Source organism: Mycobacterium sp. SA01 (assembly GCF_041287105.1).
Taxonomy (GTDB): Bacteria; Actinomycetota; Actinomycetes; order Mycobacteriales; family Mycobacteriaceae; genus Mycobacterium.
In genome coordinates, this window is record NZ_JBGGNO010000013.1 from 1 (window position 1) to 57,671 (window position 57,671).

A 57,671-nucleotide genomic window follows, 5' to 3' on the forward strand; every position below is an offset into this window, starting at 1 on the left:
CAAGCCTGAAACCAAACAAAAGACACCAAACAAACTGGCATCACAAACAGGCCACACCCCAACACGGGGGTATCAGAATGCAGCCAAAAAACAACAACAAACAAAAACCACCAAACACACTATTGAGTTCTCAAACAACACGCCCGGCCGACGACCGCCAGCAGGCAACCCTGCCATCTTACTTGATGTTGTTGGCTTGTCAACTTGCCGCTGCCTCCCCATCTCTGGGTCCGGCGCGGCTGGCCGACTGCCTACCTTACACGCGTTCTATCTCAGCTCCAAGTCGCACCAGATTCTCCACGAAGAGCGGGTAGCCCCGATCGATGTGAAACACGTCGTGAACTTCGGTTTCTCCGTCAGCGACCAGCCCGGCCAGCACCAGTCCGGCGCCGGCCCGGATGTCCGAACACCACACCGGCGCACTCGAAAGCTGCGGGATCCCCCGCACGACCGCGTGATGACCGTCGGTCCGGGCGTCGGCACCGAGCCGAATCATTTCCTCGACGAACCGGAACCTCGCCTCGAACACGTTCTCGGTGATCATCGACGTCCCGTCGGCGATCGACGCCAGCGCGATCGCCATCGGCTGCAGATCGGTGGGGAAACCCGGGAACGGCAGCGTCGCCACATTGCCTGCCTTCGGACGGTCGTACTGCACCACCCGGAACCCGTTGTCGTGCTGGGTGACGGTGGCGCCGGCATCGTGCAGCTTGTGCAGCACCAGCTGAAGGTGAGCCGGGTCCACCCCGGTGACCGCGATGTCACCACGCGTCATCGCCGCGGCGATCCCCCACGTCGCGGCGACGATCCGGTCGCCGATCACCCGGTGCTCGGTGGGGTGCAGCCGCGGGACGCCGGTGATCGTCAGCGTCGAAGTGCCTGCACCTTCGACCTGGGCGCCCATCTGGCAGAGCATTTCGCAGAGGTCGACGACGTCGGGCTCGCGCGCGGCGTTGTGAATTGTGGTGACACCCTCGGCGAGCACCGCAGCCATCAGGATGTTCTCGGTCGCCCCAACCGAAGGGAACTCCAGCTGGATCTCCGCACCGTGCAGACGCTCGGCGGTGGCCACCACGCAGCCGTGCTCAATCGTGCAGTCGGCGCCGAGCTGGCGCAGCCCCGCCTGATGCATGTCCAGCGGGCGCGAGCCGATCGCGTCGCCACCGGGCAATGCCACCCTGGCGCGCTTACACCGCCCGACCAGCGGGCCCAGCACGCAGACCGACGCCCGGAACTGGCGCACCGCGGCGAAGTCCGCTTCGTACTTCGGCTCGTCGGGCGAGGTGATCCGCACGACCGAACCGTCGAGTTCCACGTTGGCGCCGAGGCCGCGAAGGACCTCCGCCATCAACGGAACATCAAGAATGTCGGGGCAGTTGGTGATGGTCGTGGTGCCCTCGGCCAGCAGACTGGCCGCCATCAGCTTCAAGACGCTGTTCTTGGCGCCCCCAACGGCGACTTCGCCAGCCAACCGGTTGCCACCGGTCACCACGAAACGCTCACCCACGGCCGTTAGTTTAGTGGAGGCAAGGCCCGGTACCGTGCCACCTGGCCGGTACGGTTTCACTCATGGCAGTACACCTGACCCGCATATATACCCGGACCGGCGACGACGGCACATCGGGACTGAGTGATTTCTCACGGGTGGACAAGAATGACCCGCGGCTGACCGCGTACGCCGACTGTGACGAGGCCAATGCCGCGCTCGGCATGGCCGTCGCCCTGGGCCAACCCGATGACGACCTGCGCACAGTGCTGGTACAGATTCAAAACGACCTGTTCGACGCGGGCGCCGACCTGTCCACTCCGGTCGTCGAAAACCCGGAGTATCCGCCGCTGCGGATCACTGCCCCGTACGTGGAGCGGCTCGAAGCGTGGTGCGACCACTACAACGACAACCTGCCGGCCCTGAACTCGTTCATCCTGCCGGGCGGCACCCCGCTGTCGGCCCTGCTACACGTCGCACGGACAGTGACCCGGCGCGCCGAACGCTCGGCCTGGGTCGCGGTCAAGGCCTATCCCGATACCGTCAGCCCGCTGCCTGCGCGCTACCTCAACCGGCTCTCCGACCTGCTGTTCATCCTGTGCCGGGTGGCCAATCCCGGTGGTGACGTGCTGTGGCAGCCCGGCGGCGGCAAAGCCGACGGACCCGCGAAGACATAAGTCAGGCCGTGCGGCGCCGCGCCCGCGGCGAGGGACTCGATTCCACCCAGGACAAAAACGCCGTCAGCGCGCCGCGGTCCAGCGCCATCTCGTAGCCGCGGCCGCGTTCGCCGGTGATGTCGTGCAGTTCCAGAACGACGATCGCGTCGGACATGATGTCGAATTCGTCGCCGCGCGGGCCACGTCGGGCGATGACCTCCAGCCCACGCCGGCTCAGCCGGCGATCGGGCCACCACCGCAGACTCGACAGCCGATAGAACCTGGCCTCATCACCCCGATACCGGATGACCCCATGGCGCCAGCCGTGCCCGCCGACCGCCGGGGTGTCACGCAGAATCGCCGCCGTCCCACCCTGCCGTAGCTTCCACAACCGGTAGGTCAGGGCCGCCACCACAAGTCCCAGCACAGTGACCAGCGCGACCATGAAGATCATCGGCGCGCTCATCGGTCGCTGGCTCTCGACTAGTCGATCTGGCCTAGGGCGCGCAGACGCGCCCTACCCCGGGCAGCCGTTTGCGGATCGTCGGAGGCCGCATCGGACTTGGCGGCGTCCGCGTCGATCTCGGACTCGAACTCCGCGGACTCGGCGAGGATCGTCACGCCTTCCTCGGTGACCGAAAGATAACCGCCATCGACCGCGATCCGCAGATCGTCCTCGCCCTCCCGCTCGACGCGCACCATCGCGTCATCGACGAGCTGTGCCACGAGCGGGATGTGCCGAGGCAGGATGCCGATCTCGCCGGACGTGGTGCGGGTGAAGACGAACGTCGCCTTACCCGACCAGATCTTGCGCTCGACGGCGACGATGTCGACGTCCAATTCGGCCATCTCACATCACCTTTCGCGTCGTGAAACTCACAGCTTGGCGCCGAGGCTCTCGGCCTTCTTCGCCAGGTCGTCCAGGCCGCCGATCAGGAAGAACGCCTGCTCGGGCAGGTGGTCGAACTCGCCCTTGGCCAGCTTGTCGAACGCCTCGACGGTCTCCTTGAGCGGGACCGTCGAACCGGGCTGACCGGTGAACTGCTCGGCGGCCATCATGTTCTGGCTCAGGAAGCGCTCGATCTTGCGGGCGCGGTACACCAGGACCTTGTCCTCTTCGGAGAGCTCGTCGATACCGAGGATCGCGATGATGTCCTGAAGATCCTTGTAGCGCTGCAGGATCCGGATGACTTCCTGGGCGACGCGGTAGTGCTCGTCGCCAACCACACTGGGGTGCAGGATCGTCGAGCTCGACGCCAGCGGATCCACCGCCGGGAAGATGCCCTTGGAGAACACCGCACGAGAAAGCTCGGTGGTGGCGTCCAGGTGCGCGAAAGTGGTGGCCGGCGCCGGGTCGGTGTAGTCGTCGGCGGGCACGTACACGGCCTGCATCGAGGTGATCGAACGGCCACGCGTCGAGGTGATGCGCTCCTGGAGCTCACCCATCTCGTCAGCCAGGGTCGGCTGGTAACCCACAGCGGACGGCATACGGCCGAGCAGCGTGGACACCTCGGAGCCGGCCTGAGTGAACCGGAAGATGTTGTCGATGAACAGAAGCACGTCCTGGCCCTGCTCATCGCGGAAGAACTCCGCCATGGTCAGCGCAGACAGTGCGACGCGCATACGCGTGCCCGGCGGCTCGTCCATCTGGCCGAACACCAACGCGGTGTCCTTGAGCACGTTGGCGTCCGCGAGCTCCACCCAGAGGTCGTTGCCCTCACGGGTGCGCTCCCCCACGCCGGCGAACACCGAGGTGCCACCGAAGTTGCGGGCGATGCGGTTGATCATCTCCTGGATCAGCACGGTCTTGCCCACGCCGGCACCACCGAACAGGGCGATCTTGCCGCCACGCACGTACGGGGTCAGCAGGTCGACGACCTTGAGGCCGGTCTCCAGCATCTCGGTGCGAGGCTCGAGGTCAGCGAAGGCAGGCGGCTTGCGGTGGATGGACCAGTGCTCGAAGTCCTTGCCGTAGCCCGGGTCGTCGAGGCAGTCGCCGAGGGCGTTGAACACGTGGCCCTTCACCCCGTCGCCGACCGGCACGGAGATCGAGGCACCGGTGTCGGACACCTCGACGCCACGCACCAGGCCGTCGGTCGGCTGCATGGAGATGCAGCGCACCAGGTTGTCACCGAGGTGCTGGGCGACCTCGAGGGTCAGGGTCTTGGCCAGCGCGCCGAAGGTGATCTCGGCGTGCAACGCGTTGAACAGTTCGGGCACTGAGCCACGCGGGAACTCGACGTCCACCACGGGGCCGGTGATGCGGACAACGCGTCCGGCGGTCTTGGTCTCTACGGCAGCAGTCATTCTCTCTTCGCTTCTCTAGCTCTCGATGGGGCTTCTGTTAGGTAGCGTCTGCCAGCGCGTTGGCGCCACCGACGATTTCGCTGATTTCCTGGGTGATCTGCGCCTGACGTTCGCGGTTGGCCGCCAGCGTGAGTGCCTTGATCAGATCGTCGGCGTTGTCGGTCGCCGACTTCATGGCGCGCCGCCGAGACGCCGACTCCGACGCCGCCGCCTCGAGCAGCGCCGCGTACACGCGCGTCGCGATGTAACGCGGCAGCAGCGAGTCGAACAGCTCCTCGGCATTGGGCTCGAACGAGAACAACGTCTGCGGGCCGGTTTCGGCTTCACCGACGTACTCGACGAGCATCGGGGCGATCCGCAGCGCCGTCGCCGTCTGCGACAGCATCGACCTGAACTCCGTCGACACGATGTGCAGTTCGTCGACACCGAGGACGCCGTCGGCGCCGGCCTCGTCACCCTCGTCGTCGACACCGGACATGAACGCCGTCACCAAGGTGTCGGCGATGTCCTTCGCGTGCTCGTAATCGGGCCGCTCGGAGAAGCCGGTCCACGACTCTTTGACCTCACGCTGACGGAAGCTGTAGTAGCCCAGCGCCTTCCGGCCCACGACGTAGAGCACCGGGTCCTTGCCCTCTTCCCGCAGCAGCGAGAAGAGCTCCTCGGCCCGGCGCAAGACGTTCGCGTTGTAGCCGCCGCACAGACCGCGGTCCGACGAAACCACCAGCACACCGGCCCGCCGCGGCTTCTCCCGTGCGACGAGCAGCGGGTGATCGAGCGCGCTCGCGCCCGCCAGCTCGGTGAGCATGTTGGTGATCTCGTTGGCGTAGGGCCGAGCCGCATCGACCCGGGCCTGCGCCTTGGCGATCCGCGACGTGGCGATCAGCTCCTGAGCCTTCGTGATCTTCTTGATCGACGAGGCGGAGCGGATACGTCCGCGTAGTTCGCGAAGTGTGGCTGCCATTGGTTACCTAGTTCTTCTTGGGAGCCGGCTTACGGACCTTGACCGATTCCTTCTCCAGGTCCTCGGGATCCAGAGCCTCGGCGTCGTGCTCGTCGGCGACCACGGAGCTGCCGTCGGTTGCCGCGAAGCCCTTCTTGAACTCGTTGATGACCGAGACCAGCTTCTCCTCGGCCTCCTCGGAGAGCTTCTTGGACTCCTTGATGCCGTCGAGGATCTCCGAGTGGCTCGCCTTCACGTGCTCCAGGAATTCGGACTCGAAGCGCGAAACATCCTCGGCCGGAACCGAATCCAGATGCCCCTGAGTGCCGAGGAAGATCGCGACGACCTGATCCTCGACGGCCATCGGGCTGTACTGGGCCTGCTTGAGCAGCTCGACGAGGCGCACACCGCGGTCCAGCTGAGCCTTCGACGCGGCATCCAGGTCGGACGCGAACGCCGCGAAGGCCTCCAGCTCGCGGTACTGCGACAGGTCCAGACGCAACGAACCGGCAACCTCTTTCATCGCCTTGATCTGGGCGGCACCACCGACGCGGGACACCGACACACCGACGTTCACGGCCGGGCGAACGCCCTGGTTGAACAGGTCGGACTCCAGGAAGCACTGGCCGTCGGTGATCGAGATGACGTTGGTCGGGATGAACGCCGAGATGTCGTTGGCCTTGGTCTCGATGATCGGCAGGCCGGTCATCGAGCCGCCACCCAACTCGTCGGACAGCTTGGCGCAACGCTCCAGCAGGCGGGAGTGCAGGTAGAAGACGTCGCCGGGGAAGGCTTCGCGGCCCGGCGGGCGGCGCAGCAGGAGCGAGATGGCGCGATAGGCGTCGGCCTGCTTGGACAGATCGTCGAACACGATCAGCACATGCTTGCCGTTGTACATCCAGTGCTGGCCGATGGCCGAACCCGTGTAGGGCGCAAGCCATTTGAAGCCAGCGGCGTCGGAAGCCGGAGCCGCGACGATGGTGGTGTACTCCATCGCGCCACCGTCTTCGAGCGCCCGCTTCACCGAGGCGATCGTGGTGCCCTTCTGGCCGATCGCGACGTAGACGCAGCGCACCTGCTGGTTGGGATCGCCGGTCTCCCAGGCACCCCGCTGGTTGAGGATGGTGTCGACGCAGACGGCGGTCTTGCCGGTCTTGCGGTCACCGATGATCAGCTGGCGCTGGCCGCGGCCGATCGGGGTCATCGCGTCGATGGCCTTGATGCCGGTCTGCAGCGGCTCACCGACACCCTGGCGCTGCACCACCGACGGCGCCTGCAACTCGAGTTCGCGACGACCCTCGGCCTCGATGTCGCCCTGACCGTCGATCGGCTGGCCGAGCGGGTTGATGACGCGGCCCAGGAAGGCGTCGCCGACGGGCACCGAGAGCACTTCGCCGGTCCGCTTGACCTGCTGGCCCTCGGCGATCTTCTCGAACTCGCCGAGGATGACCGCGCCGACGCTGTGCTCGTCGAGGTTCAGTGCGACACCGAGCACGCCGCCGGGGAACTCCAGCAGTTCCTGGGTCATCACCGAGGGCAGACCCTCGACGTGGGCGATGCCGTCGCCGGCGTCGATGACGGTGCCGATCTCCTCGCGCCCGGTATCCGCCTCGAAGCTCGAGACGTACTCCTGGACGGCGCCCTGGATGTCGTCAGCCGAGATTGTCAACTCTGCCATGGCTTTTCGTCTTCCTGCCTTTGTTTTTGGGTCTTGGGGTTCGGTTGGCTGTTCGGCCGGTCAGTCGGTCGGCTAATCGGGAAGCCGCGTCACAGCTGCATCCAGCCGTGAGGACAACGTCCCGTCGATCACCTCGTCGCCGACGGCGACCGAAAGGCCGCCCAGCAGAGAGGGATCGATGTTCAGCTGCACCGAAACAGGGTGGTTGTAGATCCGGGTCAGCACCTCGGTCAGGCGGGTGCGCTGCTCCGAACTGAGCTCGGCAGCCGCACTGACCTGAGCGACGATCTCGCCGCGCCGGGCGACCGCAAGTTGAGCCAGCTCCAGCACCGCCTCGTCGGCACGGTCGCCGCGCAGCAGGCTGATGGTCTGAACCAGCAGGGCGGTCGCGGTCGCGCTGGCGCCGCTGTCGTCACCGAGGACCTTGCGCAGCAACTCGATTCGGCCGTCGGCCGGTGCGGTGTAGTCGCCCAGCAGGGAAGTCAGTCGGGGCTGCTCGTCCAGGATGCGGGTGAAGCGGAAGAGCTGCTCCTCGAGCTCGTCGGCCTGGTTCTCGCGCTCCGCGCGAGTCAGCAGTGCCAGCCGCGCGACATGCTCGACGACGTCGACCAGATCCGAGGTCAACGACCAGCGCACCGATACCGCGGTCTCGAGCAGCTCGAGTGTGTTGTCGCCGACCTTGCCGTCGAGCAGCCGGTGAATCAACTGCTTCTTGGCGTCGACCTCACCGGAGGACTCCGCGAGATGGCGGGCGAGGATGGGCTCGGCAATCAGCAGCCCGGCCACCGACGCAAGGTCATCGGACAGCGTGGACAACGCATCGACCGACAGATCCGAGGACAGCGCGTCGAACTTCTCGACCACCGCGGCCTGAGCTTCGCGACTGGCCGACCGCAGATCCGAACCGACCTCCGGCGTGTAGGCCGCCGGGGCCATCGAATCCAGTTCGTCCAGGAAGCGGTCGACAGTGGCGGCCTGCGACTGCGAGTCGGCGACGTGGGCACGCACCAGCTCGCCCGCGCGCCGCACCGACTCACTGCCGAGGTCTTGACGCAACTGCCGGATCAGCTGAGCGCGCAGCAACTGAACCTGTTGCGCACCTTGGACTTTGATCCGCTCCACCTCGACATCTGCCTGCGCACGCAGTTGCGCGGTGATGCCTTCGGCATCGACCCGCGCCTCTTCCACGATGCGCTTGGCTTCGGCCTTGGCCTCGTCGACCCGCTTGGCGTGATGCTTGTCGGCATCAGCCAACCGCTGACCGGCCTTCGCGCTGTCGTCGAGCTGAGTGCGAACGGCCTCTTTCTGGTTGGCCATCATGTTTTTCAACGGCGGCACGACGTACCGCCAGATGATGGCCACGATGACCGCGAAGCCGATGAGCTGTCCGATGAAGGTTGACATGTCCTACCGTCCCGGCGCCGTTGTCGCCGACTCGCTGGAGACCTCAACACCCAGAACGCGGCTGGCCAGCGTGGCAGAAAGCGTATCCACCGATGACCTCAGGTCACCGGAGATGCTGTCGCTCTGCTGCTTGAGCTGATCGGCCGCCTGCTGCAGGGTTGCGGCAGCCTCCTCGCTGGCGCGGCCCCGGTGCTCCTCGAGGATCTTGCGACCCTCGGCCCGGGCCTCGTCGCGGATCCCCGATGCCTCGGTGCGGGCCTCCGCCATCACCTTCTGGAAGTCGGAATCCGCGGCGGCATCCAGCTCAGTGGCCTTGCGGTTGTCCTCGGTGGTCTTGGCGACCATCTTCTCGCGCTCACCGAGCACCTTCTGGACCGGCGGCACGACGAACTTGCCGATCACGCCCAGCACGATCAGGAAGATCGCGAGTACGAAGAAGAAGGTGCCGTTGGGGACGAGGAAGTTCTGGGTGCCACCTTCCTCGGCCGCCAACAGAGTGACGCTGTGCTCCCCCATGCCGACTAGGAAGCGCCAGGCGTGGCGAACACGAACAGGGCCATGAACGCCAGGTTGATGAAGTACGCCGCCTCCACCAGACCAACAGTGATGAAGAACGGGGTGAACAGCCGGCCCTGGGCCTCGGGCTGCCGGGCGATGCCGGAAATCAGGGCGTTACCGGCGATGCCGTCACCGATACCGGCGCCGATGGCGCCGCCGCCCAGGATGAGCCCGCCGCCGATCAGGGCTCCCATGACGATTTGAGGGTCTGCCATTACTTATCCTCCTTGGTTGCTGGTAGGACTCCTACCAGGTGAGTGGGTGGTCCTTGGGTCGAACACGTCTTTTAGTGGTGGTCTTCTTCCAGTTCCATCGACTGGCTGAAGTACAGAATCGTCAGAAGCGCGAAGATGAATGCCTGGATCAAGCCGACGAACAAGTCGAACGTCTTCCAGATCGCGTTGGGCGCCCACATGATGTACGGCGGGAACAGCGCAATCAGCGCGACCATGATGCCGCCGGCGAAGATGTTGCCGAAAAGTCGGAGCGACAACGAGATCGGCTTGGCCAGTTCCTCGACGAGGTTGATCGGGGCGAGGAACGCGACGTGGCCCTTGAGCAGCTTCACCGGGTGGCCGATCAGGCCGCGGCGCCAGATGCCGGCCGCGTGGTAGCAGAAGAACACGAACAGAGCGAGCGCCAGCACGAAGTTGATGTCGGCGGCCGGCGGCTTGAGCAGCTCGTGCGTGCTGCCGTCGGCGGTGCCGTACTGCACCGGCAGCACCGAAATCCAGTTGGCGATCAGGATGAAGATGAACAGCGCCACCGCCAGCGGCAGCACGAACGGGGCGATCTTCATGCCGATCGCGGATTCGATCTGGCCGCGCATCTGAGTCGTCAGCGTCTCCCACAGCAACTGCACGCCGCTGGGGACGCCGGTCGAGGTGACCTTGGCTCGCAGTACGAACGCCAGCGCGATCACGATCACGGCGGCGATCGCCGTCGCCATGATGGTGTCGACGTTGACCGTCAGACCCAGCCACTTGGCGGTGTCGTGGTGGCCGACCTCGATGGCGGCCTCGGCGAGGATGCGTTCACTCATCGCGTGGTCAATCCTTCGGTGCTTCGTCGGCGGAGCCGGCAGCTCCGGGGCTTGCAACTACGTCGGCGTCGTGGTCGCCCGTGCGAATCTTCTTCCACACCGGCAACGCGGTGCTCAAAACCAAAAGAACTTGGAACAGCGCCAAACCAAAGAGCACACCCAGCCCCAGCGGCCGGAAGATGATCGCGATGGCCAAGCCGATCGACGTGATCACCAGCAACCGGGTCGCGGAATTCAGTGCCATCTTGCGCTTGAGAGGGTGGTCACCGGCGGTGATCGACTCCACCGACCGCTGCACCAGAATGGCGTTGACCAGGCCCAGCGCCAGGCCGACGCCGAAGAAAACCCCGAACAGGATGTGACCGGCCACCGCGGCCAGCACCACCGCGAGAGCGGTCAGCGCAGCGCAGATCGCAAGAAGCCGAACGGGCCGGAAGGCAACGGACGGAAACACCAACGGCGCATCTTGCGCTGGTGTCGTCACAGGTTCACCTCAATCTTGCGTTCTGGGGAGCCGGTCAAGTGATCCTTCGTCCTGGCCCGCCGAGCGTATCGGAGGGCGACAGGCGCGCTGGAATCACCCAAGGGGCAGCTCCCTTTGTCGGTCGTAAATCGGCGCCGATCGGACGTGAATCCGATGGGCCGGGCCGGCAACCCGCGAGGTTTCTTGCTGTGTCTCGGCTGGGTTCTGCCAGCACCGTACCACATGGTAGACGGCAGAAAACACGTCTACTACTTACTGTCGTAAACTCCCTCGTAATCATCGTCCCGGCGACGCAACAGTGGGATCAACGTGACCACGATGGCGACCACGATCGCCGCCAGCATCACCGCCCCGGTGTAGCGCGGGTCGAAGAAGATGGTGGCCGCCGCACCGAACGCGATGATGCCCACCCACAGGTAGATCAGCAGCACAGCGCGGCGATGCGAGTGCCCGATCTGCAGCAGCCGGTGATGCAGATGCATCTTGTCCGGGCTCAGCGGGCTGCGGCCGGCGCGGGTGCGACGGACGATGGCCAGCAACGTGTCCAGGGCCGGCACTAGCATCACCGCGACGACCAGCAGGAACGGCGAGAGCAGGGCGAAAACATCGCGTGCGCCATAGGCGCTCTGCGAGATCGGGCCCGCCGCGGTGGTGGAGGCGGCGGCCAGCATCAGGCCGATGAGCATCGAGCCGGAATCGCCCATGAATATCTTGGCGCGGTAGAAGTTGTGCGGCAGGAACCCAAGACACGCGCCCGCCAGCACCACCGAGATCACCGCGGGCGGGTAGAACAGCACGTCGCCGCCGTGGTCGCGCAGCAGGCCGACCGAGAAGATGCAGATCGCCAGGGCTGTGATCAGCCCGAGGCCCGCCGCCAACCCGTCGAGGCCGTCGACGAAATTCATCGCGTTCACGATCGACACTGTCAACGCCAGCGTCAGCAGGATCGAGGACACCTGGTCCAGCACGATGGTGCCGACCCCGCCGAGCGGGATGTACAAGACACTCCACGCCACGCCCATCGTGACCAGGACGCTGGCCGCGGTGATCTGGCCCGCGAACTTGGTCAGCGCGTCCAGGCCCCACCGGTCGTCGATCAGCCCGATGCCCATGATCAGTCCGCCGGCGACCACGACCGCCGGCATGCCCGAGGAGTAGATGAAGCCGCGGGTGAGCGCGGGCAACTGCGACGCCAGGAAGACCGCCACGACGACGCCGGCGTACATCGCCAGGCCGCCCATCCGCGGGGTCGGCTTCAGGTGGACGTCCCGCTCGCGGGGATAGGCCACCGCGCCGACCCGGGTCGCGAACACCCGAACCCAACCGGTGGCGAAATAGGTGATGATCGCGGCGGTCAGCCCGACAAGGGCCAACTCGCGCAACGGAACACCGGCGCCACGGTCAGCCAGCGCGAGCGCGCTCGCAACGAATTCCGATGTGCCGACCATCGCAAAAACCGTACTGCACCAAGCTGTGGCGGTTCAGGCGGTCAACGAGGCGACGTCGGTGCCGAGCACCTCGGCGATGGCGGCCGCGCTGATCGGCCCCTCGCGCAGGAGTCGCGGGGTGGATCCGGTGAGGTCGACGATCGTCGAGGCGGCCTGCTCCGGCGACGGCCCGGCATCGAGATACACCTGAACCAGATCACCGAGCTGACGCTGCGCCTCCTCCGACGTCGTCGCCGCCGGACGCCCGGACAGGTTCGCGCTGGAAACCGCCATCGGGCCGGTCTCGCGCAGCAGTTCGATCGCGACCGGATGCAGCGGCATCCGCAACATCACGGTGCCGCGGGCATCGCCGAGGTCCCACTGCAGCGAGGGCGCCTGCTGCACAACCAAGCTCAGCGCACCCGGCCAGAACGCCCGAATCAGTTCGCGGGCGCTGTGCGGCACCGAATACACCAGGCCTTCGATGGTGTGCCAGGAGCCGACGAGGACACCGACCGGCATGTCGCGACCGCGACCCTTGGCGGCCAGCAGCGCCGACACGGCGCCGCTGTCGAACGCGTCGGCCCCGATGCCGTACACCGTGTCGGTGGGCATCACGACCAGGCGGCTGCTCTTCACCGCAGCCGCCGCGGCGGTGATCGCCTCGGCGCGCTGGGTGGGGTCGGCACAGTCGAACACCTGGGTCACGCTGACTCCTTTACCCGGCGGGCCGTCACGAATCGGGGACGGCCGGCCAGATCGTGGCGGGGGCTGATGTCAGTGAAAAGTGCTGTGGTGCTGATGGTTTCGACAGTCAGCTGCGACGTGGTGTCGTCGTGCTCGACGGCGAACAGTCCGCCGGGCTTGAGCCAGCCAGCGGCCAGGCGCGCAATCGGCCCGATCACGGCCATGCCGTCGTCGCCGCCGAACAGCGCGTGCGCCGGGTCGTGGTCGGCCACTTCGGGTTCCAGCTGCGCCCCGACAGGGATGTACGGCGGATTGGATACCACGAGGTCGACGCTACCGCGCAACTCTGGCAGCAGCCCTGCGACGGTCACGTCGGCCTGTACCACGTCGACAGCGGGCGACTCGGCGTTGCGTCGGGCGTAGCCCAGCGCGGTGGGGTCGTCGTCGACGGCGATCACCCGCGCTTGCGGCCACGCTGCGGCCAGCGCGATCGCCAGCGCACCGGATCCGGTACACAGGTCGACGATCACCGGGTCATCGGGTAGGCGTTGCGCCAGCGCCCATTCCAGCAGCGCCTCGGTCTCCGGGCGCGGGATGAACACCCCGGGACCGACCGTCAGATCCAGCGGGCCGAACGGCGCCGAACCGGTCAGGTGCTGCACCGGGACGCGGGTGCAACGGGCGTCGATGATCGCGTCATAGCGGCGGAAGAAGTCGGCGTCGGGCTCGGCGATGGTGGCCAGCCGGCCACGATCGGTGCCGGCCAGGTGGGCCGCCAACAGCTCGGCGTCGATGCGCGGCGACCCGACGCCCGCGCGGGCGAGCGCAGCGGTGGCCACATCGATGGCCTGCCGCAGGCTTCGGCTCATGCCTGCTGAAGCCGGGTCTGCTTGTCCGCCTCGGCCAGGGCATCCAGCAGCGGGTCGAGCTCGCCGTCGAGCACCTGATCGAGGTTGTGGGCCTTGAAGTTGATCCGGTGATCGGCGATGCGGTTCTCGGGGAAGTTGTAGGTGCGGATCCGCTCGCTGCGGTCGACCGTGCGGATCTGGCTGGCCCGGTCCGCCGACGCGTCAGCCGACGCCTGCTCCTCGGCCAGCGCTTGCAGGCGCGCGGCCAGCACCACCATCGCGCGGGCCTTGTTCTGCAGCTGCGAGCGTTCGTTCTGGCAGGTGACGACGATGCCGGTGGGCAGGTGGGTGATGCGGACCGCCGAGTCGGTGGTGTTGACGCCCTGGCCGCCCTTACCTGAGCTGCGGTACACGTCGATCCGCAGGTCGGACTCGTCGATCTGGACAGCCTCGACGTCTTCGGGCTCGGGGTAGACGAGGACGCCGGCCGCGGAGGTGTGAACCCGGCCCTGAGATTCGGTGACCGGCACCCGCTGCACCCGGTGCACGCCGCCCTCGAACTTCATCCGCGACCACACGCCGTCGGCCGAGTCGCCCTTGCTGCGAATCGACAGCGTCGCGTCCTTGTAACCGCCGAGATCCGACCATGTCTCGTCGAGCATCGTGACGGTCCAGCCGTGCCGCTCGGCGTACCGGATGTACATGCGCGCGAGGTCGGCGGCGAAGAGCGCCGACTCCTCCCCGCCCTCACCCGATTTCACCTCGAGGACGATGTCGTCGGCGTCGTGCGGATCCCGCGGCGCCAACAGGTCGGTCAGGTGGGCGTCGAGTTCGGCGACCCTGGCCTCGAGCTCGGGCACCTCGGCGGCGAAGGAGGCGTCTTCGGCGGCCAGTTCGCGGGCGGCATCGAGGTCGCCACGGGCGGTCTCCAGCCTGCGGTAAGTGGTGACGATGGGCGCCAGCTGCGCGAACCGCCGGCCCACCCGGCGGGCATTGCCGGCGTCTGCGTGCAGTGCCGGATCGGACATCTGACGTTCGAGGTCGGCATGTTCGGTCAGCACAGCCTCAACCTGCGTCGAGTGCGTCACACTCACCTCATCTCTGTCCGACTGTCGACCCTGCCCCCAAACGCAAACCGACGCCCGGCCTGCGCGCAGGGCAGCAGAGCGGGCGTCGGTAAAGCAGCTACTTGTCGGCGGTCTCGCCGGCCTTGCGCTTGCCGTAGCGCTTCTCGAAGCGGGCGACGCGGCCGCCGCTGTCGAGGATCTTCTGCTTGCCGGTGTAGAACGGGTGACACTGCGAGCACACCTCGACGGTGATGTGTCCGCCGTCCTTGGTGCTGCGAGTGGTGAAGGAATTGCCACAACCGCAGACCACGGTGGTCTCGGCGTAAGCGGGATGAATCCCAGTTTTCATGGTGTCCTCTGCATTCGATGGTCGCCGGGTCGCCCGAGTGTTTTCCTGGCAATTCGAGCGTGAACCGGTACCTGAGGTGGTCGACGATCCAGTATGCCAGGTAGACCGTCACCAGCCCAAACGCGCGGTCGCCTCGGCCTATTCCTCAGGCGATCGTGTAACTCCTCGACCGCGCCGCACGGGTCCAGACTTGACCCTTCTGGGGCTTGGTCCCCTGGGTGATGAGCTCGCGCTTGAGTACCTTGTTGGTGGCGGTGGCCGGCAGCTCATCGGCGATCCAGACGTACCGGGGCCACGACTTGGGCGACAGGTCCGACTGCTGGGCCAGGAACTCCTCGAGCTCGGCGGGGGTCAGGTGGGCGTGGTCGGCGAGCACGATCGCCGCCATCACCTGATCACCCACATGCTCGTCGGGCACGGGATACACCGCCACCTGGCTGACCTGCGGCAACCGCAAGACGATCCGCTCGATGGGCGCGGCGGCCATGTTCTCGCCGTCGACGCGCATCCAGTCCGCGGTCCGGCCGGCCAGGTAGATCCAGCCGTCGGCGTCGCGGTAGCCCAGGTCCCCGGACCAATACATGCCGTGGCGAAGGCGTTCGTCGGTGGCGTTGCCGTCGTTGTAGTACCCGCCGAACATGCCCCCGCCGGTGGTGTTGACGATCTCCCCCACCGCCTCGTCGGCGTTGGCCAGCGCGCCGGTCTCGTCGAACACCGCCGTCGCGCATTCCTGACGGGTCTCGGGGTCGTAGATGGCCACGCCGGGAAAGCCGCGCCCGACCGAACCGGGTGGGCAGTCGTCCTCGCGGGTGATGATGACCGCGCCCTCGGTGGAGCCGAACCCGTCCCACACCGCGCAGCCGAAGCGGCGGCCGAACTCGGCGATGTCGCGGTCGGTGGCCTCGTTGCCGAAAGCGACCCGTAGCGGATTGTCGTGGTCGTCGGGCTGCTCCGGCGTAGCTAGTACGTAGGCCAACGGCTTGCCGACGTAGTTCATGTAAGTGGCGCCATATCGGCGCAGGTCGGCGAGCAGGCCCGATGCCGAGAACGCGGCGGGGGCCATCGCCGCGCCGGCATTGAGCGCCACCGCCCAACCGGCCATCAACGCGTTGGAGTGGAACAGCGGCATCGACAGGTAGCAGACGTCGTCGGCGGTGATCCCGAACCGGTCGGCCAGTGCCACGCCGGCGAACGGCACCATCATGTGCGCGACCTGCACCGCCTTGGGCTCACCGCTGGTGCCGGAGGTGAAGATCAGCATGAACGTGTCGGTCGCGGCGACTTCCCGGTGAGGTGTCAGCTCCCCGGCGCCGGCCAGCAGCGCCGACCACTCGTCGGAGTCGACGTCGAACACGCGGACGCCCGGCAGTTCCAGACCCTCGAGCAATTCGCGGTGCCCCGAATCGGTGAGCAGGATCTGGCAGTCGGCTTTGACGATGTCGCGGGCCAGCGCCGCGCCGCGGCGGGTGTTGTTCACCCCGCACAGCACATAACCGCCGAGGCCGGCCGCCGCCATGGCGGTCAGCATCGCCGGAGTGTTGCCCAGCAGCGTCCCGACGTGCAGCGGCCGATCCGGGTCGGCGATCGCGATCAAACCCGCCGCCTGGCGGGCCGCCTCGTCGAGGTGTTCGCGCCAGGTCCACACGCGTTCGCCGAACTTCACCGCCGGGGTGGTGTCGTCGAGGCGCTGACGAAGCAGCTGCTGGACGGTCTCGGCCACGGAGCTCCCCTCTTCGGCCAACTTCGGCATCCCCCGGCTTTCCAGGGTGCCTTGGGTCACAATAGAAGCGCAGGGTAAACAGAATGCCAAATCTGTCTACCGGTGTGCGGGACAGCTGCCGAGTCCCGTTTGAAAGGATGTCCGTATCGGGACTGTCGGGTCGAGACAAGGAGGGCCACCAAGGTGACTGCCAGCGCCGACGCCGACAGCCGACAGAAGTCCGTGCAGGAGCGGCTGGTGGACGCCGCGGAATCGTGCCTGCGCGCCAAGGGCATCCGGGCGACCACGGTCTCCGAGGTGGCCGAAGCCGCGGGGGTGTCCCGCGGTTGGCTCTACCGGCACTACCCCGACAAGGCCTCGCTGCTGGGTGCGGCGATCGTGCGCCTCAACAATGCGTTCTGGGCCGAATCGCACCAGGTGCTCGACGGACTCGACACCTTCGAAGATCGATTGGCCGTCGGGGTGCGGCTGGGCCGCAGCGCCTACGACTCCCCCGGCGCGCTGGTGATGCAGCTGCGACGCGATGAACCCGAGGAGTTCGCGGCCTGCGCCGGTGCCGGCGTACAGGGCCTGGTGCCCGATCTCGGCCGGTTCTGGCGGCCATACCTGGAAGCGGCGCGCGACGGCGGCGAGATCCACGCCGACACCGACCTGGACGAGGCAGCCGAGTGGGTGGCCCGGGTGCAGATCACCCTGGGCACCGTTCCCGGCGAGACGATCGACCCCGACGACCACGCGGCGGTGCTGCGCTTCATGCGGCGCTACGTGCTCCCCGGGCTGCGCATGGCACCCGCAGCAGAGTGAGTGTCGCTGAAAATTATTGTGCGCCAAGCGCAATCATGATCTATGCGCCGCAGCGAGTGACCGCCTGACACAATGTCAGGCATGGGCACACGCAGCCGCCGGGGGGCGGTCTTGGTTGCAGCTTTGGCCGTCGGCCTCACCGCATGTGGGGGTTCGACAAGCACATCTGCGAAGACGACGGCCACCACAGCGGCTGTCAGTTCGTCGGGATCCGCGACCGCGTCGCCGACGACCGAGGCGCCCAGCACGGGCGTCGCCAACAAGCAGACCTACTCGGTCACCCGGTCCACCGCCGGGGATGCCACCACCGACGGCAAAGGCCGATGGACACTGGTCGTCGACACCATCACCGGTGGCGATCCGCGGGTGGCCAGCGCCTTCAACAGCGCGGTGCACGCGTCCGCAGCCGGGCAGCTGGAACCGGTCAAACGCGACGCCGACCCGGACGGCACTTGGACGTTTGAGACCCAACCGCAGATCTACTTCGGTGGCGCATCGGTGTCGGAACTGATCAGCGGCCTGTATGTACACACCCCGTCGGCGCATCCGAGCAGCTTCGTCAGCACCGTGGTGATCGACGCGCGCAGCGCCAAGCCGATCACGTTGGGAGACTTGTTTACCGACAAGCAAGCGGGCTTGGACAAGCTCTCCGAACAGACCAAAGCGCTACTGCCCGCCGTCAGCGGAGTGGGGCCCACGCCGATGCCCGACGAACCGGGCAACGCGCCTGTGGAAGCGAACTTTGCGAACTGGATTCCGACGCCAGCGGGGTTGGACATCCACTTCGCCGACTATCAGTTCTTCCACGGCACACCGACGATCACAGTGCCCTGGTCGGAACTCGACGGTCTGCTGGCGCCCGGCATGGACGCGCTGCGGCAGAGCTAGTTCGGCGCGAAAACGTGCGCTGAGCGCACGCCGGCGCGCCGAAGCCTCGGGCTAGTCGATGTCGCCGTTGCCGGCGGGGCCGCCCGGCGTGGTCTTGGATACCTGAACGAGGAACTCGTAGTTGTTCTTGGTCTTGCGCAGCTGGCTCATCAGCAGGTCGATGGCCTGATGCGAGTCCAGCCCGGACAGCACGCGCCGCAGCTTGTGCACGATCGCAAACTCGTCGGGGCTGAGCAGCAGCTCGTCCTTGCGGGTGCCCGACGGGTTGACGTCGACCGCGGGGAACACCCGGCGCTCAGCGATCTTGCGGTCGAGCTTGAGCTCGGCGTTGCCGGTGCCCTTGAACTCTTCGAAGATCACGGTGTCACCGGTCGAACCGGTCTCCACCATTGCCGTCGCGATGATCGTCAGCGAGCCACCGTGCTCGATGTTGCGGGCCGCGCCCAGGAACCGCTTGGGCGGATACAGCGCGGTCGAATCCACACCACCGGACAGGATGCGCCCGGACGCCGGCGAGGCGTTGTTGTAGGCGCGGCCGAGCCGGGTGATCGAGTCGAGCAGCACGACGACGTCCTTACCCTGCTCGACCAGGCGCTTGGCCCGCTCGATGGCCAGCTCGGCGGCCTGGGTGTGGTCTGACGGCGGGCGGTCGAAGGTGGAGGCGATGACCTCACCCTTGACCGACCGCTGCATGTCGGTGACTTCTTCGGGACGCTCGTCGACCAGCACCACCATCAGGTGGCACTCGGGGTTGTTGCGGGTGATCGCGTTCGCGATGTCCTGCATGATCGTGGTCTTACCGGCCTTGGGCGGCGACACGATCAGGGCACGCTGGCCCTTACCGATAGGCATGATCAGGTCGATCACGCGGGTGGTCAGCCGGTCGCTGGTGGTCTCCAGGCGCAGTCGCTGGTTCGGGTACAGCGGCGTCATCTTGGTGAAGTCGGGGCGGTTCTTGGCCGCCTCGACCGGGCCGCCGTTGACGCTGTCCAGCCGGACCAGCGGGTTGAACTTCTGCCGCTGGTTGTTCTGCTCGCCTTCTTTGGCCACCCGGACTGCACCGGTGACGGCGTCGCCGCGGCGCAGGCCGTTCTTGCGGACCATGTTCATCGAGACGTAGACATCGTTCGGACCGGCCAGGTAGCCCGAGGTGCGGACGAACGCGTAGTTGTCCAGCACGTCGAGGATGCCGGCGACCGGCTGGACGACGTCGTCTTCGCGGAGTTCGGTGTCGTTGCCGCCACCGCCCTCGCCGCCCTGCCGCTCACCGCGGCGGCGACGGTCACGGAACCGGCGGCCGCGACGGCCCTGGCGGTCGTCGTCGTCATCGCCGCGGTTCTGGTTGTCGCCGCGGTTCTGGTTGTCGCCGCGGTTCTGGTTGTCACCACGGTTCTGGTTGTCACCACGGTTCTGGTTGTCACCACGGTTCTGGTTGTCACCGCGGTTCTGGTTGTCGCCGCGGTTCTGGTTCTGCTGGCCGCCGGACTGGTTGGCGCCGCCCTGGTCACCCGAATCGCGGTTGTCGGCCTTGTTCTCGGACTTCTTCTCGCCCTGCTCGGGTCGGTTGTCCTGCGACTTCGGCTGCTCTACGGCGTCGGAGCCGGTGGCGCCGGCCTGACGGGTCGCGGTGCGCCGCTCACGGCGGCGCGGCTCGCCGCCATTGGTGTCAGCGGTGGCGGTGTCGGCGGTGTTCTCGGCGTTGTCGCGAGCCTCGGTGGGCTGGGCGGCAGGCGCCTTCTCGGCGGTGTCGGCACTGCGCGGGGCGGTCCCGTTGCTCCCGTTCTGGTGCTCCTTGATGGCGGCGATGAGATCGCTCTTGCGCATTCCGGAGGTTCCCTTGACGCCCACTCGGCTGGCCAGGGCACGAAGTTCGGGCAAAACCATTGTTGAGAGCGAGCCGCTCGAGCCGGCGTCCCCACTGGGGGCTGCCTGCGGGGAGGTCTCCGGCCGAGAATCAGGCGCCGAGGGGGATTCTGCGGTCACAGCCGGCGCCTCCGTCTGCGGGGCACGTTCTGCAGCCGTGATCAGGTCCGTATCGGTCACGGATTTCCTTTCTTTCCCCCGCCGTTTCATCGGGGCGAGGGGTTCTGGCACTCAGCCGATTCGCTGAATGCGAAGTCTCACCATCGTCTGTGTGTCAACGGTGATCGCCGGGATTCGCGACCATGGAGATATGGCGAACCGTCAGTCCATGAGTTGAACACAAGAGAAATTGGTGGTCGTCCTAGTGTCGGCGCAGGAACAGTCGCTGCGATTGCCGGGACGGCACCGAGGATATCCCCCTTTAGCGCCGGAAAGCAAGAAATCGCCACCGGCGTGTGCGCAACTCAGCCGCGGACTGCGACGCCCGAGCTCCAGCGAACTGCTTCGCCGACGCTCATCTCGCTGACGGTGAATCCCATCGCGGTGCCGAACTCGACGGCCTCGGCCGGCAGCTCCGCGCTGGTCGTGAGGGCCAAGACCGACGGACCAGCACCGGAAAGCACCGCTGGCACTCCACAACGCCGCAACACCTGCAGGTATTCCGCCGAGGCCGGCATGGCCGGGCCGCGCTGCGGCTGGTGCAGAACGTCCTCGGTGGCCGCCATCAGCAAGTCCGGCCGCTCCGTGAGCGCAACCACCAGCAACGCTGCCCGGCTCAGGTTGAAGCGCGCATCCACGTGGCTGACGTGATCAGGCAGCAGCACGCGGGTCTCCGCGGTCGACGACCGTACTTGCGGGATTCCCGGAAACAGCCGGATGTCCGGGTGCAGTCGCAGCGGCGCCGCCGAATACGTCGCGGGCGCCGTGCGGGTGTCGGTCCACGACACTACGGCCCCACCGAGCACCGCGGCCGACGCGTTGTCGGGATGACCTTCGAACTCCGACGACAGCTGGATCAGCTGCGCGTCCGTCAACGGCTGCAAATCCGCTTGTGCCAGAAGGCCATTCGCGGCTGCCAGCCCTCCGACGACCGCCGCCGCGGACGAGCCGAGACCCCGCGAGTGCGGAATGGCGTTGCGGCAGCGCACGAGCAGTCCCGGGACGCCGGAACCACCTGCCGTCAAACCCCGGTGCAGAGCCCGGACCACCAGATGCTCGGCGGTCTGCGGCACCTGCCCGGCCCCTTCGCCCTCCACCTCGATGATCAGCCCGGCGTCGGTGGTCTCGACCACGATCTCGTCGTAAAGTCCCAGCGCCAGGCCGAGGCTGTCGAAGCCCGGACCGAGGTTGGCGCTGGACGCCGCCACGGTGGCGTGGGAGGTCAGGCCGGCAGGCAGTTTCACGGTCACCGGGTGCGTCTCTCAGACCAAGCCCAGCTCGGCGACGACGGCGCCCGGATCCACCGGCAACGGTTTCACCGTAGGCATGTCGCGCAGCGCGGTGTCCGGATCCTTCAGACCGTTGCCGGTCACGGTGCACACCACTGAGGAGCCTGGCGTGACCCAGCCGTCCTCGACGGACTTGAGCAGACCGGCGATGCTGGCGGCCGACGCCGGCTCGACGAACACGCCCTCCAACTCCGCGACCAGGTGATATGCGGCCAAAATCTCCTCGTCCGTGGCTGCCAGGAACCGGCCGCCGGAGTCCTGCTGGGCCGTCACGGCACCGTCCCAGGACGCCGGCGAGCCGATGCGGATCGCGGTGGCGATGGTCTCAGGGTTGGTGACCGGCTGACCCGACACCAGCGGCGCCGCGCCGGCGGCCTGCGTGCCGAGCATGCGGGGCAGCCGCTCGGTCAGGCCGTCGCGGTGATACTCGCGGTAGCCCTTCCAGTACGCGGTGATGTTGCCCGCGTTGCCGACTGGCAGCGAGTGCACGTCCGGCGCGATGCCCAGCGCGTCGACGATCTCGAACGCCGCGGTCTTCTGGCCCTCGATGCGCACCGGGTTCACGCTGTTGACCAGCGCGATCGTCGGGTAATCGTTGGTCAGCTTGCGGGCGAGTTCCAGGCAATCGTCGAAGTTGCCGTCGATCTGAATGATCTTGGCGCCGTGCATGACTGCCTGCGCGAGCTTGCCCATCGCGATCTTGCCCTGCGGGATCAGTACCGCGCAGGTGATCCCGGCCCGGGCGGCGTAGGCCGCCGCCGAAGCAGAGGTGTTGCCGGTCGAGGCGCAGAGCACGGCCTTCTGGCCGCGTGCGACCGCGTCGGTGACCGCCATGGTCATGCCGCGGTCCTTGAAGGAGCCGGTGGGATTGAGGCCCTCGACCTTCAAATGAACTGTGCAGCCGGTCTTTTCAGATAGCCGTGGCGCGCTGATGAGCGGGGTGCCACCCTCCAGCAGGGTCACCGGCGTCCAATCCGCGCCGACCGGCAGCCGGTCCCGATAGGCCTCGATCAGTCCGCGCCACGGGGTGTGTACGGGTGATGCCTTGATTGAGCTCATTCGCTGGTTCCCTCCAGACGCAGCACGCTGTTGACTTCCTGGACAGCGTCGTGATCGGCCAGTGCAGCAACGGTTTCGGACAACGCCGCATCGGTGGCCCGGTGGGTGACGACAACGATGCGGGCACCCTCGTCGGCCATGCTTTCCTGGCGCACCTCGGCAATGCTGACCTCACGCTTGGCGAATTCGGCTGCGACCGACGACAACACGCCGGGGCGGTCGGTGACGGTCATGCTGACGTAGTACCGGGTCTGGATGATGCCCATCGGTGCGATCGGCAGCTGCGCGTACTTGGATTCGCGCGGACCGCGGCCACCCTGAACTCGGTTGCGCGCGGCCATCACCAGATCGCCCATCACCGCCGAGGCTGTCGGCGCGCCGCCGGCGCCCTGGCCGTAGAACATCAACCGGCCTGCGGCCTCGGCCTCGACGACGACGGCGTTGAACGCCCCGTTGACGTTGGCCAGCGGGTGACTCAGCGGCACCAGCGCCGGGTACACGCGGGCGGAAACCCGTTGCTGCCCATCGCTTCCGGTGACCCGCTCGCAGATCGACAGCAGTTTGATGGTGCATCCCAGGGCTTTGGCCGACTCGAAGTCTTCCGGGGTGATCTTGGTGATGCCCTCGCGGTAGACGTCGTCGGCGGTGACCCGGGTATGGAACGCGATCGACGCCAGGATCGCAGCCTTGGCCGCGGCGTCGTAACCCTCGACATCGGCAGTCGGGTCGGCCTCGGCGTATCCCAGAGCGCTCGCATCGGCGAGAGCCGAACTGTAATCAGCTCCGGTGGAAGACATTTCGGACAAAATGTAGTTGGTGGTGCCGTTGACGATGCCCGCCACCCGCAGCACGGTGTCGCCGGCCAGCGACTGCGTCAGCGGCCGGATCACCGGGATCGCACCGGCCACCGCGGCCTCGAAATACAAGTCGACATGGGCTCGTTCGGCGGCCTGCGCCAGCTCTCCGGTGGATTGAGCCAGCAGCGCCTTATTGGCGGTCACCACCGACTTGCCGCCCTCGAGCGCGGTCAGGATGGCCTTGCGGGCGGGCTCGACGGGTCCCATCACCTCGACGACGAGGTCCACGTCCTCGCGGGAGACCAGCTCCTCGACGTTGTCGGTGAGCAACTCCACCGGCAGGCCGCGGTCATCGGACACCCGGCGCACCGCCACGCCACGCAGCTCCAGCGGGGCACCGATGCGAGCCGCCAGATCCGGCGCGCTCTCCTCGATGATCCGGACAACTTCGCTGCCGACGTTACCCAGGCCCAATACCGCTACGCCTATTGCTTTTTCCGTCATCGGTTCTTACCTCACTTCCAAACTCAGCAGATCGTCGACGGTCTCCCGGCGCAGGATCAGGCGAGCCCGCCCGTCGCGCACGGCCACCACTGCGGGGCGGCCGATCAGGTTGTATCGACTGGACATCGAATAGCAGTAGGCTCCGGTGGCGGCCACCGCCAGCAGATCACCAGGTGTGACGTCCTCGGGCACCCAGGTGTCTCGGACGACGATGTCACCACTCTCGCAATGCTTTCCGACGATCCGGGCCAGCGTCGCCGCGGAGTCGGAAACCCGGGACACCAGCCGGACGTCATACTCGGCCCCGTAGAGCGCCGGGCGGATGTTGTCGCTCATCCCGCCGTCGACGCTGACGTAGCAGCGCGAGGCGCCCGAGCCGATCGCGACGTCCTTGACCGTGCCGACCTCATACAGCGTGACTGTGCCCGGCCCGGCGATCGCCCGTCCGGGCTCGACGACCAGGCGGGGCGCGGGGAGCCCGACAGCTGCCGACTCATTGCGCACGATCTCGTCGAGTTTTCCGGCGAGCTCCTCGATAGGCGGCGGATCATCCTGGGGCAGATAGGAAATGCCCAGTCCCCCACCGAGGTCGACGACGGCCATCTGCGCGGTCTTGTCAACGCCGAACTCGGCAACCACGTCGCGCAGCAGCCCGATAACCCGATGTGCGGCCAGCTCGAAGCCCGCCACGTCGAAGATCTGCGAGCCGATGTGACTGTGCAGTCCGACGAGCCGCAGGTGATCGGTGGCGAACACCCGGCGCACCGCGTCCATGGCCGCGCCGCTCGCCAGCGACAGGCCGAACTTCTGGTCCTCGTGCGCGGTCGCGATGAACTCGTGGGTGTGCGCCTCGACCCCGACGGTGACCCGAAGCAACACGTCCTGCACCATGCCGGCTTCGCCCGCGATCGTGTCGAGACGTTCGATCTCGGTGATCGAGTCCAGCACGATGTGCCCGACGCCTTCTTTGACCGCAGTCGCGAGCTCATCGACAGATTTGTTGTTGCCGTGGAAGGCAATTCGCTCGGCCGGGAATCCGGCGTGCAGCGCGACGGCGAGCTCCCCACCGCTGGCGACGTCCAGCGAGAGACCCTCCTGGTCCACCCAGCGCGCGATCTCGCTGCACAGGAATGCTTTACCCGCATAATGCACGTTGTGACCGCCGCCGAACGCCGCGGCGATCTCGCGGCACCGGGCGCGGAAGTCGTCCTCGTCGATCACAAACAGCGGCGTTCCGTACTCGGCAGCCAGGCCGGTCACCGACACACCCGCGATCGACACCTCGCCGTCGTCACGACGAACAAGGTTGCGCGGCCACACATTCGGAGCGAGTGACAATGCGTCGGCGGCGGTATGCGGTTGCTGCGGCGCGCCGCCGTGATGGATCTCGTCGGCGTGGCGCGGACCCGCTGGGTGAGCGTTCACATCCGCTCCGGTGCTGATACGCCGAGGATGTTCAGACCGTTGGCAATCACCTGGCGGGTGGCGGCACACAGAGCCAGCCGCGCACGATGAAGATCACCCGGCTCCTCGTCGCCCATGGGTAGCACCCGACACGAGTCGTAGAACCGGTGATAGTCGCCGGCCAGATCTTCGAGGTAGCGGCACACCCGGTGCGGCTCGCGCAGCGACGCACCGGCCTTGAGTACTCGGCTGAACTCGCCGAGGTTGCGGATCAGCGCGCCCTCTTTGTCGTGGGTGAGCAGCTCCAGGTGTGCGGTGTCGGGCGTCAACCCGAGGTCGGCGGCGTTGCGGGCCAGAGCAGACAGCCGGGCATGCGCGTATTGCACGTAGTAGACCGGGTTTTCACTGGACGCCGACGACCACAGTTGCAAGTCGATGTCGATCGGGGTGTCCACCGAGGAGCGGGTCAGCGAGTATCGGGCAGCGTCCACGCCGATGGCCTCGACCAGATCGTCGAGGGTGATGACGGTTCCCGCGCGCTTGCTCATCCGTACTGGCTGGCCGTCGCGAACCAGGTTGACCATCTGGCCGATCAGGACCTCGACGGTGTCGGGGTCGTCGCCGAGGGCGGCTGCGGCGGCTTTGAGCCGGGCGATGTACCCGTGGTGGTCGGCGCCCAGCATGTAGATGCACAGGTCGAATCCGCGCTGCCGCTTGTCCAGGTAGTAGGCCAGGTCGCCGGCGATGTACGCGGGCTGACCGTCGCTCTTGATGACGACCCGGTCTTTATCGTCGCCGAATTCCGTTGTGCGCAACCACGTTGCGCCATCCTTCTCGTAGATGTTGCCGGTCTCGCGCAACTTGGCGATGGCCTGATCGACTCGCCCGCTGGTGTGCATCGAGTCTTCGTGGGTGTAGACGTCGAAGTCGGTGCCGAACTCGTGCAGCGATTCCTTGATGTGGTTGAACATCAGGTCCACACCGATCGCGCGGAACGTCTCCTTCTGCTCATCACCGGTCTGACTCATCGCATCAGGGGCCTTGGCCAGCACCTGGTCGGCGATGTCCTTGATGTAGTCGCCGGCGTAGCCGTCTTCGGGCGCGGGCTCGCCGTTCGCCGCGGCGATCAGGGAGTTGGTGAACCGGTCGATCTGGGCGCCGTGGTCGTTGAAGTAGTACTCCCGGGTGACCGCGGCACCCTGTGTGCTCAGCAGCCGGCCCAGGGCGTCACCGACGGCGGCCCAGCGGGTACCGCCGATGTGGATCGGGCCGGTCGGGTTGGCCGAGACGAACTCCAGGTTGATGTTGGTGCCATCGAGCGCGGTGGAATTGCCGTAGCTCGCGCCCGCCGCGAGCACGTTGCTCACGATCACGCCCTGCGCCGAGGCCTCGATGCGCAGATTCACGAATCCGGGGCCGGCGACCTCGGCCGCGGAGATTCCGTCGGCTTCGGCCAGCGCCGCGGCCAGCCAGCCGGCCAGCTCACGAGGGTTTGCGCCGACCTTCTTGGCCAGCTGAAGCGCCAGGTTGGTGGCGTAATCGCCGTGCTCGGGGTTGCGCGGACGCTCGACGGTCACTGTCGCTGGCAGGGCGGCGATATCCAGGTCATGCTCGGTGAGCACCGCGGCGGCGGTGTTCTTGAGCAGCTCGGCGAGGTCGGCGGGTGTCACGGGGGTCCATCCTATGGTCTGACGTGGTAAGTGCCCGAATCCATATCTCGGCCTCCTGCGGGCGGTCGGCGGGCAGGAGCGCAGCGACCCGGGGATGGATGCGGCGGGCAGGAGCGCAGCGACCCGGGGATAGATGATGCGGCGGGCAGGAGCAGTCATCCGAATGCGTTAGGCTGTCGGAGCCCATTGGCGCAGCTGTGCGTGCGCCCCCGTAGCTCAGGGGATAGAGCGTCTGCCTCCGGAGCAGAAGGCCGCAGGTTCGAATCCTGCCGGGGGCACCCCATCTGACCTGCTAGTTTAGGTTCAGATACCAGGTGGATGTTATCCCCGTGCGATCCTGATTACCACCCCGTCGTTGCCCCCGAGCAAAAAAGGGGGCGGCTATGTCAGACGGGCCGGAAGGGTCGCGTTTCAAAACGCGCGTCCTCTTTTCCGTGGTGTCGGGAGCCTTCCTAAACCGCCGCGGCCAGTGTGCGTGCGGCTGGAGCGGCAAGCGACGGCTCTTCCATGGCAGCGCCGTTGTTGATGTCGGGCTGCATTGCGCGCAAACCGGCCACACACCAGTACGAATCGCCGGGTGGACGCGGTGACCGCCCCAGAGCAAACGGTGTGGCTCACAAGAGACGAAGTTTGCGCCCGACTGCGCATCTCGAAGAGCACTGTTGAATCCTGGGCGGTTCAGCGCACGGGTCCACCGTTTGCGAAGTTCGGTCGGCATGTTCGATACCGGCTCTCCGATCTAATCGATTGGGAGAACGCCCAAATTGGCGGTGGAGCGCGATGAGTGAGTCCAGCGGCCCACGCGGGCCACCAATCACGCGGCGGTCAGGTGTCCCATCTGGGACAGGTGACCGCCGCTCTTTCGTGGCTCTAACACGAAAAAAGAGCGGCTCCCCTGCAAGGGAACCGCCCTCCGGAAACCTTCGCCCCGTTACTAGCGGGGAAAACCTTCGACAAACAGGAGCGTACCTCCATGCCTAAAAATGGCGCAACAGATCAGCCACATCCAGCCCTTCAACACCCCTGCCCGTTTTGCAACGTGGACGCCGGCCAACAATGCCGAACCCACCGTGGGCAGGGTGGCGAGCTCAAGTACCCCCACCTACGGCGCGTGTGGCTCGAGCGGGCCACGCATAGCCGACCTGTGCCCGGAACCCGCCCGCCACTACAGGCATTGTGTTGTGAGTGCGGGAACCTCCGCACCGTCAGCGCCAAACACTCATTCCGCCAAAGTGACCCGAACCGCTCATGCAACTTTGACTTTGAGGACCGGCGGGGATGGCGATCCACTGGGACGCTTCTCTGCACCAGCTGCGGTAAGCCCACCTGCCACGCCATTCTCGACGGCGATGCGCGGTGGCGGGACTCTCTCGAAAAGATCCAGCGGTACGTTCTGGGTGGCGACGCACCCTACAAGCACATGGACAACCGTGAAGTGCTCCGTGCCCGCTACTTCGCCCAGTTTCCCCGTAACCCGAGCCTGGACCACCGCTATTGGGTGAATGAGGCGAGGGACGCGTGGGCTGATGGCAGCAAGAGAGTCACAGCGTTATGTGGTGCGCCGATGATCCTTCAACGCGACCCGAACGGACCTGCTGCCGATCAGACACCCGATGACGAGCTCGTTGAGCCCGACGACATGTCTGATACCGAATACGAGGATCCGGAAACCGGCCTTTGGTGGGTCGACATGGCCTGCGTTGACTGCATTGCCGTGGCGAACGGCGTGCGGCTAGAGCGGCAACGGAAGGCACTCATGCGGGAGTTGATCGACGCTGCGACGCGAGTCAAAGATCTGGACCCGGTCCGCGTCGCCGAACTGCGCGAGCGTCTCGCAAAACTAGAGCAGCGATGACCGCCCCCACAAAGCAGTACGACATAGAGCAGCTGCGGAAAGAGTTAGCCAGTTGGTTTCGTGCATCCGCTTTGGAGTGGCCTCCCGAACTGCTGGCCGCGCTGAACGGGGTGTTTCAGCTAGCCGCTGCCCTGGGCGGCGGCGACTGGCGTGGTGAACCGGCACCCGTGTTGCAGTTAGTGCGGGCCACCCCCGACACATCTGCTACATCTGCTACATCCGCTCCACAGGTGAATTGCCAGCCGTAACCACATCCCCTACAACTAGAACCCTCGCCCGGTCCTAACTCTCCTAGGACCGGGCGAGGCTATATCCCGCAGTTCGGTTCAGTCGCTGCGCACTCATGCGCGCTTCGAGCGAGCATGGATGCTCAAAACTGTTCACCAGCAATCGCTTTGCCTACACCTTAGAGTCGAAACCCGTGAAGACGTTCCCCACTGATGCAGTCGACCTAGATACCCCCACCGTCTGCCCCAACAAGCTCGTTCGTTGGGCAACTAAGCGCGAAGCCGCCGAACACGTACGGGTCAGTGAACCCCTCATCGCCGCCGCGGTGCGCTTGGGCTATTTGCAGGCGTATGCGATCGGCGCGGGCCGCGACTACAGGCTTGACCTCGCCGAAGTGGATGCCTGGTTGAAATCACGCTCCTGGGAGCCGCGATGATCACCACTCAGATCACAGATGTGACGCTCGATGCCGAACTTGAAGCCGATACGGGCCGCCAGGTTTGGCGCATCACCTGGACCGAAACCCGCGGTGGACGGGACGCCGGCACATGGACGCACACCCACTACACCGAGAGGTCGGCGCGCCGGCACGCTGAGAGCCTTCGGGCGAAACAGGCGTGAAGACTTACTCGGCCGCCGAGGTCGCCGAACAGCTGGTAGGCGACTCGATGAAGAACCCCGAGGGCTGGGTAGTTCGGCAGATCAAGTCTGGCCGCTTTCGCGCAATGAAGGTCGGTCGCAAGTACCGGTTCACCGAGGAACAGCTGAACGCGGCGATCCAGGCGCTGACAGTCGGAGGCGAACCGAGCACGGCACCGGTCGATGATGAGCCGCAGCCGATGGTGCGTCTATCCGCTGGGTCGAGGCGAATGCGCCTCCCACCAAATCCATAATCACCCCGGGTTAGGGGCGTGAACCTAGGATGGGGCTTCATGAAGAGCTTTTTCGATGGACCAGTGCTTGAGGGGTCGAACAGGCTTTACCCGGGCAATCCCGGCAGGATCGAGATCGAGTTCTGGACACCGGGTCAGGATGACCCTCCAGTGCATATCGATGTCGTGCGATTAGTCATCCCGAATACCCAGGAAGAGGTCTGGTCTGCCCGTGACATCGACATTGTCGGTCACGGCACTAAAGCGCTGAGTTTCACGATCCCCGCGAAGATCTTCTCGAATGGCAGGTACTGGCTAGTGGCCGAAATCGACGGCGAGGTCTACAAGTCGAACATCGAAGCCAGGCCCTCGCGCCCGATGGCGGACTGGGAAGAGGACGAACCGCACTGGGAAGCCGAGAAGTAGCACTGAGGTGGTGCGACAAAATGTCGCACCTGAAGAATGTGCTGCGTTGTAATCTGCTGCACCATGGGAGATTACTGGCGGTTGCTGATAGTGGGCGGCGCTATGTGGGTCGTGTACATCTGCGCGTTTATTCGCCGGAAGTCAGACGACGATTCCTGCCCCAAGTGCCACCACGAATTTGGGCTAGACAAAACGCGTAAACACTGTGGGGACACCGACCCCGGTGGCTGGGGGCAGGACGCTTGCGCCTGCCAACATGACTACCATTGGAATTACGACTCAACAGCCGTCCCCCCTGAATAGTGATGGGAAGGTATTCAAATTGCCTAATATCGTTTTGGTGGTCGGTCCGGAGCCCGGACCAGGCGAGCAATATTTTGGTGGCTTGCCGCGCAAACCGGGCGAGCCGTTGAAACCTCTAGTAGTTGGTGACGGCAGCGGCGGCGATGTCAACATGCTATGCGGTGAGTGCGGATTCCAAATTGTTGAAGGCTTGCACGCGGGCCAATTGCAATCGCGGGTACTTGAGTGTCCGCGGTGCCTGAAATGGAATCGGACCCGCACCTGAGAGCGCAGCATTACGGCAGTAACACGATGTAGGGGCGGATGGTGGTGTCGGATGTAGGCGCGGTGACGAAAGCAGCCGACCCGATGTCTGTTTGCGACCCCGTAATGGCGGAAAGTCTTGGCGCGACGCCCATTTCCGATGCTCCTACCCCGTTGTGTCCCATGAGTTGCGGGGCTGTCGACGCGCCGATCTGAATCGTTGCGGCACAAATCCACATGCCACGCACTTTCGAGAACGACGTGGTAAGGGCGGTGGTGTACGCCTGGGCGGCAGTCCACAGACTGGTGGTATTGGCTGTCACCGCACCGTTAATCAGGTTCCCGGTGGCCGGGTCAACTTGCCAGACACCGATACGGCACAGCGTGGACGCGTTCGGGGTGCTCACCGCGGCGACAGTGCAGACCGTGCGGACCTGCGTAATGGTTTCCGTCTTACGGGCCTTGAAAAACACGTAGCGGCGTAAGCCGCTGCCGGTTGAGATGTTGGCGTCGGCCATCTCTCGGGGGACGGTGGCCTCACCCACATCGACAGCGTGCCGAAATATGGTGTCGGTGGCAGGGTCTGCGTATTCCGTTCCGGCCAGCCCGGTAATTTCAGCCTTGCTGATTGACGACCCGAGGGCCACGGGCTTGCCCGCAATGGTGATCGCATTGTCCGCAATAACTTTGGCCACATACCGGCCCACCACGTCGTACGCCGTCTGGGTCATATGGACTGACGACAATGGCCTAAAGGATCGCGGAATGTTGCCTGCCGCAATCGCGGTCGTGTCATCACTGGTCGGTGTGATACCCGCGTCCGCTAAACCGCCCGTCATCAGATAGCCGCGAACATCAATCCACTGTTGCGGAAACTCCGCTGCCAAAGCGGCATTGGCGGCAATAGCGTCGGATCCGTCGCTTGTCATCGACAGCAGGTAAAACTTTTTCCCCGCCGATGTCAGGTGATCCCGCATAGTCGAAATGTCGCGGATCATCGCCGCGACGTTGGATCGGTCGTTGTTCGGGCCGGTCCAGACGATGAGTGTCCGGTCCCGGTGCGCGCTGCCGTCGTCGTTGGGATAAACCGCATCACCGGTACAGATGAACGGTGTCCCGGCAGAAACAGGAACATCCGCCGAGAGGGTGGAGAACGGCAGAAACTTGAACGTGTAGGAACTCGAAAAGTCCTGCCGCAGAATGCCCGGAACACCCGCAATGGTGCCGAAAAGGTCTAGCTGGTGAGCGGCGATGACGCTGTGATGCCAACCGTCTGAGGGCGAGATTGCAGTGACCGTATTGACATTGCTGGGATACGAGCCGGCCGTAATCTTGTTGCCTGACAGTGTGATTAGCGGTTGCAAAGCGCCTAGTCGGGTAGCGATATTCGCTGACGCGGCCCCACCCTGAGCCAGGTTGACAACGTCCACGCCGAGGGCCCCAGCGAACGTCTCTGGCCATGTGGGGTTGGCGACACTCACATCATCGTTGAGCGTGCCCGCCGACAGACTGTCGCCACCGATAAGGAAAGCCGAGCCGGGCTCTATTGCTGCACGTACTTCGGCCCCAGTTTCAGTGCCGTCCAGCACCGTGGGCCGGCCAGTGATGCCCGACCAACCATTCGCAGGCCACGTGAACGACGGCCCATGCGCACCACCAATATTGATACGCCCGTGCCCACCACCCAAATCTTCAACAGTCGGAGTCCGCGACTCAATATCGGCAGTCACCGCCGCTGGCGCCGCTGCCGTCACGGCTTCATCGGCGCTATCAGCGAAGATCTCCGTATACGGTCGTGCCTCCCCCCACAGTGTCCCGGTTTCGTCCTGCCACCGATACAGCGGGGAAGGACCGTCTGACACCTTCACCAACCCGGAGCGGTACCCTCGCAGGCCCCGTCCAAGACCGGTCCCCGTCTGCCCGGGTACATGTGACACTTCAGCCAAGACGAGGGAGTCCCCATCGGAGCCCGCGAAAAACGACCAGGCGGCAATGGTCTTCGGAACACCACGCACTTTGGCGTTCGAAATCTTGACCCGCCACTGCAACGGATCCGCGAGATTAAGTGCGGGATCGTCAGCTAGAAGCTCGATACCAAGGTCTCCATTGATTTTTCCATCCGCATCGAGGGTCACTCGGACGGTGTCGACGATGTCTAGGCCGTCATCGATGGCGAGGAGTTCACCGGGGGTGAGCCCGCATGTGAACTCCAGCAGCGCGCCCGCCAGGGCGGTCCGTTCCGTGCCGACAAGTTGACTCAGGCCGTCGCCTGCGGTGAGGGTAAAAGTTGGCGTAGCCATTTTTCTGCGGTTCTCCTTTTTACTGAGGGTCTAATGTGTGTTGTGCTCAGGCGATTCCGCTCTCCTCGCACCACAGGCGCATGTCGCGGTCATCGGTGTAGGTGATGGTGTCGTCGGGTAGCACAATCGCCCGATCCGGGAAGATCACCGCAAGACCTAAATCGCCCCGACGCATCGGGGCGCTGGCCCGAACCGACGCCGGGAGCCACTCGCGCGGCACATTCACCGCCAGGCCCGCTCGCACCGCGTCGAGGATCCGTTGCCGCGGATAAGGCTCATTTCGATGATGCGCTACCCACTCCCGAACATCATCTTCGGCGCGGCGGCAAAGCAATCCATAGATCCCGTCTGCCCGAGCCGCCGGCCTGCCGTACGCGTCCGGTTGCCTCACCCTAGCCACTAGCGCGCCACCCCCCACCGGCCACGCGCCGCCTTCTGATGTCTCGGTGACACCGCAGCACCGATGCCGGGATTCACCTTCCCCAATAAGTCCACTACCTGACGGTCCAGCGCCCGCAACTCAGCCGACACCTTCACCAACAACATGGGCCGATTCTCGCCAGCTTTCTCCGTATCGAAGACCACTTGAAGCGCCTCAGCCCGATCAGCAGCGGCACAGGCAGCCTCAAGCGCAGCGGCCTCCTGCTCCGTCCACTCCAACGGCTGATCGGCCGGTTGCCCAAGCTCCTCGGAAGCGCGCCGCAACGCTGCATCCATCTCGGCGCGGAGCCGCTCACCAGCAGAAACCGACAGACTATTCGTTTCACTCATTTAGTTAGCCTCTCTAGGCAGAAATTCTGGTTGCATGCACAGACAGGCAGGCCCTAAGCCAACCGTGCTTTGGCTGTGCCGTTGGGGGGTGCCTCCCCCAGGCCTCTGAGCAGGGGTTATCGTCGACGCGACGCTGCTGTGAGGCGTTGAGAAAGCAGCGGGCGCATTGGTTGCCGGAATCGAATCGGGCTTCTTATGTCGTTGTCGAGCAGTAGGTTCCGGGGTGTGACTGCTGTCGCGTGGGTGGCCATCGCCGCGATCGTTGTGTCGAGCTTTTTCAACGTGTTGACGTTGAGGCGTTCGAGCAAGACGTTGACGGTGGCCGAGGGTGTAGCGATACGCACCGAGCAGCGATACCAAGCGGATCTGGCACAAGCACGCGCCGACCGGATCCGGGACGCGTTGATCGATGTGTCGTCCGCTGTCGGCGCATGGAACCTGGCTAACGCTTGGTATGCCAAGTTGCTCCGCGATTTCGTTCGCGGCGACGCCAAAGCGGGTGTTGTCCAGGCGCAGGACATCGAGAAGTTGCGGCCGGCGACGGCGGAGTTGATGCGGGCAATCGAAGTTGCGTCGTTCGTTTGCGATAACGAGCGGGTCGTGAGCCTCCTGGAGGAGATCAAGGTGCCAGTGCTGAAATCGGCAGCCCTTCTCGCGGCCCACTCGTTGTCGCCGGCTGGGGTCGCGAAGGTCTGCAGCCAGTTCGCGACCGAGCGCAAAGAGGCGGCCGCTAAAGCAACCGAGCTCTTGAAGGTAGGTCATCAATTGCTGTCTCCGGGCAGTGATGTTGTCCCGACTTCGGACGACGAAGGCGGCGAGACGCCGGCCGAAGGGGAATGAACCCTGGGGTTTGGTGCCCAGCGGGTTGGCTGGTGTTCCGCTTCGCGGGCGGTCCTTGCCTGTGGGTGCGAAGGTCGTGGCGTCGCGCCACCCCCAACACCCGCTGGGCACCGTGCACCCGATGCCGCTGTGCGAGAAAGGATTATCGCCGTGGGCGGTATCGGGTGCGGGTCTCATATGGTGGTGGCGAGTGGGTCGGGGTCGATTCCGCGGCAGGCGTCGGCGGCAACTTGTTTTCTGGTTTTGATGCCGACTGGTCTGGTGGATGCCCCGGATCTCATGGCGAACCGGTGTTCGGGGGGTTCGTCGTCGGGGGCCGGGTTGCGGTAGGTGCGTAGCGCGTCAACGGCTTTCTGTTTGGCGTCGCTCATATCGCCCCGGCTTGGTCGCTGCGGGCGATCAGTTCGAGCGTGGAGTCATTCACGCCGAGTAGTTCGGTGGGGGCTTGGATTCGGAAGGTGAGTTCGTCGGCGGTGTTGGTGCGCGGCCCGGAGGGAATGTTGTTGAGTTCTTCCAAAGCTGTTGCGGCACCCGGGGGTGCGGTGGCGGCGAAGGTGTCCACAACATCACGCCAACCCTTATTAAAGGCGACTTGGGTGATGGCGCGGGCCAGGAAGGTATCGCCGGCCTGGTTGGCTAGCCGCAGTTCGGCCTGTGCGTCTTCACTGTTTGTGATCCCTTTAGCGCGGGTGCGGGCGTCACGCATGCTGAGGGTTTCGGTTGCGGACGCGGAGCCGATGATGCCGAACAGTCTGCGTTCGAGGGCTTCCCGTCGGGCGTTGCGGTCGGCGATGAACCCGTCTTTGAGTCGGGCGGCCTCTTGGCGGGCGGCCAGGGTTGCCCTAGCCATCTCCGCTTTACGGCCCTTGTCGCTGTAGGCGGTATTACTGCGAATGTCGTTGAGCGCGGCGCTGAGGCGTTGCTGAACGGCGGCGATTCGTGCTGTGGGGTATTCCATTATGTTTGATCCTTATGTGTTGTTGTGGTTTGGGACGGGCCGCAGTCGGTTTAGGTAGCGGGTGGCTCGGGGGTGTAAATGTCGTCCCAGTCCTGCACTACCGATGTCGGGAAGACGTGTGCGCCTCGGCTGGTCGTGGCGGCTAGCCAGGCTTGGCCGGCGGTGAATGGGTCGTCTTCGGAGAAGACGGTGCGGACAGCTACGGTGCCGTCGTCGGGGTTGCGCTTGATGTGGCCGGTTGTGTAGGTCGTCATGTCGGGTGCTCGTTTCTGTTGTGGGAGTGACTTAGTAGGCGCTGCGGTTTGTTAGGGCGAGTTCAAAGCTGGACAGCGCTCCCGTGGAGTCGCCTACGAGGACTGCGCCGCCGGTTGTCGAGCGCATGGCACCGGGCTCGAGGTAGTCGCCGGAGTTGAGGTAGACCTGCCAGGTTGTCGAGAACGTGCCATTGTTGGATGCCCCGCTGGGCACGTAGACCGAGCTCCCCCGCCGCGCAATCGTGTTGTTGATGTAGAGGATCGGCCAGAAGAAAGCTGAGACTGCCAGCGATGACGAGCAGGACAGTGTGAGTGTCACTGTGTACCAACCGGCGTAGCTCACCGTGAGTTTGTTTGTGGTCGTGTCATAGGTGAGGTCGCTTGTGTTGTATGTGCCTGACCCGCTGGTGGTGTCGAAAAATGATCCGGTCAGCTTGGTTTCGGTGTTGGCCGTTGTCGACGTTACTGCTGTGGTGCTGGCGCGATAGGCGCGGAAACCGGATCCCATGATGCCGCCGCCAACCGCGAGCAGGTTGATAGCGGCGCTGTTGCCGCTTAGCCCGTTCGTTGATGTGGCGGTGAATGTGACTGTCGATGCCCCTGCCGCGTCGCCGAACAGCATGCCAGTGAGTGCGGGGCTGCCGCCGTAGACGCCAGTGTCACCGCGCAGCGACTTGTTGTATGAGCCGAGTGTGGCACCGGTAGAGCCGTTGAACATTGAGAATGCTTGAACAACCATGTTGTTGGTTGCTGAGGTGACAGTGTGCGTCAGCGATCCTGCCCCGACAAAGGCGGTGACCACTGCTCCGACCGATGCGACACCGCAATAGGACGCCGATTCCGCTGCCAGGGAGATAACTTTGCCTGTACCGGAGGGGGTTATAGAGACGGTAACCGTTTGGGCGCCGCTGGGAGGTGTGGGCAGGTAGACCCCGAAAAACTCCTGCGCAAGACTGCCGTTAAGACCCTGCCCGCCAAGCGATGTCATCGTCAGTGAACCGAAGGTGACCGATCGGGCAGCAGAGTTCACGTTGCCCGTCGACAGGTGGTACTGCACAGATACAACCGCGAAGTTGGCGCCGGAACCAACTTCGTGTGATCCCGTCACGCTCTGGGTCCCCGACGCTCCCCCCGCGGAATAGAACAGGGTCCAGCCGGAAACTGTTTGGCCCGCGTCGGATGTGACCGATACGGCCGGGCTGGCGAAGGGAATGATGTTGCCCTGCGGAATATTACGGAGCGCGGTACGAATCGAGTCCTCGTCTGAACCGCTTGAGCTACCGCCGGCAAGCTGATTGATTGCGTTGATGATGGCCTGAGTGGAGCTCGACATGTCGCGTGTAACGTCGGGCACCGCGCCGGGAATGATGGCGCTTGCCGGGGTGCTGGCCCCGAACAGTGCGGTGTTCGTTGCGGCTACAGCGGATTGGGCGGTGTTCGCGTTGGCGACACCGGTAGCGGCGGTGGCATTCACTGTTTGCGCCGCCGTCTTGAGATCCGCCGCCGTCTTGCCTGAGGCTGTGCCGCCAAAAATGCCTTCCCAGAACCGGTCCCACGTGTTTTGCACGTTGGTCACGGTGTTCGCCAGCGCGGTTCCCAGTGCTGCGGCGGTGCCGGTAGCGGCGTTGGTGATCATGCTGCTGATCTGATTTACGGCGGTTGTGGCGTTGGCTCCCGCAGTGTTGGCACTGGATTCAAGGGTTGACCAGAACCCGTTTAGTGCGGCACCGACGCTATCGAGTGTGGCTAGCGCGCCGCCTAGGCCAAGCTGCTGGGCGATGTACCGCATGATGGCAACGGGTAGCGGATAGTTGAGGTCCAGGCCGCCGCGTAGGCCGGTGTTGACGTTTCCCCAGCGGTCATTTTCGTTGCCGTACATTTCGGCTTCCCAATCGGCTTGGGTTCTTGCCGCATGGGCCGCGAGCGAGTCGTAGTTCGCGGTAGTTGAGGGAAAGAGGTCGTCAGGCTGGGTCATGCAACACCCCACCCGAGGGTGAAAGTTGGGGTTACCACTCAATTTCTCCGGTCTGGGACGGACCTGTGGTTGGTTGTGTTTTAGAGTCTTCCGCTGTCGTGCCGCGCGACCATCACTTAGCCGCCCTGTCGCGGTGGGTAGCACGTTTAGTGTTGGCGCGCAGTAGTTTCGGCGGTCGCACGCGGGCCGCCAATGCCTCGAATTCCTCGTCAGGCAATTCGCGGAGGTATTGTTCGACACCTAGCTCTAGGTACTCGATCGCGGTCATCGGCAGATCCTTTCCAATTCCGCGCGTACTCAAGTACGGCGTGCCGGGGGAACACCCACCGACCACTGACGCGTTTGCCGTCGAGGTCGGCGTGAATATCTCTAACCCAACGGGGCGTGCAGCGGAGTATCTCCGCGGCTTCAACTGCGCCGATAAGGTCATCACTCAATTGTTCTGCAACACTGTCCGATTGACTTCCGTCGACGGAAGTGATGAGGCGGTGTTTTAGTGAAAGCACTTCGCGGGGTACCACCCGGTTCTCGAGCCGGCGGCGACTGATCACATCGTGCAGGCAGTACAACGCTGCCTCTATCTCGTCGCCGGACAACCAGATACTCATTGGGCCCGGTAGAGTTCGCCCGCGACAACGCCAGGGGGACGCCGCGATTTAGGTAGGGATTCGAGCCAGGAATGACACCGGTCGAAAACCGGGCAGCGGGTGGTGCATATATCGCGGGTGTATTCGACGATTGCGGGATCATCTGTTTCGTCCCACAGTTCGTGGTGGCCTGAACACCTGGCACCGGCCAGTGCCGGCGCGGCGTTGAGTGCGCCTAGCAGGTCGTCAAGTGGATTCATTCGACACCTGCGTTGATGGCGTCGAACTGGCGGATTGCTTCGCGTAGGCGGTCGACCTCTCTGCCGCCCAGGTCGAACGGTCCTACTTCAAGTACGAAACCGGCCGCGTCGTTGTGGGCGATACGTAGAGGCATCGAGCAAAGGTGGTCGATTTCGTCGACATGGACCTCAATTGAGCCGAGGTCGTCGGCTATGACGTGCCGACCGAGTTCGTCGTCTGCTGCGGTGCGTATCCCGTCAAGTTCGTCAATCACTAGGCCACCTCTGTCGGCTGGGATCTCGGGGAAGGCGTGTTCTGCACGACAAGCGCGCATTCTCGGCACAGCCCCACGGCGATTGATTCGGATGAGGTCAACTCTTTGGGACAGTTCGAGCATGTCGCCGCCTCCCACCCGTCTTCCGCTCCCTTGCTCCCTTGGGTGTTTTCGGGGGTATTTTTGCCGCCTTGACCTGCAAGGGAGCAAGGGAGCAAGGGAGCAGGGTTTAGGCGGGCCGCGGGGGCGCTGCTCCCTTGACCTGGGCGCAGTACCCAATACCAGGCATCGTTCTCTCGGATTGCGTCGATCTGGAGGCGTTTCTTGGCCCGTTTGGCTTTGTCTTTGGAGTGTCCGGCGGCATCCGCCGCAGAGTAGATCTCCGTCGCACGTCGGCGACCCGTCTTTAGGAAGTCCGATAGCCAGCTTTCTACGGCCGCGTCGTCGCCATCGTCGGCGTGCTCAGATAGCAGTGATCGGGCGGTGTGGTTGTTCTGGCCTTCCCATTGGACGCGAGCCACCCCGAAATCACCTTCGCCGACAAGCCTGTATGACAGCGACTCCGGGGCGGGGCCTAGGTTCGACTTCACCGAGGCGAGGACTCGAAGGTCGGGCTCATCCGGGTCTGCGGCGACCAGCATCCCCGCGCGCGCGGCGCCCACGATGCCGATTGAACCGCCGCCACGATAAAGCGGGTCGCCGCCTTTCGCTTTGTTGAGGTGTCTCAGCAGCAGTACGGTGCATCCAGTTTTATCGGCCAGTGCCGACAGTCGGTTCAACACCCGCCGCACGTCCTGGTCCTTATGGGCGTCAGCCCCGCTGGGCAGGTATGCCATTAGGACATCCACGATGAGGAGTCGGGCACTTGTCTCGGTGATTGCCTCTTCAAGCGCGACAATGTCGCCGAGACTGGGTGGGCGCAGAAAGCGTTCTCCCGAATCATCGACAACGGGAATGCCTTCGATCGCGTGTACCCGTGTGACATCCGCACCTGCCGCGTCGAGCCGGGGCCGAACCGTGTCTGCGAGACCATCTTCTGCGCTTAGCAGCAGTACATCGCCGGGGCGCTCGCAACGGCTACCATCGGGCCACATTCCCGCTGTCGTCACCCGTGCCGAGAAGTCATCAGAGAGTGTTGACTTGCCGAGGCCTGGATCGCCGTCCAGCGTGACCAGCTTGCCTGCGGGTATCCAGCCCCGCCAAATCCATTCGACACGTTCGGGTTTTACGTCGGAAAGCCTTGTGAGCTGAACATTCTGGCCTGGCTTTGTCACGATGCCACCCTCTTTGCCCACGTATGCGTCTCGCGGATCCGGTTGCGCTGTAATACCTCTTGCGCTACCGCAGGCCAGTCCGCGGATCCGGCAACAGCTTTGGACGCTTCCGCCCGCTGCTGCTGCGCGGTCTCAACTCTAAGAATGTGGTGAGATCCGGCAACCGCTAGAGCAAGCAGCTTTCGGGGATCCGTGTCCGGTAGGCCACACCAGACTGGTGTTCCGGCCATCGGTAAATGGTCGTATGTTGCGACCAGGGCTGAGATGAACTCGTGTGTCGGCCACCATGACACTTGACGGGATTCAGTCATGCTGCACCGCCTCCGCAGCGCAAATCCTCCGGGGATGTGCGAGTGCCCGCCGTAGTGGACGACCTGTTATCCCACTGATGCACTGTTGTCCTGCAACGGCATTGCAATAGCCGCATGGAACGGTGAACGGATCGATCAAGGCGGGGGTATGCTCTACGGAGGTGATGGTGTGGGAATCAGAACCTTTGTGCGGAGCCGGGGTTGGTGTGCCCCGGCTTTCGCCATTTTTGGGGGGATCGGTCACTGCGGTTGTTCTCCCATCTAGATGACAGCAGAAAGGCCCCAGAGTTCTCTCTGGGGCCTTGACGGTTCTTTTGGTGGGGGTAGCCTTCTGGGCTACCCCGTGTTGCGTTCGCGGTCGACGCGCCGGGGCGGTCTAGTCAGTAGCAGCCATTCTGTATCGGCACCGCTTACAATCCCCTCGCCTTCGCCGCGGGCGAGGATTTCGGGTATGTCCCTGTCGACGAACACTTGCCAGGTCGCTTTCTCCCCCACTGGATCGCGCTGGGTTGAGCGGAGCCGGCCACGTGATGGCGTTAAGTTGGCCGATTTGGCTTCGTCCGTAAGTAGCTGGCCTGCGATACCGCGTAGGCGTTTGTCGTTGATTTCTGAGGCAGCGGCGTCGAGATATTCGCCGAAATCCACATTCCGTGGTTGAACTTTGGATTGAAATTCCTTTACCAGGGTCACAACCTTGCTCGGAGACAGTGCGATGCCGTGAGCGTCGAGCCGCGCGTGGGCTTGGTTTATTAGTTGATCCCTTGCCCCTTTGGTGGGTCGGTCGGCGTCTGGTTTGTCGGTCAAAATTGGCTTCCAAGTTCTGTGGTCGGGGTTTTAGGCTGCCGTTCCGGTGTCACCAAACAATTCGCGTTGCGCCTTCTCCAAGTCGATTCGGATAAGTCGCGGCCCGACGCGATGAGCGGTGATTCGCCCCTCTGCGATGTAGCGCCGAACTGTCGTTTCCGAAATCTGATATTGGTCGGCGGCCTCTTTGATGGTTCCGTATCGAGCCATGACTCTTGCCTTTCTTGGTGAAGTGGTTTATTGCGCCGCACAGCACGCGGGCGCGGCTGATGTAGCTGATCTTGGCCCTTCAACTGCGACCCGTGGAGCGAAGCGACCACTCCTTGAGCATAGGGGATATTTATGGCGGCACATGGTGCGTGTGCAGCGCTTTTGGCAAACAATCACCAGGTGATACGCCCCTACGTGCTCGACTTAGCAAACTTTTTAGTTCGCAAAGCGTCGCGTCGGCGCAACGGTTTTAGTTGACGCGGTTTCCACGGTTGGACACCAAAAATAGTTCCTGGGTGTTCCCAATCCGCAGCCCACAGGCTGTAACTATCGGTGTAGCCATTTGGTAGGCGATGACTAGACGACCGATCGCATTTCATGCGGTAGGTAGAAAAAAACCGTCTAGTCGGGTGATAGGCGGTCTCCGCCGCGCGTGTAACCGCACCCGTCAAATCGGTTGCGTTAGAGAGGAACAACTAGTCACGGGTGGACACCACTTTGGTTGACAAGCTGTCAACCGGGCGGTGTTGCGTCGGCGCGAAGGGTCAGCTAATTAGGCCGGAGTTAGCCATAAGAATTCTATGAGAATCACGCGTCGCCGTCAGTTTCCTCGTCTATCGGCGTGTCATCGTCCGCGAGCTTAGACAGGGCCTCGGCGACCTCGTGGTCTCGCCCGGTGACAATCTGCTGATAGATCAAGCTCGCTTTTACGGTGCTGTGCCCTAGCCTGCCCATTGTCTCGACCAGGTTCCCGACGCGGGCGGTCTGGGTTCCGGCGAAATGGCGTAGGTCGTGAACCCGAAGGGTCTCCCGGCCAATGGCTTTCAGCGCTTTAGCGAAGTATTCGCGGGAGAAAACGCGGTCGTTCATGTGCCCACCCGACGCTGCGGGAAACAGGAGTGCGTCGGGCGATTCGCCGACGTGAGCATTGAGGTGGTGTTCGATCGCCGGCCTCACGTGGGGCGGGATCACAATGGCGCGGCCCTTCCCCGATTTCGGGGTATCAACGCGGTACTGCCCATCGCGTCGGGTGACCGCGCGGGCCACGTTCAGCACCGTGTAGTCGCTGCTGACATCCTTGCGCCTCAATTCTGAAACTTCCCCCCAGCGCACCCCACACCATGCCGACAGCAGCACCAAGGCCTTGAGCCTGTCTGGTTTGATCGCGTCGGCTAAAGCTGCCACTTCGCGGGGCGTCAAGATGGTCGGTTCACGCTTGCGCGCCGGATTCATTACGCGCGCGAGTTGGCAGGGGTTCTTTTCGATAAGGCCATCCGCCACGGCGGTGTTGCACACCGCATTGAGTAGGCCGTAAGCATGCGAATTCCGGCGCGTGTGTTCTACCCCCAGTGACGAGAACCAATTGCGCACCGCGTCGGGGGTTAGGCTGCCGATCGCCACCTTGCCCAACTTCGGGTCTATATGCAGCCGCAGCAGATCCCGGTACATCGAGCGGGTCCGCGGTTTGATGTTGCGGTGCTCAATCCAACGGTCGGCGTAGTCGCCTACGGTTGTCGCCCGCGCGGCGACCTCGGCGGCGCGCTGTTTTGGTGGTGTCCATTCGCCGCGCTCGATGAGGCGCCGCTCGTTGGATAACCAGTGTTCGGCGTCCATGCGGCTGGTGAAGGTGCTCGGCGCGGCGTGGCGGATCATGTCGGTGCCGATGTATGAGGCTTGCAGGTTGCCTGAGGGAAGTCGCCGAATCCATCCCCATCCGCGATGCCCTTTCTTGCCGGTCATCGCAGCCCCTTTCTCGGCGTGCTATCCATGTGCCCATCCAACTGCTTACTCACGGCTCTTGTGGCGATTCATGGCGATAGCGTACCGTGACGGTAACAGCAGGTTAACGCACTAATCGCAGCTAACCCACTGTCCGGGCAACGATCGAGGCGGCTAATTCGAATCCTGCCGGGGGCACTTAGCTTCGAGCGGGGTCCCTCTGAGGCGTCATCACCAGAGTGGTCAGGCAGCGTGAGTCAGTCTTGCTGCCGCCCTTTGGATTTCAATGACGACCGAAGCGCTTCGGCTGCGGGCACCGAAAGCCCCGTGAACCCGCAGTCTCCCCCACCAGCCGCTGGCGATAGCCAGCGAATTTCAGTGCGACTTCACGAACACTGCTACCCGCGGCGCCTGCTGCGCGGTCCGAGCACTGCTCAGCCGCCGTCGACCGGACAGACACGAATCACCGGCGACGATCCATGAGAAGACTGTCAGTTGCGCGTACTTGTCCGGTACGGTCCAAACCAGCAAAGACAGGTTCGAGGGACGGGATGGTCGGTGGGGCGGGTCCAACGGAGTCGTAACGCTGCGCTCAGCGCGTTGGTTTCCAGCGCGCTTGCGGCTGGGGCGTTCACCGCAATACCAACCGCCCACGCCAACTGCTTCTCGGCCTTCGGACTGAACAACGGCAACGGCTGCACGAGCAACCTGACCACGCTGGCGATCGCAATCGGCCCCGGCGCCACAGCAAACGCCGGCAATGCTCTGTTCGGCGGCGCCATAGCGATTGGCAACGGCGCAAGTGCCCTCACCAATATCGCGGCCTTCAATTTCGCGGGAGCATTCGGTGACGGTTCGTCCGCGGCCACGCTCGGCTCCCTCTTCGGCATCAACCTGCAATTCGGCCCCGGAACCGCGTCGACGCTAGGCGGGATGCTCAATTTTGTTCTCGGTGCCGCAGCCCCCGGGAGTGTGCCGAATTCCACCGGCGCTGTCGGCCTCGGCAACATCGCCGTTCAACTCGGGCAAGGCACGGCATCCACAGTCGGCGGCCTCAATATCGCGCTCGGCCTGCCGAACGGCGGTGGGAGCCAAACGACCGGCGCAGCCGGCGTTGGCAACCTGTCTCTGAACTTCGGGGCCGGGACGGTGACGACTGTTGGCCTCCTCAATCTCGCCTTGAGCATTCTGCGCAACGGCGGCGGCCTGCAGTCGACTGCAGCAGGCGGAATCGGCGTATGGGCTCTCAACCTGCTCGGCGACGCGGGTAGCGTATTCGCGCAGGGCATCTTTACGACCGCCGCAAACCTACTGGGCACGAACACCGTGGCAATCCAGGGCCTTTTCAGTCTGGCCGCAAACCTCATCGGAACCGGCAACGTCGTTCAGCTCATGTCACAGACCGGGTTTCCCGTGCTGTTCAGCTCGGTGGTGAATTCCTGGGGCATCGACAACGTGCTCAATGCCGTCAACGGCCCGTTGTCGTTCATGTTGTCGTTCAACCAGGAAGCCGCGTCGCTCTTCCTCAAAGGGCCGGGTATCAACTTCAACAACTTCCATCTGCCGACGTTCTCCCTGCCGGCGTTCTCGGCCTCCGCGTTCCGCGCCCCGTCGTTGAGAGTGCCCTCGTTGAACCTGCCGTCGGTGCACCTGCCGACTGTCCACCTGCCGGCGGCCGGCGGTGAGAATGGTGCGTCTGGCGGCTCGAGCGTCGGATCCGGCGGATCCGATGACGGGATCGCCGGCAGCGGGCGGCAGTCCGAGTCACTGCGCACTACAACGACTACCAGCGCGGCCGCCACACCAACCGCTGCCAGCGAGACGACCACCACGACCACCACGACCACCCAGACCACCACGACCGCCTCCCGTGACGCAGCAGCCAGCAAGACGGTCAACTCGGGTGGCGGACGTCATCGCGCCAGCGAGACGACGACCGCACCCAATGACAACAAAACGACGACAACCGCATCCGGCGGCCGACATCGGAAGCCCGACTCAGCCAGGGATTCCAGCGATAGCGCGAAGGCCGGGCCGAACGGAACCGGCTCCGCGGGGAGCGGCGGCGGAAAGCACCGGAAACCGTAACCATTTCCCCGGTCGGAGGTTCGCTGCAGGGAAGCGAAAGCCCCCACCCGCTCATGGCTATTCAGCAGACTGCAACACCGTCCAGCAAGAAATAGTTAAGAGTGGCAAATACTGGTGCCGGCAGCCATGAAGTTGCCCAAACAGATGATCCGCGTATATCGACGCGTCCAGTGGGACATTGACACTCCGGCCGTCGCGGGCCGCGTTCCGGTGAGCCGCGTCGTCCAGGGTGCCACCGCGGGAATTCGTTGAATCTAGGCATGAACTCGTCAAACATGCGTCCGACAGGGGATCCGCGAACGCCACTTGAATTCAATCGCTCACCATTCGCATGACTGGCTCGCCACACCACCGAGCCCACTGTCTGGAACGGTTGGGTGAATATCCTCTGGAAAAGCTGTAAGCTCCAACCGCGTCACGTACGGTCCACGCCAGCAAAGATTTACCAACCTATAGGGCTAGTCGATGAATCGAGTTCGCGCCAGCGGCGGCATGCTGCTTGGAGCCCTGGTATCCAGCGCGCTCACGCTCGGAACTCTCGGAGAAGCCCCCGCGGCGAACGCAAGCTGCATATCCGCTTTCGGTATCGGCAACGGCGGAGGTTGTACAAGCAACCTGACCAGTTTCGCGATCGCCATCGGCACCAACGCAACCGCGAACGCCGGCAATGGCTTCTTCAGCGGCGCGATTTCGTTGGGCACCAACGCAGCGACAGCGACGACCTTCAGCTTCCTCAGCTTCGCGGTGGCCAACGGCGAGCAAGCCAGGGCATCCACCCTTCCCGGACTCATGAACTTCGCGTGGCAACAAGGTCCAGGAAGCTCCGCAGCAATTGGCGCACTGAACTTCGCCATCGGGATGATGATGAACGGGACCGGGCCGCAATCAACGGGTGTCGCCGGCCTCGGCAACATCGCTCTGCAAATTGGGCCAGGCACCATGACCAACATCGGCAGCCTCAACCTCACCCTTGCCAGTGCACTCGCTGGAGACGGCTCCAAGTCCACTACTGCCGGCGGGCTCGGCAACCTCGCCCTCAACATCGGCGACGCAGGCACCGCGTTAACGCAAGGATTCTTCAGTTCGACCACGAATTTCCTGGGCGACAGCATCGTCAAAGCCCAGGGCATCTTGACCGCGGCCGGCAACCTCCTGGGCAATGGAAACACCGTGTCCTCGTGGGGCCCGTTCCCGAACACCACCTTGAGCCTGGCGTTCAACTTCTTCGGCGACGACAATGTCGTGACGGCCGGTTGGGGTCCATTCGCGATCGCCGGTGCGATCAGTCAGAACCTGAAGACCATCACCCGGTCGCTTCCGGGCATCGACATCAACGGCGTCATCGCCGGGGGCGCCGCGTCTGTTGCCAGCAGTAAGAAGGCTGCCGCCGCTGCCGCTACGCCAAGTGTCAGTACCGAGGATGCGGCCACGACGTCGTCCGCTGCGCGCAGCAAGAAGGCCACCAGCTCTCGCGGCAGCGGCCAGAAGCGGGCAGCCAGCTCACCGCCGTCCAGCGGCGGCGGCAAGAAGGTTGCAAAATCAGCGCGCACCGGTAGTTCCAGCAAGAATCAGACTCACTAAGCGTCTCGTCGCGCGGCCAGCAGCCCTAAACGGCTCGAACAGCGGCACCCCAGGCAGCGGTCCCACCGGCGTCAACGCCGGGGCTTGGTGAGACGGGTGGCACCGCCGGGACCGGCGGAACCTAAGGCCGGATGACGCACCCGTCAATCGGGCGATCCAAGTTTGCCGTCGCGAACACGGCCCGTTGTTACCATGTGACCGCTACCGCATCAGCGAACATGGGAGCAAACCATGGCTGCACGACACCGCGCGACAAACCCGGCGAGATCTCGCCGTCGGCGCACCGTCAGCCAGCAAGGCGCCCAGCCGCTCCACAGCAAACTCTCAATCTGGGCGGGAACCGGCGCCCTTACCTTCGGCGTTTGCGCTGCGCTGAACGGCGCGACCGGTGTGGCGCACGCCGACTCCACCAGCGGCGATTCGCCATCGTCAGCACACAGCAGCACCGGCGCCAAGGTTGGGAGCACCGGTCGTACGACATCACCAAAACGCATCGACACCGCCAAGCCCAGAGCGAGCGGCCGCACCAGCACGGCAAAGTCGCCATCCGCCGCCCGCAGCACCCGTTCGACGACGACACCCTCGGCGGCCACCGACTCGAGCCCCAGCACAGAAGTCACCGCCACCAAGCCGGCCGCGGCCGTCGCGCAGTCCGGCACCGCGAATTCGGCCAGGACCGCCGCAGTCTTGACGGCGTCCGCCTCGGACTCCCCGGCCGCCCCACCGAACCTCACGCTCACCGACATCATCGGCGCGAGCGTCGCGTACGCCCAGACGGGAGGCGGCGGTCCGACAGTCTCGATCAGCTTCCCCGAGATCATCACTGCGCTCGTCACCAACGAATGGCAAGGCCGTCCGATCATCGGCAACGGCGCGGACGGCACCGCGGCGAATCCCAACGGGCAGGGCGGCGGCTGGCTGCTGGGCAGTGGCGGGAAGGGTTACACCTGGACAGGAGCGACCTGCACCGACAGTGCCGGCTGCGCGGGTGGCAATGGCGGCGCCGCCGGCCTGATCGGTAATGGCGGCAACGGCGGCGACGGCGCGAACGGCGGAACCGGCGGCGCAGGCGGGTCCGCCCTGTTGTTCGGCGTCGGCGGCAACGGCGGCGCAGGCGGAGCGAACACCGCCGGAGTGGGCGGCGACGGCGGCATGGGCGGGACCGGCGGCCTGATCGGCGGCGCAGGCGGGAACGGCGGCAACGGCGGGGATGGCCAAACGGGCGGCAACGGCGGCGCGGGCGGCGCGGGCGTCAGCTTCGGATTCGGTTACTTCACCGGCGTTTACCACCCCGGGAGCGCGTACGGCGGGAACGGCGGCGCAGGAGGCAACGGCACGAGCGGAGCAGGCGGCAACGGCGGCGCCGGGGGCACGGCTGACCTGTCGAGCGATCCGTTGTGGGACTACCTCTTGTCGGTCGCGACGTTGATTCCTGGCGTCGTCTCCCCCGGGAACGCGGTCGGCGGGCAGGGTGGCGCCGGCGGCACCGGTACGACCACTGGTGGCGCCGGCGGCCAGGGCGGAATTGCCTACAACTACAGCCTCGGGAACTCCACCGGCGGCGACGGCGGTAATGGGGGCGGTGGGACGACGGCCGGTGGGGCGGGTGGCACCGGCGGCATCGCTGTCGCGGCCACCGGAACGGCTACCGGCGGAGCCGACGGGACCCCTGGATCGCCGTAGGGCGCTAGGCGTCCACCCTGGTGAACTGGTTGCGCTGGTACAGGTCCTTCGACAGCTGTCGCCGAACCTTGCCACTGGTCGTGACCGGGATCGAACCGGGGCCCACCAGAACGAGATCCGAGACAGCTATGCCGTGCGTATTCGAAATCGCCACCGTCGCATCACGTTTGATGGCGTCGAGCTTCTCCGCGACCTCTGCCTCGGTGTCGCCACGCTTCCTGACTTCCATCACCACGACCAGCTTTTCGACGGAGTCGTCGGGAACGGAGACCGCGACACAGCGGCCGCCGGTGACCTCGGTGACCGTCGCCTCGATGTCGTCGGGGGCGTGGTTGCGGCCGTAGATGATCAGGATGTCCTTGATGCGGCCCACCACGAACAACTCGCCCTCGGAGATGAAGCCCACGTCGCCGGTCCGCAGCCACGGCCCGACGGGCGTGCCCTCCGACGGCGACACGATCGTCGCGCCGAACGTGCGCGCCGTCTCCTCGGGCTTCTCCCAGTAGCCGGCGCTGACGTTGTCGCCGTGGCACCAGATCTCGCCGGTCTTCCCTTCGGCAACTTCGGTATGAGTCTCCGGGTCGACGATCCGCAAGACCGGTGAACGCGAGCTGATGGGGCCGTCGTAGCTGATCAGCGGCGTCCCATCGGCGCCGCTGATCCGGACGGCCTCCCCGGCGGTCAGCGCGTCGGAGTCGAAGTGGACGACCTTGATCGGGTCTTCTGGCTTCGGCGTCGACATGTAGAGCGTGGCCTCGGCCATGCCGTACGACGGCTGGATCACGTTCTCGTTCAGGTTGAACCGAGCGAACCGGTCGGTGAACCGCTTGATCGTCGCCGGCTGAACACGTTCGGCGCCGCTCTGGATGGTGTGCACACCGCTGAGGTCGAGTCCCGCCATGTCCTCGTCAGTCGTCTTGCGGGTCGCCAGATCGAACGCAAAGTTCGGAGCAGCCGTGAACGGGCACGGGTTGGTGGCCAGCAACTGCATCCAGCGCGCGGGCCGCACCAGGAACGACGCCGGGCTGGTCAGTACCGCGCTGGTGCCCAGCACGATCGGTGAGCACACCCCCAGGATCAACCCCAGGTCGTGGAAGAACGGCAGCCACGACACGAACGTCAAGTCCGGCGGAGTGATGCCGGCATGTCGCGAGTAGTCGGTGGTGATCTGCTGCAGGTTCGTCAGAAGATTCGTGTACGAGATCATCACGCCGGCCGGCGAACGGGTCGAGCCCGACGTGTACTGCAGGTAGGCGGTGTCGTGGTGGCTGCCGTCCTCGTACATTCCGCCCCCGGGCTGGGGCGGGGCGTCCAGGTCGAGCCGATCGACCTCGATGACCGCGGGCGCGGGCTGCCCCGAGTCCGGCGTCACACTGCGCACGACTTCATTCACCACCGCCGAAGTGGTCAGAACAGCAACGGGCGAGGCGTCGCGCAGCACCGATTCGACGCGTTCGTCGGTGACACCACCCATCGGGACCGATAGCGGAACGGGGATCACACCGGCATGCAGCGCACCGAGGAAAGCGACGATGTAGTCCAGCCCTTGCGGCGCGATGATCATGGCGCGGTCCCCCGCCGAGGCGGTGAGCCTGAGCTCACGGGCCATGTTGGTGACCCGCCGATACAGCTGCGGCCACGTCAGGCTGATCGGGACACCGGCCCAGTCCTGGTCATAGTCGACAAAGGTGTACGCCGTATCGTCCGGCTGCATGCTGGCCCGCTCGCGCAGCAGGGCCGGAAGTGAAGCCTCGATCGCCTGTGTCACGCGAAGCAAGCTATCAAAGGCCGCTGTCTCGATTCCTTTGAACCGGGATTTGAGTGACGCTTCCGTCAAGGAACCCGTACCGTCGCCAAGCGGGCGCTGAGGGCACCCGCGCAACGGCTCGGCGACCCAGCCTGCCGATGCGGATAGTTGCAAATCAAGCAAACTTGACCCGCAACGCTGCGTCTGCGTCAATAATTGCCTTGCCCGGGTTCGGGGGAACCGGCGGTGAGTCAGCAACGGACAGATCCGCAGTTCTGTTGCTGTGGAGAGACGGGATGGTTTCATCGTTGCGATCGATGATCGGGCAGGTTGCTCCGACCCGGCGGATCCCCCGGCCGCTATGAACGCCACATCGCCCACACCGATCGCCGTCATCGGCATGGCCTGCCGGCTCCCCGGCGGTATCGAGTCCCCTGAGCAGCTGTGGGAGGCCTTGGTGCGGGGCGATGACCTGGTCACCGAGGTCCCGCGCGATCGCTGGGACAACGACGAATACTACGACCCCGAATCCGGCGTGCCGGGTCGGACGGCATCGAAATGGGGCGCGTTCCTCGACGATGTCGCCGGCTTCGATTCGGAGTTCTTCGGCATCAACGACGACGAGGCCGCGGCGATCGATCCGCAGCATCGCTTGCTTCTGGAGACCGCCTGGGAGGCCATGGAGCATGCCGGACTCACACCGGACACGCTCAAGGACTCGCTGACCGGAGTCTTCACCGGCCTGACCCACGCCGACTACCAGACGGTGTCGGCCGATTCCGACGCGATGGAGGGGCCCTACGGCTTCGCCGGCAACACCTTCAGCATGGCGGCCGGCCGCATCGCCTACACCCTCGGACTCCGCGGTCCCGCGCTGGCGGTCGACACGGCGTGTTCGTCCGGACTGCTCGCAGTGCACATGGGGTGCCGCAGCCTGAGGGAGGGCGAAAGCGACCTGGTGTTCGCCGGGGGCGCCTACGTGATGCTGGATCCGCGCAAGTACATCGCCGGGACGGCAGCGGGTCACCTGTCTCCGACCGGGCGCTGCCGCGCGTTTGACGTCGCCGCCGACGGATACGTCGCCGGTGAAGCGTGCGCGATGGTCCTGCTCAAGCGTCTGCCGGACGCGCGGCGCGACGGCGACCGGATCCTCGCCGTCATCCGCGGTACAGCCGCCAATCAGGACGGCCACACCGTCAACATCTCCACCCCCTCGGCCGCCGCCCAGGCCGCGGTGTACCGGACCGCGCTGGCTGCTGCCGGCGTCGACGCCGACAGCATCGGCATGGTCGAGGCGCACGGTCCCGGCACACCGGTTGGTGATCCGATCGAGTTCGCCAGCCTGAGCGAGGTGTACGGCATCTCCGGACCATGCGCACTGGGCTCGGTGAAGACCAACGCCGGCCATTCGCAATCGGCATCCGGCGCCGTCGGCCTGATCAAAGCGGTCCTGGCTTTGCAGCACGGTGCGGTTCCGCGCAATCTGCACTTCACCCGCCTGCCCGACGACCTGGCCCGCATCCAGACGAAACTCTTCGTGCCGCACGAGACGACAAAATGGCCCACTGACGGCCTGCATCCGCGCCGCGCGGCGGTGTCGTCGTACGGGGTGTCCGGCACCAACGTGCATGCCATCGTCGAACAAGCCCCTGTCCCCCAAGTGCAGCCCAAGTCGGGCGGCGATACCGGCGACGCACCCGCCGCCCTGCTCTTCCCGGTGTCGTCGACCTCGGCGGAGCAGCTGCGCCGCACTGCGGGCCGCCTCGGTCAGTGGGTGCAATCGCATGCCGACGTTGCCTTGCCTGACCTGGCGTACACCCTGGCCCGTCGTCGCGCGCACCGCCCGGTGCGGACCGCGGTGACGGCCCGCACCCGTCCGGAGTTGACCAGGGCCCTACGGGGCGTGGCAGACGGCGATGCACCCTATCCGGCCGAGCTGGGACACGGCGACCGCGGGCCGGTGTGGGTGTTCTCCGGGCAGGGGTCGCAGTGGGCCCGGATGGGCACCGAATTGCTCGCCACCGAACCGGTTTTCGCTGCGACCGTCGCGCAGATCGAACCACTGGTCGCCGAGGAGTCCGGGTTCTCGGTCACCGCCGCGATGACCGCACCGGACGTGGTGAGCGGTGACGCTCAACTCCAGCCCACCGTGTTCACCGTGCAGGTCGCGCTGGCGGCAACCATGGCCGCCTACGGCGCGCGTCCCGGCGCGGTCATCGGCTACTCGATGGGTGAGGTCGCCGCGGCGGTGGTCTGCGGTGCGCTGTCGCTCGAGGACGGCGTGCGGGTGGTCTGCCGGCGCTCGCGGCTGATGGCCGGCCTCGCCGGGGCCGGCATCATGGCATCGGTGGAATTGCCTGCCAAGCAGGTACTTTCGGAGCTGACGCTTGGCGGCATCAAGGATGTCGTGGTCGGCGTCGTCGCCGCACCGGAGTCCACGGTGGTCAGCGGTGCAACCTCGACGGTGCGCCAGTTGATGGCGACCTGGGAAGAACGCGACGTCATGGTCCGCCAAGCGCTGATCGACGTGGCGGCGCATTCTCCCCTCGTCGATCCTATCCTCGACGAGCTCACGCAGGTTTTGGCCGAGGTCACGCCGCGGACACCAGAGGTTCCGTTCTATTCCGCGACGGGTTTCGACCCCCGCGAGGAACCGGTGTGCAACAACAAGTACTGGGTGAAGAACCTCCGGAACACGGTCCGGTTCGCCGCCGCGGTACGGGCCGCCCTGGAGGACGGGTACCGGGTCTTCGCCGAGATGGCGCCACACCCGATGCTCACCCACGCTATCGAGCGTGCCGCAGCCACGTTGGACACGCCGGTTGCCACCTTCGCCGCCATGCGCCGTGAACAGACCCAGCCGAACGGCTTGCGCGATCTGCTGGCCGGACTCCACAGTGCCGGTGCAGCAATCGATTTCGCCGTGCCCTACCCGACCGGCCAGCTGGTGGACGCACCGTTGCCGACTTGGACGCACCGCCGCCTCTGGCTCGAACGCAACGATCAGGAGACCGCCGCGCACGGCGGCCACTCGGTGGCGGTGCACCCACTGCTCGGCCCGCACGTGCGGCTCCAGGAGGAACCCGAGCGCCATGTGTGGCAGGCCGAGGTGGGCGTCGAGGCCCAACCCTGGCTCGCCGAGCACTCGATCCGCGACGTGCCCCTGCTGCCGGGAGCGGCGTACTGCGAAATGGCCTTGAGCGCCGCCCATACCGTGCTGGGCGACGCCGCCGAGGTCAACGACGTCCGCTTCGAACAGGCCCTGTTGCTTGATCAGCAGACCACCATCGGTGCCTCGGCGACGGTGTCCTCCCCCGGCGTCGTCGACTTCGTCGTGGAGTCGGATCAAGCCGGCGCGCAGGTACGTCAAGCCAGCGCAACCCTGCGGGCGGCCGGGGACGAGCGCCCCACCGCCTACGACATCGACGCACTTCTCGCCCTTCATCCGCATCGGACCGACGGGGCCGAGGTGCGCGCGAGCATGGACCAGCGCGGGGTTCAGTACGGTCCGGCCTTCAGCGGTCTCAGCGCGGTTCACACCGGCGCCGATGCACCAGACACCGTGGTGGCCGAGGTCGTGCTGCCCAGCAAGATCCGCTCACAACAGAGCGCGTACGGTGTTCACCCGGCCCTGCTGGATGCCTGCTTCCAGGCGGTTGCGGCCAGCCCCCAGATCCATGCCACCGGCGAGGGTGTACTCGGACTGGCCCTCGGCGTGCGGCGCCTGCGGCTGTATTCCGCGACCCGCACTGCGCACTACTGCCACGCCCGCATCACTCGCGTCGACTCATCCGAGATCGAGGCCGACCTCGACGTGCTCGACGAGGACGGTGCGGTGTTGCTGCGGGTGGACGGACTACGTTGCGGCACAGGAGAATCTGAGGAAGCTCAGCAGGAACGTTTGCTCAGCGAGCGGTTGTTGACCATCGAATGGCAGCCGCGAGCGCTGCCTGAGCCACCTCACGTCGACGCGGGAAACTGGCTGCTGCTCAGCACCACCGCGACGCCGACTGTGCTCACAGCCTCGTTGGCCGATGCACTGAAGCGCGAAGGTGCCCAGTGCACCACCATGTGCTGGCCGAGGTCCGCCGACCACCCGGTGCACGCCGGGCAGCTGGCCGACAATCTGCGCTCCGGGCAGGTCACCGGAATGGTGATCCTGAACGGGCCCAGTGAAACAGGGCCCGCCGAGGCCGAATTCGCGTCACTGGGCGGCGAATACGTCGAGCATCTGGTTCGTATCACCCGCGAATTGCTGCAGACTCCGACGCAGTTGCCTCATCTGTTCGTGGTGACCCAGGCCGCGCAGACCGTGCTGGCCAACGACACACCACATCTGGAGCAGGGCGGCTTGCGGGGCTTGGTGCGGGTGATCGGTGCCGAACATCCGCATCTGCGCACCACCCACATCGACGTCGACGACGTGGCCGGCGCAGAACAACTCGTCCCGCACCTGTTCAGTGGGTCCGACGAGGACGAGACCGCCTGGCGGGGCGGCCAGTGGTACGTCGCTCGGATGCTGCCCAGCCCGCTGGCCCCCGACGACCGGCAAATCACGTTGGCGGACAACGAGTTCGACGGCGTCCGCCTGCAGATCCGCACCCCCGGCGATCTGGAGACCCTGGAACTGGTCGCCTGTGATCGGGTCGCGCCAGGACCAGGGCAGATCGAGGTCGCTGTCGGGGTATCCAGCATCAATTTCGCCGACGTCCTGGTAGCGATGGGGTTGTTCCCTGCGATCGAGGGCGCGTTGCCGGAACTGGGCATGGATTTCGCCGGAGTGGTCACCGCGGTAGGCCCCGACGTCGCCGACCATCGTGTCGGCGACCGGGTCAGCGGGTTCTCCGCGAACGGCTGTTGGGGTACGTTCGTCACCTGCGATGCCAGGCTGGCGGCGCCACTCCCCCCGGGGCTGACCGATCACCAGGCGGTCGCGCTGGCCACCGCGACGGCCACCGCCTGGTACGGATTGCACGACCAGGCCCGCATCACCGCAGACGATCGGGTGCTGATCCACTCCGCGACCGGCGGCGTCGGGCAGGCGGCCATCGGCGTCGCACGGGCCGCGGGTGCCGAGATCTTCGCCACCGCAGGCAGCGACGAACGGCGACAGATGCTGCGCGACATGGGAATCGAGCATGTCTACGATTCGCGCAGCACCGACTTCGCCGAGCAGATCCGCCGGGACACCGACGGCTACGGCGTGGACATCGTGCTCAACTCCTTGACCGGCGCCGCACAGCGGGCCGGATTGGAACTGCTCGCGATCGGTGGACGTTTCGTCGAGATCGGCAAACGCGACGTCTACGGCAACACCCGGCTGGGACTGTTCCCCTTCCGCCGCAATCTCACGTTCTACTACGTCGACCTCGCGCTCATGTCACTCAGTCACCCCCAGCGGGTGGGCACGTTGCTTCGGACGGTGAATAAGCTTGTTGCAGAGGGTCATCTGCCGGCCGCGCAGTACACCGCCTATCCACTGGGCGACGCCGCCACCGCGATCCGGGTGATGGCTGCCGCGCAGCACACCGGCAAGCTGCTGCTCGACATCCCGCAAACCGGAACCAGCCGAGCCGTCGTACCTCCGGAGCAGGCGACGCCGTTCCGAACCGACGGCGCCTACCTGGTCACCGGCGGCCTTGGCGGGCTAGGGCTGTTCCTCGCCGAGAAGATGGCCATCGCCGGCTGCGGGCGCATCGTGCTCACCTCCCGCTCACAGCCGACGCTCAAAGCACTGGAAACCATCGAACTGATTCGGGCGATGGGCGCCGACGTGGTGGTGCACTGCGGCGACATCGCCGACCCGGCCACCGCGCAGAAGATGGTGGAGGCCGCGACCGCGACCGGTCTGCCGGTCCGCGGTGTGTTGCACGCAGCCGCGGTGATCGACGACGCCACCCTGGCCAACATCACCGATGATCTCATCGAGCGGGACTGGGCGCCAAAGGCTTACGGTGCATGGAATCTGCATACCGCCACCGCCGATCAGCCGCTGGACTGGTTCTGCTCTTTTTCCTCAGCCTCCGCACTGGTCGGCTCGCCTGGGCAAGGCGCCTACGCAGCTGCCAACAGCTGGCTCGACGCATTCACCCGGTGGCGGCGGTCTCAGGGACTGCCCGCAACCGCCATCGCTTGGGGCGCCTGGAGTCAGATCGGCCGTGGTACGAAGCTCGCCGACACCACCGGCGCCATCGCTCCCGACGAGGGGGCGTACGCACTCGACATGCTGCTGCGCCACGACCGTCCGTACACCGGATACGCGCCAATGATCGACAACACCTGGTTGACCGCCTTCGCCCAGCGCACCCCGTTCGCCGAGGCATTCAAGTTGACGGGGCAAGACCCCACCGGCACAAGCAGATTGCGGGCCGAGCTCAGTGAGTTGTCGCGCGACCAGTGGCCCGCCCGGCTGCGACATCTGATCTCCGACCAGGTGAGCCTGATCCTGCGGCGCAGCATCGATCCGGATCGGCCGTTATCCGAATACGGGGTGGATTCGCTGGGCGCGCTCGAACTGCGAACCCGCATCGAGACCGAGACGGGGGTGCGCTTGACGCCGAATGATCTTGCCGTCGGCACCATTCGCGGACTGGCCGAGCTGCTGTGCGAAAGGCTGGCTCCGTCCAACAGTAACGCCTCGGCGTAGCGGTAGGCGGTACGGGATTCTTGGGAGGATAGTGAACGCCGTTCTCAGAGTGGCCGCACTCGGCCTTGGTCAGCTCGTCGCGATCGGACTGTTGCTGTTCGCATCGGCAGGCACCCTCGATTACTGGCAGGCCTGGCTGTTCCTGGCGGTGTTCGCAGTGACCGCCTGGTTGCCCAGCATCTATCTGCAGGTAACGAATCCTGTTGTCCTGCAGCGCCGGATGAAGAGCGGCCCGGTCGCCGAAGGCCGGACCGTACAGAAGATCGTGATGCTCGGCCTCTACGGCTCACTGGTGGCGATCTGTGTGGTCGGCGGACTGGACCATCGGTTCGGCTGGTCGGCGGTACCGGCCGCACTGTGCGTGATCGGGAGCGCACTGGCCGGCGCGGGCC

At 65.2% G+C, this 57,671-nt stretch carries 51 protein-coding genes and 1 tRNA gene (1 of these 52 running past the window's edge); 15 read left to right on the forward strand and 37 right to left on the reverse strand.

The features are described from left to right. Nucleotides 1-256: 256 nt before the first annotated feature. On the reverse strand, nucleotides 257-1,507 hold the full coding sequence (gene murA, locus AB4879_RS04055; RefSeq protein WP_370506556.1) for a UDP-N-acetylglucosamine 1-carboxyvinyltransferase: 1,251 nt from the start codon (nucleotides 1,505-1,507) through the stop codon (nucleotides 257-259). Nucleotides 1,508-1,569: 62 nt separating this feature from the next. On the opposite strand from murA, the gene AB4879_RS04060 reads away from it, so the two are divergent. Then, entirely contained in the window at nucleotides 1,570-2,163 is a 594-nt protein-coding gene (locus AB4879_RS04060) for a cob(I)yrinic acid a,c-diamide adenosyltransferase (protein ID WP_370506557.1), read from the forward strand. A 1-nt stretch (nucleotide 2,164) separates the two neighbouring features. Here AB4879_RS04060 and AB4879_RS04065 read toward each other — a convergent pair whose 3' ends face one another. The 16 genes from AB4879_RS04065 to fadD1 form a co-directional block, all read right to left on the reverse strand. Next, nucleotides 2,165-2,608 (reverse strand): DUF2550 domain-containing protein, encoded by a 444-nt coding sequence (locus AB4879_RS04065; RefSeq protein WP_102809545.1) that lies wholly within the window; start codon nucleotides 2,606-2,608, stop codon nucleotides 2,165-2,167. Between the two features lie 17 nt (nucleotides 2,609-2,625). Continuing rightward, complete coding sequence (locus tag AB4879_RS04070) at nucleotides 2,626-2,991, reverse strand: F0F1 ATP synthase subunit epsilon (protein WP_102809544.1); 366 nt, start codon at nucleotides 2,989-2,991, stop codon at nucleotides 2,626-2,628. Nucleotides 2,992-3,018: 27 nt separating this feature from the next. After that, nucleotides 3,019-4,449 (reverse strand): F0F1 ATP synthase subunit beta, encoded by a 1,431-nt coding sequence (atpD, locus tag AB4879_RS04075; RefSeq protein WP_083122766.1) that lies wholly within the window; start codon nucleotides 4,447-4,449, stop codon nucleotides 3,019-3,021. A gap of 37 nt (nucleotides 4,450-4,486) precedes the next feature. After that, nucleotides 4,487-5,410, reverse strand: a complete 924-nt coding sequence (locus AB4879_RS04080; RefSeq protein ID WP_102809543.1) for a F0F1 ATP synthase subunit gamma — start codon at nucleotides 5,408-5,410, stop codon at nucleotides 4,487-4,489. Between the two features lie 7 nt (nucleotides 5,411-5,417). Beyond that, nucleotides 5,418-7,067, reverse strand: a complete 1,650-nt coding sequence (gene atpA / locus AB4879_RS04085) for a F0F1 ATP synthase subunit alpha (protein ID WP_102809542.1) — start codon at nucleotides 7,065-7,067, stop codon at nucleotides 5,418-5,420. Nucleotides 7,068-7,139: 72 nt separating this feature from the next. Then, nucleotides 7,140-8,471 (reverse strand): F0F1 ATP synthase subunit B/delta, encoded by a 1,332-nt coding sequence (locus tag AB4879_RS04090; protein WP_370506558.1) that lies wholly within the window; start codon nucleotides 8,469-8,471, stop codon nucleotides 7,140-7,142. Nucleotides 8,472-8,474: 3 nt separating this feature from the next. Next, entirely contained in the window at nucleotides 8,475-8,987 is a 513-nt protein-coding gene (locus tag AB4879_RS04095; RefSeq protein ID WP_102809540.1) for a F0F1 ATP synthase subunit B, read from the reverse strand. 5 nt (nucleotides 8,988-8,992) lie between these two features. Continuing rightward, the gene (locus AB4879_RS04100) at nucleotides 8,993-9,244 is read right to left on the reverse strand and encodes a F0F1 ATP synthase subunit C (RefSeq protein ID WP_036343982.1); all 252 of its coding nucleotides are present in this window, start codon (nucleotides 9,242-9,244) and stop codon (nucleotides 8,993-8,995) included. Nucleotides 9,245-9,315: 71 nt separating this feature from the next. Next, on the reverse strand, nucleotides 9,316-10,071 hold the full coding sequence (gene atpB, locus AB4879_RS04105) for a F0F1 ATP synthase subunit A (RefSeq protein WP_102809539.1): 756 nt from the start codon (nucleotides 10,069-10,071) through the stop codon (nucleotides 9,316-9,318). Between the two features lie 7 nt (nucleotides 10,072-10,078). After that, the gene (locus AB4879_RS04110; RefSeq protein ID WP_102809538.1) at nucleotides 10,079-10,555 is read right to left on the reverse strand and encodes a hypothetical protein; all 477 of its coding nucleotides are present in this window, start codon (nucleotides 10,553-10,555) and stop codon (nucleotides 10,079-10,081) included. A gap of 248 nt (nucleotides 10,556-10,803) precedes the next feature. Beyond that, nucleotides 10,804-12,003 carry a glycosyltransferase family 4 protein gene (locus AB4879_RS04115; protein WP_102809537.1) on the reverse strand — a complete coding sequence of 400 codons (1,200 nt, stop codon included), beginning with the start codon at nucleotides 12,001-12,003 and terminating at the stop codon, nucleotides 10,804-10,806. A 33-nt stretch (nucleotides 12,004-12,036) separates the two neighbouring features. Further along, nucleotides 12,037-12,690: an L-threonylcarbamoyladenylate synthase gene (locus AB4879_RS04120; protein ID WP_370506559.1), complete on the reverse strand. Its 654-nt coding sequence runs from the start codon at nucleotides 12,688-12,690 to the stop codon at nucleotides 12,037-12,039. Continuing rightward, entirely contained in the window at nucleotides 12,687-13,538 is an 852-nt protein-coding gene (gene prmC / locus AB4879_RS04125; RefSeq protein ID WP_370506560.1) for a peptide chain release factor N(5)-glutamine methyltransferase, read from the reverse strand. Before prmC ends, AB4879_RS04120 begins: the two co-directional genes overlap by 4 nt. Continuing rightward, nucleotides 13,535-14,605, reverse strand: a complete 1,071-nt coding sequence (prfA, locus tag AB4879_RS04130) for a peptide chain release factor 1 (protein ID WP_102809550.1) — start codon at nucleotides 14,603-14,605, stop codon at nucleotides 13,535-13,537. The genes prmC and prfA overlap by 4 nt, the downstream gene beginning before the upstream one ends. 97 nt (nucleotides 14,606-14,702) lie before the next feature. After that, complete coding sequence (gene rpmE / locus AB4879_RS04135) at nucleotides 14,703-14,933, reverse strand: 50S ribosomal protein L31 (protein WP_036343974.1); 231 nt, start codon at nucleotides 14,931-14,933, stop codon at nucleotides 14,703-14,705. Nucleotides 14,934-15,078: 145 nt separating this feature from the next. Then, nucleotides 15,079-16,653, reverse strand: a complete 1,575-nt coding sequence (gene fadD1 / locus AB4879_RS04140) for a fatty-acid--CoA ligase FadD1 (protein WP_370506561.1) — start codon at nucleotides 16,651-16,653, stop codon at nucleotides 15,079-15,081. A 183-nt stretch (nucleotides 16,654-16,836) separates the two neighbouring features. Here fadD1 and AB4879_RS04145 point away from each other — a divergent pair, with 183 nt between their 5' ends. Next, nucleotides 16,837-17,457 carry a TetR/AcrR family transcriptional regulator gene (locus tag AB4879_RS04145; protein ID WP_102809534.1) on the forward strand — a complete coding sequence of 207 codons (621 nt, stop codon included), beginning with the start codon at nucleotides 16,837-16,839 and terminating at the stop codon, nucleotides 17,455-17,457. A gap of 81 nt (nucleotides 17,458-17,538) precedes the next feature. Further along, nucleotides 17,539-18,345: an RsiV family protein gene (locus AB4879_RS04150; protein WP_370506562.1), complete on the forward strand. Its 807-nt coding sequence runs from the start codon at nucleotides 17,539-17,541 to the stop codon at nucleotides 18,343-18,345. Nucleotides 18,346-18,396: 51 nt separating this feature from the next. Here AB4879_RS04150 and rho read toward each other — a convergent pair whose 3' ends face one another. The 6 genes from rho to argS all read right to left on the reverse strand — a co-directional run bounded on the left by rho (nucleotide 18,397) and on the right by argS (nucleotide 27,090). Continuing rightward, nucleotides 18,397-20,388, reverse strand: coding sequence for a transcription termination factor Rho (rho, locus tag AB4879_RS04155; RefSeq protein WP_370506563.1), 1,992 nt, complete (start codon nucleotides 20,386-20,388; stop codon nucleotides 18,397-18,399). A 284-nt stretch (nucleotides 20,389-20,672) separates the two neighbouring features. Beyond that, on the reverse strand, nucleotides 20,673-21,617 hold the full coding sequence (thrB, locus tag AB4879_RS04160) for a homoserine kinase (protein WP_370506564.1): 945 nt from the start codon (nucleotides 21,615-21,617) through the stop codon (nucleotides 20,673-20,675). A gap of 12 nt (nucleotides 21,618-21,629) precedes the next feature. Then, nucleotides 21,630-22,715: a threonine synthase gene (gene thrC / locus AB4879_RS04165; protein WP_370506565.1), complete on the reverse strand. Its 1,086-nt coding sequence runs from the start codon at nucleotides 22,713-22,715 to the stop codon at nucleotides 21,630-21,632. Further along, on the reverse strand, nucleotides 22,712-24,016 hold the full coding sequence (locus tag AB4879_RS04170; RefSeq protein WP_370506566.1) for a homoserine dehydrogenase: 1,305 nt from the start codon (nucleotides 24,014-24,016) through the stop codon (nucleotides 22,712-22,714). The genes thrC and AB4879_RS04170 overlap by 4 nt, the downstream gene beginning before the upstream one ends. A gap of 6 nt (nucleotides 24,017-24,022) precedes the next feature. Beyond that, nucleotides 24,023-25,402, reverse strand: a complete 1,380-nt coding sequence (lysA, locus tag AB4879_RS04175) for a diaminopimelate decarboxylase (protein ID WP_370506631.1) — start codon at nucleotides 25,400-25,402, stop codon at nucleotides 24,023-24,025. A gap of 35 nt (nucleotides 25,403-25,437) precedes the next feature. Continuing rightward, on the reverse strand, nucleotides 25,438-27,090 hold the full coding sequence (gene argS, locus AB4879_RS04180; RefSeq protein ID WP_370506567.1) for an arginine--tRNA ligase: 1,653 nt from the start codon (nucleotides 27,088-27,090) through the stop codon (nucleotides 25,438-25,440). 205 nt (nucleotides 27,091-27,295) lie between these two features. On the opposite strand from argS, the gene AB4879_RS04185 reads away from it, so the two are divergent. The 6 genes from AB4879_RS04185 to AB4879_RS04210 all read left to right on the forward strand — a co-directional run bounded on the left by AB4879_RS04185 (nucleotide 27,296) and on the right by AB4879_RS04210 (nucleotide 30,471). After that, nucleotides 27,296-27,368: transfer RNA gene (locus AB4879_RS04185), tRNA-Arg, on the forward strand. A 329-nt stretch (nucleotides 27,369-27,697) separates the two neighbouring features. After that, nucleotides 27,698-27,874, forward strand: a complete 177-nt coding sequence (locus AB4879_RS04190; RefSeq protein WP_370506632.1) for a helix-turn-helix transcriptional regulator — start codon at nucleotides 27,698-27,700, stop codon at nucleotides 27,872-27,874. A gap of 636 nt (nucleotides 27,875-28,510) precedes the next feature. Then, on the forward strand, nucleotides 28,511-28,945 hold the full coding sequence (locus tag AB4879_RS04195; protein WP_370506568.1) for a hypothetical protein: 435 nt from the start codon (nucleotides 28,511-28,513) through the stop codon (nucleotides 28,943-28,945). Between the two features lie 421 nt (nucleotides 28,946-29,366). After that, nucleotides 29,367-29,609, forward strand: coding sequence for an excisionase family DNA-binding protein (locus AB4879_RS04200; protein WP_370506569.1), 243 nt, complete (start codon nucleotides 29,367-29,369; stop codon nucleotides 29,607-29,609). Then, nucleotides 29,606-29,794 (forward strand): hypothetical protein, encoded by a 189-nt coding sequence (locus AB4879_RS04205; protein ID WP_370506570.1) that lies wholly within the window; start codon nucleotides 29,606-29,608, stop codon nucleotides 29,792-29,794. The genes AB4879_RS04200 and AB4879_RS04205 overlap by 4 nt, the downstream gene beginning before the upstream one ends. A gap of 311 nt (nucleotides 29,795-30,105) precedes the next feature. Beyond that, nucleotides 30,106-30,471 carry a hypothetical protein gene (locus AB4879_RS04210; RefSeq protein ID WP_370506571.1) on the forward strand — a complete coding sequence of 122 codons (366 nt, stop codon included), beginning with the start codon at nucleotides 30,106-30,108 and terminating at the stop codon, nucleotides 30,469-30,471. Between the two features lie 578 nt (nucleotides 30,472-31,049). On the opposite strand, the gene AB4879_RS04215 is transcribed toward AB4879_RS04210, so the two are convergent. After that, nucleotides 31,050-33,317, reverse strand: coding sequence for a hypothetical protein (locus AB4879_RS04215; RefSeq protein WP_370506572.1), 2,268 nt, complete (start codon nucleotides 33,315-33,317; stop codon nucleotides 31,050-31,052). Between the two features lie 399 nt (nucleotides 33,318-33,716). After that, nucleotides 33,717-34,088 carry a hypothetical protein gene (locus tag AB4879_RS04220; protein WP_370506574.1) on the reverse strand — a complete coding sequence of 124 codons (372 nt, stop codon included), beginning with the start codon at nucleotides 34,086-34,088 and terminating at the stop codon, nucleotides 33,717-33,719. A gap of 225 nt (nucleotides 34,089-34,313) precedes the next feature. Between AB4879_RS04220 and AB4879_RS04225 the strand changes: the two genes are divergently transcribed. Next, the gene (locus AB4879_RS04225) at nucleotides 34,314-34,928 is read left to right on the forward strand and encodes a hypothetical protein (RefSeq protein WP_370506575.1); all 615 of its coding nucleotides are present in this window, start codon (nucleotides 34,314-34,316) and stop codon (nucleotides 34,926-34,928) included. 367 nt (nucleotides 34,929-35,295) lie between these two features. On the opposite strand, the gene AB4879_RS04230 is transcribed toward AB4879_RS04225, so the two are convergent. The 10 genes from AB4879_RS04230 to AB4879_RS04275 all read right to left on the reverse strand — a co-directional run bounded on the left by AB4879_RS04230 (nucleotide 35,296) and on the right by AB4879_RS04275 (nucleotide 43,555). After that, nucleotides 35,296-35,886, reverse strand: a complete 591-nt coding sequence (locus AB4879_RS04230; RefSeq protein WP_370506576.1) for a hypothetical protein — start codon at nucleotides 35,884-35,886, stop codon at nucleotides 35,296-35,298. Between the two features lie 50 nt (nucleotides 35,887-35,936). Continuing rightward, the gene (locus tag AB4879_RS04235) at nucleotides 35,937-36,140 is read right to left on the reverse strand and encodes a hypothetical protein (RefSeq protein ID WP_370506577.1); all 204 of its coding nucleotides are present in this window, start codon (nucleotides 36,138-36,140) and stop codon (nucleotides 35,937-35,939) included. 31 nt (nucleotides 36,141-36,171) lie between these two features. After that, nucleotides 36,172-38,115: a hypothetical protein gene (locus AB4879_RS04240; protein WP_370506578.1), complete on the reverse strand. Its 1,944-nt coding sequence runs from the start codon at nucleotides 38,113-38,115 to the stop codon at nucleotides 36,172-36,174. A 112-nt stretch (nucleotides 38,116-38,227) separates the two neighbouring features. Next, the gene (locus AB4879_RS04245) at nucleotides 38,228-38,383 is read right to left on the reverse strand and encodes a hypothetical protein (protein ID WP_370506579.1); all 156 of its coding nucleotides are present in this window, start codon (nucleotides 38,381-38,383) and stop codon (nucleotides 38,228-38,230) included. Nucleotides 38,384-38,958: 575 nt separating this feature from the next. Then, on the reverse strand, nucleotides 38,959-39,216 hold the full coding sequence (locus AB4879_RS04250; protein WP_370506580.1) for a hypothetical protein: 258 nt from the start codon (nucleotides 39,214-39,216) through the stop codon (nucleotides 38,959-38,961). After that, nucleotides 39,216-40,490: an AAA family ATPase gene (locus AB4879_RS04255; protein WP_370506581.1), complete on the reverse strand. Its 1,275-nt coding sequence runs from the start codon at nucleotides 40,488-40,490 to the stop codon at nucleotides 39,216-39,218. The genes AB4879_RS04250 and AB4879_RS04255 overlap by 1 nt, the downstream gene beginning before the upstream one ends. Next, nucleotides 40,487-40,801: a DUF2742 domain-containing protein gene (locus AB4879_RS04260; RefSeq protein ID WP_370506582.1), complete on the reverse strand. Its 315-nt coding sequence runs from the start codon at nucleotides 40,799-40,801 to the stop codon at nucleotides 40,487-40,489. The genes AB4879_RS04255 and AB4879_RS04260 overlap by 4 nt, the downstream gene beginning before the upstream one ends. A gap of 336 nt (nucleotides 40,802-41,137) precedes the next feature. After that, nucleotides 41,138-41,605: a hypothetical protein gene (locus AB4879_RS04265; RefSeq protein WP_370506583.1), complete on the reverse strand. Its 468-nt coding sequence runs from the start codon at nucleotides 41,603-41,605 to the stop codon at nucleotides 41,138-41,140. A gap of 30 nt (nucleotides 41,606-41,635) precedes the next feature. After that, on the reverse strand, nucleotides 41,636-41,815 hold the full coding sequence (locus tag AB4879_RS04270; RefSeq protein WP_370506584.1) for an excisionase family DNA-binding protein: 180 nt from the start codon (nucleotides 41,813-41,815) through the stop codon (nucleotides 41,636-41,638). A gap of 588 nt (nucleotides 41,816-42,403) precedes the next feature. Next, entirely contained in the window at nucleotides 42,404-43,555 is a 1,152-nt protein-coding gene (locus tag AB4879_RS04275; protein WP_370506585.1) for a tyrosine-type recombinase/integrase, read from the reverse strand. 579 nt (nucleotides 43,556-44,134) lie between these two features. Between AB4879_RS04275 and AB4879_RS04280 the strand changes: the two genes are divergently transcribed. Both AB4879_RS04280 and AB4879_RS04285 read left to right on the forward strand, forming a co-directional pair. After that, nucleotides 44,135-45,622, forward strand: a complete 1,488-nt coding sequence (locus tag AB4879_RS04280) for a hypothetical protein (RefSeq protein ID WP_370506586.1) — start codon at nucleotides 44,135-44,137, stop codon at nucleotides 45,620-45,622. A gap of 465 nt (nucleotides 45,623-46,087) precedes the next feature. Beyond that, nucleotides 46,088-47,203, forward strand: a complete 1,116-nt coding sequence (locus tag AB4879_RS04285; protein ID WP_370506587.1) for a hypothetical protein — start codon at nucleotides 46,088-46,090, stop codon at nucleotides 47,201-47,203. Between the two features lie 209 nt (nucleotides 47,204-47,412). On the opposite strand, the gene AB4879_RS04290 is transcribed toward AB4879_RS04285, so the two are convergent. Continuing rightward, entirely contained in the window at nucleotides 47,413-47,814 is a 402-nt protein-coding gene (locus AB4879_RS04290; RefSeq protein ID WP_370506588.1) for a hypothetical protein, read from the reverse strand. Nucleotides 47,815-47,890: 76 nt separating this feature from the next. Here AB4879_RS04290 and AB4879_RS04295 point away from each other — a divergent pair, with 76 nt between their 5' ends. Further along, nucleotides 47,891-48,886, forward strand: coding sequence for a PGRS repeat-containing protein (locus AB4879_RS04295; RefSeq protein ID WP_370506589.1), 996 nt, complete (start codon nucleotides 47,891-47,893; stop codon nucleotides 48,884-48,886). Nucleotides 48,887-48,890: 4 nt separating this feature from the next. On the opposite strand, the gene AB4879_RS04300 is transcribed toward AB4879_RS04295, so the two are convergent. Beyond that, a complete protein-coding gene (locus AB4879_RS04300; RefSeq protein ID WP_370506590.1) occupies nucleotides 48,891-50,654 on the reverse strand; it encodes an AMP-binding protein in 1,764 nt (587 codons plus the stop codon). 340 nt (nucleotides 50,655-50,994) lie between these two features. Between AB4879_RS04300 and pks2 the strand changes: the two genes are divergently transcribed. Together pks2 and AB4879_RS04310 are read left to right on the forward strand one after the other, a co-directional pair. After that, nucleotides 50,995-57,279: a sulfolipid-1 biosynthesis phthioceranic/hydroxyphthioceranic acid synthase gene (pks2, locus tag AB4879_RS04305; protein ID WP_370506591.1), complete on the forward strand. Its 6,285-nt coding sequence runs from the start codon at nucleotides 50,995-50,997 to the stop codon at nucleotides 57,277-57,279. Between the two features lie 31 nt (nucleotides 57,280-57,310). Beyond that, a protein-coding gene (locus AB4879_RS04310; RefSeq protein WP_370506592.1) for an isoprenylcysteine carboxylmethyltransferase family protein crosses the window boundary here: on the forward strand, nucleotides 57,311-57,671 show its 5' portion. 314 nt of this gene lie beyond the right edge of the window; 361 of the gene's 675 nt are visible here — the first part of the coding sequence; its start codon is at nucleotides 57,311-57,313; its stop codon lies beyond the right edge, outside the window.

Coding starts and splice junctions, on each gene's coding strand:
- atpB (WP_102809539.1), bottom strand. CDS start 10,071: ATGAGTGAACGCATCCTCGCCGAGGCCGCCATCGAGGTCGGCCACCAC.
- AB4879_RS04210 (WP_370506571.1), top strand. CDS start 30,106: ATGAAGAGCTTTTTCGATGGACCAGTGCTTGAGGGGTCGAACAGGCTT.
- AB4879_RS04195 (WP_370506568.1), top strand. CDS start 28,511: ATGGACAACCGTGAAGTGCTCCGTGCCCGCTACTTCGCCCAGTTTCCC.
- AB4879_RS04235 (WP_370506577.1), bottom strand. CDS start 36,140: ATGACGACCTACACAACCGGCCACATCAAGCGCAACCCCGACGACGGC.
- prmC (WP_370506560.1), bottom strand. CDS start 13,538: ATGAGCCGAAGCCTGCGGCAGGCCATCGATGTGGCCACCGCTGCGCTC.
- AB4879_RS04060 (WP_370506557.1), top strand. CDS start 1,570: ATGGCAGTACACCTGACCCGCATATATACCCGGACCGGCGACGACGGC.
- AB4879_RS04285 (WP_370506587.1), top strand. CDS start 46,088: ATGAATCGAGTTCGCGCCAGCGGCGGCATGCTGCTTGGAGCCCTGGTA.
- AB4879_RS04260 (WP_370506582.1), bottom strand. CDS start 40,801: ATGACTGAATCCCGTCAAGTGTCATGGTGGCCGACACACGAGTTCATC.
- rpmE (WP_036343974.1), bottom strand. CDS start 14,933: ATGAAAACTGGGATTCATCCCGCTTACGCCGAGACCACCGTGGTCTGC.
- AB4879_RS04240 (WP_370506578.1), bottom strand. CDS start 38,115: ATGACCCAGCCTGACGACCTCTTTCCCTCAACTACCGCGAACTACGAC.
- AB4879_RS04170 (WP_370506566.1), bottom strand. CDS start 24,016: ATGACGGAAAAAGCAATAGGCGTAGCGGTATTGGGCCTGGGTAACGTC.
- thrC (WP_370506565.1), bottom strand. CDS start 22,715: ATGAGCTCAATCAAGGCATCACCCGTACACACCCCGTGGCGCGGACTG.
- AB4879_RS04150 (WP_370506562.1), top strand. CDS start 17,539: ATGGGCACACGCAGCCGCCGGGGGGCGGTCTTGGTTGCAGCTTTGGCC.
- AB4879_RS04090 (WP_370506558.1), bottom strand. CDS start 8,471: ATGTCAACCTTCATCGGACAGCTCATCGGCTTCGCGGTCATCGTGGCC.
- AB4879_RS04215 (WP_370506572.1), bottom strand. CDS start 33,317: ATGGCTACGCCAACTTTTACCCTCACCGCAGGCGACGGCCTGAGTCAA.
- AB4879_RS04080 (WP_102809543.1), bottom strand. CDS start 5,410: ATGGCAGCCACACTTCGCGAACTACGCGGACGTATCCGCTCCGCCTCG.
- atpA (WP_102809542.1), bottom strand. CDS start 7,067: ATGGCAGAGTTGACAATCTCGGCTGACGACATCCAGGGCGCCGTCCAG.
- AB4879_RS04205 (WP_370506570.1), top strand. CDS start 29,606: ATGATCACCACTCAGATCACAGATGTGACGCTCGATGCCGAACTTGAA.
- pks2 (WP_370506591.1), top strand. CDS start 50,995: ATGAACGCCACATCGCCCACACCGATCGCCGTCATCGGCATGGCCTGC.
- AB4879_RS04275 (WP_370506585.1), bottom strand. CDS start 43,555: ATGACCGGCAAGAAAGGGCATCGCGGATGGGGATGGATTCGGCGACTT.
- AB4879_RS04115 (WP_102809537.1), bottom strand. CDS start 12,003: ATGGTCGGCACATCGGAATTCGTTGCGAGCGCGCTCGCGCTGGCTGAC.
- AB4879_RS04065 (WP_102809545.1), bottom strand. CDS start 2,608: ATGAGCGCGCCGATGATCTTCATGGTCGCGCTGGTCACTGTGCTGGGA.
- atpD (WP_083122766.1), bottom strand. CDS start 4,449: ATGACTGCTGCCGTAGAGACCAAGACCGCCGGACGCGTTGTCCGCATC.
- AB4879_RS04220 (WP_370506574.1), bottom strand. CDS start 34,088: ATGAGTGAAACGAATAGTCTGTCGGTTTCTGCTGGTGAGCGGCTCCGC.
- AB4879_RS04100 (WP_036343982.1), bottom strand. CDS start 9,244: ATGGCAGACCCTCAAATCGTCATGGGAGCCCTGATCGGCGGCGGGCTC.
- AB4879_RS04230 (WP_370506576.1), bottom strand. CDS start 35,886: ATGGAATACCCCACAGCACGAATCGCCGCCGTTCAGCAACGCCTCAGC.
- AB4879_RS04095 (WP_102809540.1), bottom strand. CDS start 8,987: ATGGGGGAGCACAGCGTCACTCTGTTGGCGGCCGAGGAAGGTGGCACC.
- AB4879_RS04070 (WP_102809544.1), bottom strand. CDS start 2,991: ATGGCCGAATTGGACGTCGACATCGTCGCCGTCGAGCGCAAGATCTGG.
- AB4879_RS04270 (WP_370506584.1), bottom strand. CDS start 41,815: ATGGCTCGATACGGAACCATCAAAGAGGCCGCCGACCAATATCAGATT.
- AB4879_RS04245 (WP_370506579.1), bottom strand. CDS start 38,383: ATGACCGCGATCGAGTACCTAGAGCTAGGTGTCGAACAATACCTCCGC.